The sequence below is a fragment of the Vibrio natriegens NBRC 15636 = ATCC 14048 = DSM 759 genome, from assembly GCF_035621455.1.
Lineage (GTDB): Bacteria > Pseudomonadota > Gammaproteobacteria > Enterobacterales > Vibrionaceae > Vibrio > Vibrio natriegens.
Window position 1 is genome coordinate 1614013 of the sequence record NZ_CP141823.1, and the last position, 57671, is coordinate 1671683.

The 57671-nt window shown below is 45.9% G+C and carries 51 protein-coding genes (2 of these 51 only partly in view); 40 read left to right on the forward strand and 11 right to left on the reverse strand.

What is annotated here, in order from left to right:
• The 13 genes from VER99_RS21655 to VER99_RS21720 form a co-directional block, all read left to right on the forward strand.
• Window positions 1-391 carry the end of a universal stress protein gene (locus tag VER99_RS21655; RefSeq protein WP_020336039.1) on the forward strand. Its footprint begins 545 nt before the window's first position, so 391 of the gene's 936 nt are visible here — the last part of the coding sequence; the start codon falls outside the window, past its left edge; the stop codon is at window positions 389-391.
• Between the two features lie 560 nt (window positions 392-951).
• On the forward strand, window positions 952-3558 hold the full coding sequence (mbhE, locus tag VER99_RS21665) for a hydrogen gas-evolving membrane-bound hydrogenase subunit E (protein WP_031779262.1): 2607 nt from the start codon (window positions 952-954) through the stop codon (window positions 3556-3558).
• On the forward strand, window positions 3558-3914 hold the full coding sequence (locus tag VER99_RS21670) for a Na+/H+ antiporter subunit C (protein ID WP_020336035.1): 357 nt from the start codon (window positions 3558-3560) through the stop codon (window positions 3912-3914). The genes mbhE and VER99_RS21670 overlap by 1 nt, the downstream gene beginning before the upstream one ends.
• Window positions 3911-5407: a proton-conducting transporter transmembrane domain-containing protein gene (locus tag VER99_RS21675; protein ID WP_020336034.1), complete on the forward strand. Its 1497-nt coding sequence runs from the start codon at window positions 3911-3913 to the stop codon at window positions 5405-5407. Before VER99_RS21670 ends, VER99_RS21675 begins: the two co-directional genes overlap by 4 nt.
• Window positions 5404-5880, forward strand: a complete 477-nt coding sequence (locus VER99_RS21680; protein WP_020336033.1) for a Na+/H+ antiporter subunit E — start codon at window positions 5404-5406, stop codon at window positions 5878-5880. Before VER99_RS21675 ends, VER99_RS21680 begins: the two co-directional genes overlap by 4 nt.
• Window positions 5873-6160, forward strand: a complete 288-nt coding sequence (locus VER99_RS21685) for a cation:proton antiporter (protein WP_020336032.1) — start codon at window positions 5873-5875, stop codon at window positions 6158-6160. The genes VER99_RS21680 and VER99_RS21685 overlap by 8 nt, the downstream gene beginning before the upstream one ends.
• The gene (mnhG, locus tag VER99_RS21690) at window positions 6151-6447 is read left to right on the forward strand and encodes a monovalent cation/H(+) antiporter subunit G (protein WP_020336031.1); all 297 of its coding nucleotides are present in this window, start codon (window positions 6151-6153) and stop codon (window positions 6445-6447) included. The genes VER99_RS21685 and mnhG overlap by 10 nt, the downstream gene beginning before the upstream one ends.
• Window positions 6448-6868: 421 nt before the next feature.
• Window positions 6869-7585, forward strand: a complete 717-nt coding sequence (locus VER99_RS21695) for a DeoR/GlpR family DNA-binding transcription regulator (RefSeq protein ID WP_014234489.1) — start codon at window positions 6869-6871, stop codon at window positions 7583-7585.
• Window positions 7586-7858: 273 nt separating this feature from the next.
• Window positions 7859-9607, forward strand: coding sequence for an L-fucose isomerase (gene fucI, locus VER99_RS21700; RefSeq protein WP_020336030.1), 1749 nt, complete (start codon window positions 7859-7861; stop codon window positions 9605-9607).
• A 41-nt stretch (window positions 9608-9648) separates the two neighbouring features.
• On the forward strand, window positions 9649-11103 hold the full coding sequence (gene fucK, locus VER99_RS21705; RefSeq protein WP_020336029.1) for an L-fuculokinase: 1455 nt from the start codon (window positions 9649-9651) through the stop codon (window positions 11101-11103).
• An 86-nt stretch (window positions 11104-11189) separates the two neighbouring features.
• A complete protein-coding gene (gene fucA, locus VER99_RS21710) occupies window positions 11190-11837 on the forward strand; it encodes an L-fuculose-phosphate aldolase (RefSeq protein WP_020336028.1) in 648 nt (215 codons plus the stop codon).
• 15 nt (window positions 11838-11852) lie between these two features.
• Window positions 11853-12977 carry a lactaldehyde reductase gene (gene fucO / locus VER99_RS21715; RefSeq protein WP_020336027.1) on the forward strand — a complete coding sequence of 375 codons (1125 nt, stop codon included), beginning with the start codon at window positions 11853-11855 and terminating at the stop codon, window positions 12975-12977.
• A gap of 683 nt (window positions 12978-13660) precedes the next feature.
• Window positions 13661-15580: a DEAD/DEAH box helicase gene (locus tag VER99_RS21720; RefSeq protein WP_020336026.1), complete on the forward strand. Its 1920-nt coding sequence runs from the start codon at window positions 13661-13663 to the stop codon at window positions 15578-15580.
• 79 nt (window positions 15581-15659) lie between these two features.
• Here the strand turns inward: VER99_RS21720 and VER99_RS21725 are convergent, their stop codons facing one another.
• A complete protein-coding gene (locus VER99_RS21725) occupies window positions 15660-17198 on the reverse strand; it encodes a putative bifunctional diguanylate cyclase/phosphodiesterase (RefSeq protein WP_020336025.1) in 1539 nt (512 codons plus the stop codon).
• 361 nt (window positions 17199-17559) lie between these two features.
• On the opposite strand from VER99_RS21725, the gene VER99_RS21730 reads away from it, so the two are divergent.
• The 4 genes from VER99_RS21730 (at window position 17560) to VER99_RS21745 (ending at window position 22050) form a co-directional block, all read left to right on the forward strand.
• Window positions 17560-18753 (forward strand): acetate/propionate family kinase, encoded by a 1194-nt coding sequence (locus VER99_RS21730; protein ID WP_020336024.1) that lies wholly within the window; start codon window positions 17560-17562, stop codon window positions 18751-18753.
• Between the two features lie 274 nt (window positions 18754-19027).
• Window positions 19028-20341, forward strand: a complete 1314-nt coding sequence (locus VER99_RS21735) for a methyl-accepting chemotaxis protein (RefSeq protein ID WP_020336023.1) — start codon at window positions 19028-19030, stop codon at window positions 20339-20341.
• Between the two features lie 247 nt (window positions 20342-20588).
• Window positions 20589-21467 carry a DMT family transporter gene (locus tag VER99_RS21740; RefSeq protein WP_020336022.1) on the forward strand — a complete coding sequence of 293 codons (879 nt, stop codon included), beginning with the start codon at window positions 20589-20591 and terminating at the stop codon, window positions 21465-21467.
• A 37-nt stretch (window positions 21468-21504) separates the two neighbouring features.
• Window positions 21505-22050 (forward strand): DUF2301 domain-containing membrane protein, encoded by a 546-nt coding sequence (locus VER99_RS21745; RefSeq protein WP_020336021.1) that lies wholly within the window; start codon window positions 21505-21507, stop codon window positions 22048-22050.
• A 29-nt stretch (window positions 22051-22079) separates the two neighbouring features.
• Here VER99_RS21745 and VER99_RS21750 read toward each other — a convergent pair whose 3' ends face one another.
• The 5 genes from VER99_RS21750 to VER99_RS21770 are packed head-to-tail and all read right to left on the reverse strand — an operon-like array spanning window position 22080 to window position 27098.
• The gene (locus VER99_RS21750; protein WP_020336020.1) at window positions 22080-22982 is read right to left on the reverse strand and encodes a hydroxymethylglutaryl-CoA lyase; all 903 of its coding nucleotides are present in this window, start codon (window positions 22980-22982) and stop codon (window positions 22080-22082) included.
• On the reverse strand, window positions 22979-23824 hold the full coding sequence (locus tag VER99_RS21755; RefSeq protein WP_020336019.1) for an enoyl-CoA hydratase-related protein: 846 nt from the start codon (window positions 23822-23824) through the stop codon (window positions 22979-22981). The genes VER99_RS21750 and VER99_RS21755 overlap by 4 nt, the downstream gene beginning before the upstream one ends.
• 57 nt (window positions 23825-23881) lie before the next feature.
• Window positions 23882-25486 (reverse strand): carboxyl transferase domain-containing protein, encoded by a 1605-nt coding sequence (locus VER99_RS21760; protein WP_020336017.1) that lies wholly within the window; start codon window positions 25484-25486, stop codon window positions 23882-23884.
• A 25-nt stretch (window positions 25487-25511) separates the two neighbouring features.
• Entirely contained in the window at window positions 25512-26681 is a 1170-nt protein-coding gene (locus VER99_RS21765) for an isovaleryl-CoA dehydrogenase (RefSeq protein ID WP_020336015.1), read from the reverse strand.
• A gap of 27 nt (window positions 26682-26708) precedes the next feature.
• On the reverse strand, window positions 26709-27098 hold the full coding sequence (locus tag VER99_RS21770; RefSeq protein ID WP_014234385.1) for a MerR family transcriptional regulator: 390 nt from the start codon (window positions 27096-27098) through the stop codon (window positions 26709-26711).
• Window positions 27099-27368: 270 nt separating this feature from the next.
• On the opposite strand from VER99_RS21770, the gene VER99_RS21775 reads away from it, so the two are divergent.
• The 12 genes from VER99_RS21775 (at window position 27369) to cyoE (ending at window position 40439) form a co-directional block, all read left to right on the forward strand.
• The gene (locus VER99_RS21775) at window positions 27369-28580 is read left to right on the forward strand and encodes a thiolase family protein (protein ID WP_020336014.1); all 1212 of its coding nucleotides are present in this window, start codon (window positions 27369-27371) and stop codon (window positions 28578-28580) included.
• Between the two features lie 32 nt (window positions 28581-28612).
• A complete protein-coding gene (locus VER99_RS21780) occupies window positions 28613-30106 on the forward strand; it encodes a CoA-acylating methylmalonate-semialdehyde dehydrogenase (protein WP_024372971.1) in 1494 nt (497 codons plus the stop codon).
• 20 nt (window positions 30107-30126) lie between these two features.
• Window positions 30127-31281, forward strand: a complete 1155-nt coding sequence (locus VER99_RS21785) for an acyl-CoA dehydrogenase family protein (protein WP_020336012.1) — start codon at window positions 30127-30129, stop codon at window positions 31279-31281.
• Window positions 31282-31321: 40 nt separating this feature from the next.
• Window positions 31322-32107: an enoyl-CoA hydratase gene (locus VER99_RS21790; protein ID WP_020336011.1), complete on the forward strand. Its 786-nt coding sequence runs from the start codon at window positions 31322-31324 to the stop codon at window positions 32105-32107.
• Between the two features lie 8 nt (window positions 32108-32115).
• Window positions 32116-33261, forward strand: coding sequence for an enoyl-CoA hydratase/isomerase family protein (locus VER99_RS21795; protein WP_020336010.1), 1146 nt, complete (start codon window positions 32116-32118; stop codon window positions 33259-33261).
• 29 nt (window positions 33262-33290) lie between these two features.
• Window positions 33291-34193, forward strand: a complete 903-nt coding sequence (gene mmsB / locus VER99_RS21800; protein ID WP_014234379.1) for a 3-hydroxyisobutyrate dehydrogenase — start codon at window positions 33291-33293, stop codon at window positions 34191-34193.
• A gap of 198 nt (window positions 34194-34391) precedes the next feature.
• Window positions 34392-35150: an SDR family oxidoreductase gene (locus VER99_RS21805; protein ID WP_020336009.1), complete on the forward strand. Its 759-nt coding sequence runs from the start codon at window positions 34392-34394 to the stop codon at window positions 35148-35150.
• 584 nt (window positions 35151-35734) lie between these two features.
• The gene (gene cyoA, locus VER99_RS21810; RefSeq protein WP_024372973.1) at window positions 35735-36616 is read left to right on the forward strand and encodes a ubiquinol oxidase subunit II; all 882 of its coding nucleotides are present in this window, start codon (window positions 35735-35737) and stop codon (window positions 36614-36616) included.
• Window positions 36617-36621: 5 nt separating this feature from the next.
• Complete coding sequence (cyoB, locus tag VER99_RS21815) at window positions 36622-38658, forward strand: cytochrome o ubiquinol oxidase subunit I (protein WP_014234376.1); 2037 nt, start codon at window positions 36622-36624, stop codon at window positions 38656-38658.
• Complete coding sequence (cyoC, locus tag VER99_RS21820) at window positions 38648-39250, forward strand: cytochrome o ubiquinol oxidase subunit III (RefSeq protein WP_014234375.1); 603 nt, start codon at window positions 38648-38650, stop codon at window positions 39248-39250. Before cyoB ends, cyoC begins: the two co-directional genes overlap by 11 nt.
• Window positions 39250-39561 carry a cytochrome o ubiquinol oxidase subunit IV gene (cyoD, locus tag VER99_RS21825; RefSeq protein WP_014234374.1) on the forward strand — a complete coding sequence of 104 codons (312 nt, stop codon included), beginning with the start codon at window positions 39250-39252 and terminating at the stop codon, window positions 39559-39561. The genes cyoC and cyoD overlap by 1 nt, the downstream gene beginning before the upstream one ends.
• Entirely contained in the window at window positions 39522-40439 is a 918-nt protein-coding gene (gene cyoE, locus VER99_RS21830) for a heme o synthase (protein WP_201765970.1), read from the forward strand. The genes cyoD and cyoE overlap by 40 nt, the downstream gene beginning before the upstream one ends.
• Before the next feature lie 269 nt (window positions 40440-40708).
• Here the strand turns inward: cyoE and VER99_RS21835 are convergent, their stop codons facing one another.
• Window positions 40709-41599 (reverse strand): LysR family transcriptional regulator, encoded by an 891-nt coding sequence (locus VER99_RS21835; RefSeq protein WP_020336005.1) that lies wholly within the window; start codon window positions 41597-41599, stop codon window positions 40709-40711.
• A 155-nt stretch (window positions 41600-41754) separates the two neighbouring features.
• Here VER99_RS21835 and VER99_RS21840 point away from each other — a divergent pair, with 155 nt between their 5' ends.
• The 6 genes from VER99_RS21840 to VER99_RS21865 all read left to right on the forward strand — a co-directional run bounded on the left by VER99_RS21840 (window position 41755) and on the right by VER99_RS21865 (window position 49031).
• A complete protein-coding gene (locus tag VER99_RS21840) occupies window positions 41755-42153 on the forward strand; it encodes a RidA family protein (RefSeq protein ID WP_024372974.1) in 399 nt (132 codons plus the stop codon).
• Window positions 42154-42228: 75 nt separating this feature from the next.
• Window positions 42229-43689, forward strand: coding sequence for an aldehyde dehydrogenase family protein (locus VER99_RS21845; protein WP_020336003.1), 1461 nt, complete (start codon window positions 42229-42231; stop codon window positions 43687-43689).
• 69 nt (window positions 43690-43758) lie between these two features.
• Window positions 43759-44748, forward strand: coding sequence for a membrane dipeptidase (locus VER99_RS21850; protein WP_020336002.1), 990 nt, complete (start codon window positions 43759-43761; stop codon window positions 44746-44748).
• A gap of 109 nt (window positions 44749-44857) precedes the next feature.
• Window positions 44858-46459: a BCCT family transporter gene (locus VER99_RS21855; protein WP_020336001.1), complete on the forward strand. Its 1602-nt coding sequence runs from the start codon at window positions 44858-44860 to the stop codon at window positions 46457-46459.
• Between the two features lie 101 nt (window positions 46460-46560).
• Window positions 46561-48297, forward strand: a complete 1737-nt coding sequence (locus VER99_RS21860; RefSeq protein WP_020336000.1) for a hypothetical protein — start codon at window positions 46561-46563, stop codon at window positions 48295-48297.
• A complete protein-coding gene (locus tag VER99_RS21865; protein ID WP_020335999.1) occupies window positions 48294-49031 on the forward strand; it encodes a DUF3726 domain-containing protein in 738 nt (245 codons plus the stop codon). The genes VER99_RS21860 and VER99_RS21865 overlap by 4 nt, the downstream gene beginning before the upstream one ends.
• 63 nt (window positions 49032-49094) lie before the next feature.
• On the opposite strand, the gene VER99_RS21870 is transcribed toward VER99_RS21865, so the two are convergent.
• On the reverse strand, window positions 49095-50138 hold the full coding sequence (locus VER99_RS21870) for an alkene reductase (protein WP_020335998.1): 1044 nt from the start codon (window positions 50136-50138) through the stop codon (window positions 49095-49097).
• Window positions 50139-50303: 165 nt separating this feature from the next.
• Between VER99_RS21870 and VER99_RS21875 the strand changes: the two genes are divergently transcribed.
• A complete protein-coding gene (locus tag VER99_RS21875) occupies window positions 50304-50909 on the forward strand; it encodes a TetR/AcrR family transcriptional regulator (RefSeq protein ID WP_020335997.1) in 606 nt (201 codons plus the stop codon).
• Between the two features lie 87 nt (window positions 50910-50996).
• Here VER99_RS21875 and VER99_RS21880 read toward each other — a convergent pair whose 3' ends face one another.
• On the reverse strand, window positions 50997-52328 hold the full coding sequence (locus VER99_RS21880) for a basic amino acid/polyamine antiporter (RefSeq protein WP_020335996.1): 1332 nt from the start codon (window positions 52326-52328) through the stop codon (window positions 50997-50999).
• Between the two features lie 7 nt (window positions 52329-52335).
• Window positions 52336-53244 (reverse strand): homocysteine S-methyltransferase family protein, encoded by a 909-nt coding sequence (locus tag VER99_RS21885; RefSeq protein WP_020335995.1) that lies wholly within the window; start codon window positions 53242-53244, stop codon window positions 52336-52338.
• A gap of 322 nt (window positions 53245-53566) precedes the next feature.
• On the opposite strand from VER99_RS21885, the gene VER99_RS21890 reads away from it, so the two are divergent.
• The 4 genes from VER99_RS21890 to VER99_RS21905 all read left to right on the forward strand — a co-directional run bounded on the left by VER99_RS21890 (window position 53567) and on the right by VER99_RS21905 (window position 57340).
• A complete protein-coding gene (locus tag VER99_RS21890) occupies window positions 53567-54391 on the forward strand; it encodes a hypothetical protein (protein ID WP_020335994.1) in 825 nt (274 codons plus the stop codon).
• Entirely contained in the window at window positions 54391-55512 is a 1122-nt protein-coding gene (locus VER99_RS21895) for a hypothetical protein (RefSeq protein WP_020335993.1), read from the forward strand. Before VER99_RS21890 ends, VER99_RS21895 begins: the two co-directional genes overlap by 1 nt.
• Window positions 55513-55676: 164 nt before the next feature.
• The gene (locus tag VER99_RS21900) at window positions 55677-56678 is read left to right on the forward strand and encodes a 5'/3'-nucleotidase SurE (RefSeq protein WP_024372975.1); all 1002 of its coding nucleotides are present in this window, start codon (window positions 55677-55679) and stop codon (window positions 56676-56678) included.
• An 11-nt stretch (window positions 56679-56689) separates the two neighbouring features.
• Window positions 56690-57340, forward strand: coding sequence for a hypothetical protein (locus VER99_RS21905; protein WP_020335990.1), 651 nt, complete (start codon window positions 56690-56692; stop codon window positions 57338-57340).
• Window positions 57341-57431: 91 nt separating this feature from the next.
• On the opposite strand, the gene katG is transcribed toward VER99_RS21905, so the two are convergent.
• Window positions 57432-57671: the end of a catalase/peroxidase HPI gene (gene katG, locus VER99_RS21910; protein WP_020335989.1), read on the reverse strand. It continues 1935 nt past the right edge of the window; 240 of the gene's 2175 nt are visible here — the last part of the coding sequence; its start codon lies off the right edge, out of view; its stop codon occupies window positions 57432-57434.

The window sequence follows — 57671 nt, forward strand, 5'->3', positions numbered from 1 at the left end:
CACGTGTGACAGTCGGCTCCATATTATTTCTTGCTGGGAATACTACTTGGAGAACTATTTAGACGATAATGCTTGGATACAAGTCGATGAGACCGAACTGGAGAATGAAGTTTCCCACGCCAAACTGAAGCATAAGCAAGCATTGCAAAGTCTCATTGAAGAGTCTGGCATTTCTGGCGAAATGGTGCTTCACCTTCTTCACGGCAAACCGGATAACCAGATTCCTGACTGTGTTGATGAGCTAGAAATTGATGTGCTTGTTATGGGCACGCTTGCTCGTACCGGCATATCTGGGTTCGTCATTGGTAATACCGCAGAAAATATTCTGCAATCCATCAGTTGCTCGTTAGTTGCGATGAAACCGGAAGGATTTGTTTCACCGATTAAGTAACTCAATATTCATTAAAACATCAAGGAGAATTGCTAACGTCTACGTTGTTACCACGAAGCTTTAAGTGCTTAAAGGAGGATGATATGAAAGCTTTTTGTCCCATCTGCCAAACCGAGATGGTTGAACGTGCGCACATTTTTGTATGTCCGAGAAATGATATCGGAGATTGTTGTTATGATCCGCTCAACATACCGCAGGACGACTATACCGCAACGTTAAACCAAACAAATCCATTCAGCGATACGCGTAGTTACGTTGTTCCCGATACTAAGTAGTTCGAATTAATAGCAATCTAAGTCTATTTTTGAAGTAGACAATCGTAGCTTGATGTTCATGAGTTTTGTTCACCGCTTAGTTCCATCCAGTCCGTTCACCTGAATTGCTCGGACTGCATTCTATCCTCAACCGGTTTGAATTTTTAGAGATCGATAAAGCTTTGATGTCGTGAGTAGTCAAGCAACTTGATTGTGTCGAACACATTTAAAGTATGGATGGCGACATTGAATAACGTTAACGGTAGAAATCAGGTTCACCCATCAAAAAAGCATAACCCGCTTTTGATGCTATTTCCTTTGATGCCGATCTTCATCTTGCTCGTTGTTATGAGTTGGTATCGCCCCGAAGGCGTGAGTTGGCAGGGCAGCTGGGTTCCAGGTCTTGATGTCAATTTAAGTTTTCGTCTTGATGGTTTGTCATTCCTATTTGTGTGTTTGATCTGTGGGATCGGTGCACTGATACAAGTCTATTCGCTTGCATACATGCGCAGCCATCCAGCGCGTGTTTCCTTTCATGTCTATCTGACGTTGTTCATGCTTTCCATGTTAGGCATTGTCACGAGCGACAACGTTCTGTTGCTGTTTGTTTTTTGGGAACTGACGACCATCACCTCGTATTTACTGATCGGCTTTAATCATGAGAAAGAGGTGTCACGTGAAAAGGCGTTACAGTCTCTTTTGGTTACCGGGGCTGGAGGATTGGCTCTGTTGGCTGGGCTGATTTTATTAGGACAAATCGCCGGAAGTTATGAGATTAGTACTATTGTTCAACAATCGACACAAATTGCGTCTCACAAATGGTTTTTGCCTTCTCTTATATTGATTCTCCTTGGTGCCTTCACTAAGTCCGCACAGTTTCCATTTCACTTTTGGTTGCCAAATGCGATGGCAGCACCCACGCCAGTGAGCGCTTATCTGCACTCCGCCACTATGGTAAAAGCGGGCGTGTATCTACTGGCGCGGCTGTCTCCTGCCTACTCACACAGTGATATTTGGTTTTACACGTTAAGTATTGCTGGTGGGTTTACGGCCATCTGGTGTGGATTATTGGCTTTAAAACAGACGGATTTGAAGTTAATGCTCGCGTACAGCACCAATGTGGCTTTGGGTAAGCTCGTTATGCTAATTGGCATGGGAACGGAGCTCGCACTGGCCGCCGCGCTCTTGTTTATCCTGGCGCATTCTTTTTACAAAGCGGCCCTGTTCATGGTGGTCGGGAATATTGATAAAGCAACTGGCACAAGAGATGTAACCAAGCTGAATGGACTGAAAGCCGTGCTTTCTTTAAGTCTGGCGGCTGCGACGTTGGCGGCGCTGTCTAAAGCGGGAGTACCACCGCTCCTTGGCTTTTTGAGCAAAGAATACATGTACAAATCGGGCCTTGAGGTTAGCAGTGTGATTATCGGTTTATTAGTCGCTGTCAATGTAATCATGGTGGCGGTGACGATTGCATTAATCTACAAACCATTCTTTGCTCATTCTCAACGTGAGCCCACTCCGGCGAAAAATATCGAGTCACTCAAAGGACTATGGATACCACCGATGCTACTGTCCGTTGGCGGATTGATCACGCCAGTGTTGGGGCTAAGTTGGATAAATCATAATGTCATTATTCCCGGTGTTTTGACCAGCCTTCCTGCCTCAGAACCAGTGGCAACAATGTTATGGCACGGAGTCAACTTCCCGTTGTTATTGAGCCTTATTACATTGGGGTTGGGGTGGGTGGTTTACGCGCTTTACTCGCAGAGGGTTGCCAAGTGGTATAAAAGCGCGTTTATCGTTCCTACTGCGGAGACGGTGTTTAATAAAATTGTCAGCGGTGTCATACGGTTTGCTAAGTGGCAGACACAATGGATTCAGCAAAAGAGGCTGAGCAATTATGTACTTATGTTTAGCCTCGTTCTAGCCATCGTGTTGCTCAGTCGCCCATTAGATATTTCAACCGCGCGTTTTACCGAGCTGTTTGCTATCAATTTCTACGAAATAGTGATTGCTCTGTTACTTGTGGCAGCGGTGTCGGTATGTACGTTCTTTAAGTCACGTTTGTTATCGGTGTCAGCCCTTAGCGTGGTGGGCTTTATGACAACACTCGTGTTTATGTTGTACAGCGCGCCCGATGTTGCACAGACTTTGTTGTTAGTAGAAACACTGATGGTGGTATTTTTAGTTTTGTTAATGCGCCACATGCCTAAATTGACCACTGTGCGTAATCACTCTAAACGGCGTCGTCTGTTACACGCGATTATTGCTGTAATAGTCGGGTTTTCTGTTAGCGTTGCTCTCATCAATATCACTTCTCAACCGTTAGATCCCCAGTTAGCTGAATTCTTTCTCCAGAAAAGTCTACCTGAAGGGTACGGGCGCAATGTTGTCAATGTCATCCTGGTCGATTTTCGTGCCATCGATACGTTAGGTGAGGTGATTGTGGTCGTGATGGCGGGCATTGCGGCGACCAGTCTACTTACCACCCCAAATTACAAGCATCCTCCTGTCCATTCAATGATCTTTTCCACCACGGCTCACATTGTCTTTACATTGATGTTGCTGTTTTCTCTGTATTTACTGCTGCGCGGGCACAACGAACCTGGAGGTGGGTTTATTGGTGCACTCATTGCGGTGATAGGGTTTGCGCTAATGATGTATGCAGAGTCGCCCAAGTACTTAAGGGACCGTTTGTACTATTCACCATTAAGTATTGCGATGTTCGGTATTTCGCTCAGCTTTATGGCAGGGCTATTAGGAGTGGTACTGGAGTTACCTTTCCTGACCGGATTGTGGTGGAAGGATATTCTCCCGCTAGGGACTCCGCTGCTCTTCGATGTGGGCATTTATTTCGCCATTATTGGCGGCGTGATGGGCTTGCTGTTACATGTGAATGAGGTGCTCGACTGATGGAAGTACTATGGAGTCTGGTGGTCGGTGTATTTGTTGCAGCGGGTATTTATCTGTTACTTGAACGGCATATATTGAGAATACTGTTTGGTCTGATTTTACTAAGCAGTGCTGTGAATCTGGCTATATTGACGGCCGGACGCTTAACCATTGGCGTCCCCGCTCTTATCGAGTCAGGCGCACAACTGCCACCAGATGGTGCTGCTAATCCGTTGCCTCAGGCGTTGATCCTGACTGCAATTGTGATTGGTTTTGGATTGCTCGTTTTTGCACTTTTGTTGTTCTATCGCGCGTATTCAGAAACAGGGTCGGCAGATGTGGATGATATGCGACAGTCAGAAGAGGAGGAGGAATGACGACCATTTGGCTAACGTTACCTATCGTGATTTCACTCTTGACTGCGGTGGCTGTGTTTATCGCGAAAGGTAAGATCTGTCTTGCTGAGCGCATCAGTGGCGCGAGTGCGCTTTTAACGGTGTGTGTCGCTGCTTTTCTTACCAGTGATGTGATACAGCATGGGCCTGTCGCGGTAGCATTTGGCCAATGGTTCTCTCCTTTCGGCGTTGTGTTTGTAGCAGATCTGTTCACTGTGGCCATGGTTATGGTTACGGCGGTGATTGGTCTCATCTGTGTGCTTTATGCGGTTGGAGATATTCGCAACAAACCATCATACGGGATATATCACGCGTTGATGCATGTTTTGCTTGCGGGCGTTTACGGGGCATTTCTGACCGGCGACATTTTCAATCTCTATGTTTGGTTTGAAGTGATGCTGATTGCCTCCTTCGGTCTGATGGTCTTGGATGCCAACAAGACTCAGATTGATGGTGCTGTGAAATACGTGATTTTGAACCTGATCTCGACGCTGTTTTTTCTGCTCGCGATAGGTTTGTTATATGGCGTTACCGGAACGCTGAATCTCGCGGATCTTCACGCTAAAGCGGCTTTGATGCCATCCGACACGAAAACCTTGCTCGCAGGTTTTTTCTTATTTGCTTTTTCTATCAAAGCGGCGTTGTTTCCCTTGTTTGTCTGGCTTCCTGCGTCTTACCATACGCTACCGAGCGGCGTGGTTGCACTGTTTGCCGCTTTACTGACTAAAGTCGGTGTTTACTCATTATTACGTGTATTTACACTGGTATTTCCATTGGCAGAAAGTGGCTGGCAATCGACCTTGATGTGGATGGCTTGTTTGACAATGTTGACGGGGGTATTAGGGGCAGCAAGTCATTACGATATAAAGAAAATCCTTTCATTTCATATTATCAGCCAGATTGGTTACATGATCATGGGGCTCGCCGTCTATACGCCGTTGGCAGTCGCTGGGGCTATTTTCTATATCGTTCATCATATTTTAGTGAAGGCGAACCTGTTCTTAATTGGAGGCTTCGTCGAACGGAAATACGGAACCAGTCAACTGAAGCAATTAGGTGGTGTGTATAAAGCGATGCCTTGGTTGGCCTTGTTGTTTTACATTACTGCATTTTCTTTGGCTGGCTTTCCACCACTTTCCGGTTTTTGGGGCAAGTTCTTAGTGATTAAAGCGAGTTTGCAAATAGAGGGCTATTGGCTTGCAGCAACCGCCTTGCTGGTGGGATTGTTGACGGTTTTTTCCATGAGCAAAATTTGGAATGCGGTGTTCTGGAAAAAGCAGCCAAGTGATGCTGACGCACAAATAATGACTAAGTCGACTACGTACTTGTACTGTATTCCTATTGTTACCTTAACGGCGATGAGTTTGATCATCGGTCTGGTTGCCGAGCCATTTTATCAATTTGCCATGCAGGCTGCGCTGCAACTGCTGGAGCCGAAAGAATATATTCAGGCAGTATTGGGAGGTGGACAATGATTTACTTTTTTCTCAACCTCTTTCTCGCACTGGCTTGGATGCTTCTAAACGGCACCTATACCAGCCTCAACTTTATATTTGGCTTTATCGCTGGGTTTCTCGTTTTGAGGCTCAGTCAGCCGTTCAGAACGAAAAGTCGTTACTTTCAGGTTTTCATTTCACTTTTGCGGCTAGTGAGCTATTTCTGTTTCGAGTTACTCATGTCTGCCGCTCGGGTGATGTGGGATGTGCTAACGCCAACACATCTAAGCCAACCCGACATCATTTATGTCCCACTTGATGCGAAATCAGATATAGAAATCACGCTGCTTGCGAATATGGTTTCGTTAACGCCAGGTACGTTAAGTTTGGATGTAACACCTGACAAAAAACATCTGATCGTGCATGCCATGTTTGCTCCAGAACATGAGAAAGTAATTCGAGATATCAAAGGTGGCTTAGAGAGACGAATATTGGAGGTGACGCGTGGATAGTTGGCTGCAGTTCAGTATTTTCTTTGCTTACGGTGGGTTGTTACTAAGCGTAGTTATGGCGTTGGTACGTTTGGTTCTGGGACCCACGTTGGCAGACAGAGTCGTCTCATTGGATCTTATCTCGTTTGTCACGATTGGATTCATTGCCGTTTATACTCTGGATAGTGGTCAAGAGACGTTGTTAGATATTGCTATCACACTTGGTTTAGTGGCGTTTCTCGGCACCATCGCATTTGCTCGAATGATAGCAAAGAGAAAAGGGGGAGAGGAATGGAAGTGATCGTTGGTCTTTTGTTGTGCATTGGTACCTTATTCTTTCTGATCGCCAGCTTAGGAGTGGTTCGAATGCCGGATCTATACACTCGGATGCATGCGGCAACAAAAGCGGGTACGGTTGGTGTGGCATCATTGCTTTTGGCGGTAGCCATCGCTATTCCTGATGCCACGGTGATCTCCCGCGCTGTGGGCACCATGTTGTTTATTTTCCTCACCGCACCTGTTGCTGCACATTTATTAGGCAAAGCCATGAGGAAAAGTGGTTATCGAATGTGGCGAAACCCAAAATAATCACGGAAAACCATGTCATTACTACTGCTCTGATTATCAGAGGCTCTTTGTTTTTCTTTTTTGATTAGAATTAGTTTTAAACAAGTGGTTAGATACATACCGAATGTAATTTAAATATAAGTACAATAAAAAATAATTAATATTCGAGACATATCACATTATATCTATCATTCAATCTATTCTAAATCGTTATTGCCTGCCAGTGCCCGTTTTTGACTGATATATACCAATTGTGATTATTACTTTAAATTATTGTTTCTTATGCCCGTTTATCTGGGGAAGTGCCCGTTTTTTTGTGGTGTCGTTCTATATTTCGGTCAACTTATTTAAAATTTCCAAAAATCACATGAGCATTGCCTAACATTTGAATGAGCTAAAAGTTATTATCTGCGGCATGTAAAGGAAATGCAGAAGATAACCAATGAAGTCGATATCTAGAACCAATTACATTTTGAATGTTGTTAACAAGTCCGGAAAGGCATTTGTGACGGATTTGGCTAATGACCTTGATGTTTCGGTTGAGACGATACGCAGAGACCTTAAAGTTCTGGATGAGAAAGGGGAGCTGATACGAGTTCATGGTGGAGCAATAGGTAAAAACTATAAAGATGAAGGAACGTCTTTCAACAACAGAGCGAATCGCAATGTTAACGACAAAATGGATTTAGTCGATCAAGTCATTTCCAATATTTACGAAGGTTCAGTTATTGGTTTAGATGCAAGTTCTTCTAGCTGGCTTGTCGCTCAAGCACTACCTAATATGAGATGTACAGTTGTCACCAACTCCATTAACAATATAAATGTGTTAAGTGGTAAAAATAATATCTCAATAATTAGTTTAGGTGGTTCTTTCTCTGAAAAGTACAAAGCGTTTTATGGGCTTATTGCGAGAAAAACCTTAGCTGAAATGTCACTTGATGTCAGTGTTATATCATGTGTTGGTTTCGATGAGTTATCCGGTGTGTGGGACTCTAATGAATACAACTATGAAATAAAGAAAATGTTCATCAATGTGTCAGAAAAAGTAATCCTATTAGCGGATAAGAGCAAGTATAAGAAAAAAAGTCTATTAAAGGTCTGCAACTTCGATGAAATAGATATTGTAATATCGAATGCTGATGTTAATACACAGTTCTAATTAATTTTACATAATGTAAAAGCTGTTCCTGTTTCTCGGGAGGGATAGTGACACTTGAAGAAAGTTAAAATGACGGACGTTTTATCATCCACTAATCCAATAAAGTCTAAAAAATATACAAACCAAGTAATAACTAAATCTATATAAATCGAAGGATATTAAGACTGCGTTCATTATCCCGTTAATTGGCTTTGTCTACTTAGTCTTATTTGGCCTTAAAGGCTACCAAATTCAAAAAATAATCTCTCGTTAGTGTGAAATAGAGAATCGAAAATGAAAAACTTAGTAAAAATCGGTATTCGTCCAACAATCGATGGTCGTCGTCTTGGGGTTCGTGAGTCTCTTGAAGATCAAACAATGAACATGGCTAACAACTTAGCCAAGTTTATTACTGAAAATGTACGTCACGTTAGCGGTGAAGCGGTTGAATGTGTTATTGCAGATACGACCATTGGCGGTGTAGCCGAAGCATCAGCTTGTGCAGAAAAATTTAAGCGTGAGAACGTTGGCGTATCTATTACCGTTACCCCTTGCTGGTGTTACGGCACTCAAACGCTGGATATGGATCCACATCTGCCAAAAGCGATATGGGGCTTCAACGGTACCGAACGTCCTGGGGCTGTATATCTAGCCGCAGCAATGGCTGGTCACTCTCAACTTGGTTTACCCGCGTTTTCTATCTATGGCGAAGAAGTTCAAGATAAAGATGACACGTCTATTCCTAGCGATGTTCAGGATAAGATCCTTCGTTTCTGCCGCGCAGGTTTAACGGTCGCTTCTATTCGCGGTAAATCCTACTTATCTATGGGCTCAGTCTCAATGGGGATTGCGGGCTCTATCGTAGACCAACCGTTCTTCCAACATTACTTAGGCATGCGCAACGAGTATGTTGATATGACTGAAATTAAACGTCGTCTCGACCGCGAAATCTTCGATAAAGAAGAGTTTGAACTGGCGTTGTCGTGGACAAAAGAACATTGCAAAGAAGGTAAAGATTACAACCGAGTTCCAATGACCGAAGAGCGTAAAACCGAAGATTGGGAAACCGTGGTTAAGATGACGATGATCATGCGCGATCTGATGATTGGTAACCCGAAACTCGCAGAAATGGGTTATGCGGAAGAGGCGATGGGACACAACGCTGTTGCAGGCGGCTTCCAGGGTCAACGCCATTGGACAGATCACTTACCAAACGGTGACTTTAGTGAAGCGGTCCTCAACTCGTCATTTGACTGGAACGGCATCCGTGAACCTTTTGCTATTGCGACAGAAAACGACTGCTTGAACGGCGTAAATATGCTGTTCGGAAAAATGCTGACAGGCCAAGCGCAAGTATTTTGCGACGTGCGCACTTACTGGTCACAGGATTCAGTAGAGCGCGTTAGTGGTTACCGCCCTGAGTCTGGATTGATTCACCTTATTAACTCAGGTTCAGCGGCTCTGGATGGCTGTGGGGAAGCTCGTGATGAGCAAAGTCAACCTGTATTTAAATCGCATTGGAATATGAATGCACAAGATGCAGAAGCGTGTCTGGCTGCGACCCAGTGGCCACCTGCCGATGTTGAATATTTCCGTGGCGGTGGTTTCTCATCGAACTTCCTGACTCATGGTGGTATGCCATTTACGATGCATCGTATCAACATCATTAAGGGCATTGGCCCAGTACTGCAAATCGCAGAAGGTCATTCGGTGACGCTACCTGCCGAGGTGCATGAAACGCTTAATGAGCGCACAAACCCAACATGGCCAACCACTTGGTTTGCTCCACGCCTGACCGGTGAAGGCGCGTTTAAAGATGTGTATTCAGTCATGGCGAACTGGGGTGCGAACCACTGTGTTATCTCTTACGGTCACGTTGGCGCTGACTTGATCACACTTGCTTCTATGTTGCGTATTCCAGTGTCAATGCACAACGTTGACGAGCAAGACATTTTCCGCCCTCACACATGGACGGCATTTGGTCAGGACAAAGAAGGTCAAGACTACCGTGCTTGCGAAAACTTTGGTCCTTTATACAAGTAATCTTCTCGGGCGGGGTGATTCCCGCCCCTTCAGGAGCCCCCATGTCTGTAGTGATTGTTTTAGATTGCGGTGCGACCAACTTGCGTGCCATTGCAATTGACCAAGAAGGCGCCATCGTCGCGTCTCATTTCATAAAAAACTCGACCAAATGTGATGCGCTAAACCCAAGTTATCACCTGTGGGATTTCGAAGACATCTGGCAAAAGCTCCTTGAGTGTGGTCGGCATGTCGTGGCTCAAGTCGGAGCGAAAAATGTTCTGGCTGTGACCGTAACAACATTTGGTGTTGATGGTGCTCCGTTTGATAGTGATGGAAATCAGATTTACCCAATTATCTCTTGGAAGTGCCCGAGAACCATACCCGTAATGAAAGCGGTAGAAGATGAGGTTGATCGTCTGGAACTCTACCGAAGCAACGGCATTGGAGACTACAGTTTTAATACGCTTTACAAATTGCGTTGGCTTAAAGAAAACGAGCCTGAAGTGTACGCAAAGATGGATAAATTTGTCTTCATTTCATCGATGATCACTCACAGGTTGACTGGCGAAATGACCACCGATTACACAATGGCTGGCACATCCATGCTGACCAGTGTGGAAACCTGTAGCTGGAATGCTAAAGCGCTAAATTACCTAGGATTGACATCGGATCATTTCCCAAGGCTCGTGATGGCCGGTGAAAAGGTGGGATATGTTTCAGAACACATCGCCAAACAATTGGGGCTTGTTAGTGGGACACCCGTGATTTCCGCAGGTCACGACACTCAGTTTGCTTTAGTGGGCTCGGGAGCGAAAGAAAACCAAGCGTTTTTGAGCTCAGGCACCTGGGAAATCTTAATGGCGCGCAGCCTGCGTCCCGCACTCAATCAACAAGCGTTGGATAATGGGGTGACCGTAGAGCTTGACGCATTAAAGGGTTTGTACAATCCAGCAATACAGTGGCTCTCTAGCGCCGTCGTTGAATGGGTTGTGACGCAATTTTACAGTGCAGAAAAACACTCAAACGATTTGTACACCACCATGGTTAATGAAGCTGAAGCCGCCGAGCCAGGTGCTGGTGGTGTGGTGTTTAAACCAACTTTATCGGTTGATGAAAGTGGTATTGGTCAAGGATCAATAGAAGGCCTTTCTATTCATACTTCGCGTGGCCAAATTGCCCGAGCGGTATTTGAAGGATTAAGCCAACAGCTGAAACAACGTTTTCTTTACCTGAATCAATTATGCCAATTGAGCGACGAGCCAATCGTTGTCGTGGGTGGTGGCACCAAAAATCCGCTTTGGAATCAGCTTCGTGCAAATGCGTTACAGCGACCACTTCATATCGTAGAGCAGGCCGAAGCGACGGTAATTGGAGCAGCGATGTTCGCATTTTATGGCGTGGGCTTTTACCGCTCTGTCGATGAATCTCAACACAATATGCGTCCTAAATTGCGTGTGATCTATCCAGAAGCAACGGCAGTCTTAAATCAAATAAAACGGGAGCACAGCCATGCTTAGAGGTAGTCATCCTGCACTTTCGCCAACGCAACCGGCGACACTCTCATAAAAGGCTTATCCAGCATTTAAATTTAAGGATTAACAAAATGAACAGAATAGAGCTTTCGCAACACATTATCGATACTTGTATCGAAATGACCCGTTTAGGTCTAAACCAAGGTACCGCAGGTAACGTCAGTGTCCGCTTTGATAACGGCATGTTAATCACCCCAACGGGCATTCCTTACGAACAACTGACGCCTGAGCAAATTGTCTATGTTGCGGAAGATGGCACCTTTGAAGAGGGTAAACTTCCTTCTTCTGAATGGTTGTTCCACCTAACTTGCTATCAACATCGCCCAGATATAAATGCCGTGGTCCATAACCACGCGATCAATTCTGCAACGGTCTCTATCTTGAATAAACCAATCCCTGCTATTCACTACATGATCGCAGCATCGGGAACGACTGAAATTCCTTGTGTACCTTACGCGACATTTGGCAGTCCTCAGTTAGCGAAGTACGTGGAAGAAGGCATCTCAAAAAGCAAAGCAATCTTGCTTCAACACCATGGCTTGATCGCAGGGGAAGTGAACTTAGACAAAGCGCTTTGGTTAGCGCATGAAGTCGAAGTATTGGCAGAGCTTTACCTTAAAGCTCTCGCGGTTAACCCAGAAGTACCAACGCTGGATAATGAGTCTATGCAGGTGGTGCTGGAAAAATTCAAGTCATATGGCTTACGAGTTGAGAAGTAATAAGGAGTAAATAAAATGGCCTTTGCATTAAACCTACCAAAACTGAGTTACGCAGGCGTCGGCGCCGTTGATGACGCGATTTCTACGTTGAGCCAGCAGCCCATTCAGCGAGCATTGATCGTGACCGATGCAAATCTTGTGGAACTGGGAATCTTAGATCATCTGATTGCTCTGTTAGATAAAGCTGCAATCGACTATGTGTTGTTTGACCGTGTGACACCTAACCCGACGGCATCACTTGTGCGTGAAGGTTTGGAAACGTATGTCGATACTGGGTGTGATTGCTTTATCGCGGTTGGTGGTGGTAGCCCGGTAGACTGTGCGAAAGCCATTCGTATTGTGGCATCTAACGTTGGCGATATCGTCGATTTTGACGGTATCGGCAAGGTAAAGTGTGAGGGCGATTTCTTCATTGCGATTAATACGACGGCGGGCACTGCAGCGGAAATGACATCAAACTCAGTCATTACTGATGAAGAAAGACAAGTGAAGATGGTCATTATTGACTCTAAGCAAATTCCTGATATCGCGGTGAATGATCCTACTTTGATGATTAATTTACCTAGTCATGTCACGGCAGCTACGGGTATGGACGCACTAACTCATGCGGTCGAAGCATACGTGACTCCAGGCGCTCACACCCTCACCAAACCAACGGCGTTAGAGGCGATTCGCCTCATTACCCAGTGGCTACCCGTAGCGGTTGAAGATGGTCAAAACATCAAAGCGCGTGAAGAATTGGCTAACGCACAGTTTTTAGCGGGAATGGCGTTCAATAGTGCCGGTTTAGGCTTAGTACATGCAATGGCTCATCAGCCGGGTGCGACACATAATCTACCTCACGGTGTGTGCAACGCGATTTTGCTACCAGAAGTATGTGCGTTTAACGCAGAAGAGCATCCTGAGAGATTCCGTGATATTGCACAGGTAATGGGTGGGAAGACAGAAGGTTTAAACGATAAAGAAGCAGCAGAATTAGCCGTTGATTTAATTCGCCAATTATCTAAGCGCGTTGACATCCCAGAAGGATTTAAAACCTTAGGTATTAGCCACGATGACTGCAAAAACTGGATAGACAAAGTATTGGCTGATCCATGCTTAGGCGGTAACCCTCGTCAACCAACGCCAAAAGAAATATAGGCGTTATATATCGCATGTATCTAATGGCTCTTTGAGTTGAACCGACTTATTAGTAAGCTTTATGTATGGCAGGCAATGTTGAAGCCTTCTTCAAACACTGTCTGTCTTTTTCTTCACTTATATGATTTGGTTAGTTCCTCTTTGGTCCATTTTTTTATGCGGCCTTGTATACGCTCACTCAACCCTACTAACGACGCTAACGCTCATACCAGTAATGTTTGTGTCTGCTTTTTGAGCAAGATGTTAAGCAGTTGGCCTTCACGCTTCGATTTAACTTAACGCTAGAGCTAGTGCGCTCTAATAAATGCGAGCTATTATTATCGTTAGAGCGCATTTCGCTGGGCGTTTTGTGTAAAATATGGGCTGATAAACAGCGATAGAGTGATTTGGGGTTGGTGAAGAACTCATCAATTTTCATGGCGCGCTTTTGCGGGAAATGGTGGGCTGGTGGTATTTTATGCGGAAAATGCCATTATTGAGAATAAATTGTGATGTAATTCAATTTTTTCTGGCTTTTTTTATGCATTTAAGGAATAATCCGCCTCCCTTAGTCGTCCCTAATGGCTTATCGCGGTTGTGTACTGTGCTAATTCCTATCTGAATGGATTTAGTATCTGGATAATTCAGTATCGAATTGGAAGAGCATATGGGACTGTTTTTTTGTTTAATTAAGTAGGATCCCAATGCAAGATTCTGTTATTCAATTCAGTGATTTATCTCTGAATGATTCTATCCTTTCTGCTCTAGACGGAATGGGTTTCGTGTCACCAACTCCAATTCAGGCTGCGGCAATCCCACACCTGTTGGAAGGTGTTGACGCGCTGGGCAAGGCACAAACGGGTACAGGTAAAACGGCAGCATTCTCTCTGCCTCTTCTCAACAAACTAGATCTAAACCAACGTAAACCACAAGCAATCGTACTTGCTCCGACTCGTGAGCTAGCGATTCAGGTTGCAGCGGAAATGAAAAACCTTGGTAAAAACATCAAGGGCTTGAAAGTTCTAGAAATCTACGGTGGTGCTTCTATCGTTGATCAAATGCGTGCACTTAAGAATGGTGCGCACGTTGTTGTTGGTACTCCTGGCCGTGTTCAAGACCTGATCAACCGTGAACGTCTACATCTAGACGAAGTTAATACTTTCGTACTTGATGAAGCGGACGAAATGCTAAACATGGGTTTCGTGGACGACGTAACTGCAATCATGGAGCACGCTCCTGAATCAGCACAACGCGTTCTGTTCTCTGCGACTATGCCTCCAATGCTGAAAAAGATTGTTGAGCGCTTCCTTCGTGACCCTGTAACGGTAGACGTTGCTGGTAAGAACCACACTGTAGACAAAGTTCAACAGCAGTTCTGGGTAGTGAAGGGTGTAGAGAAAGATGAAGCGATGTCTCGTCTTCTTGAAACTGAAGAAACGGATGCGTCAATCGTATTCGTACGTACTCGTCAAGATACTGAGCGTCTAGCTGACTGGCTTTCAGCTCGTGGCTTTAAAGCTGCAGCACTACACGGTGATATCCCTCAGTCTCTACGTGAGCGTACTGTTGATCACATCAAACAGGGTGTTATCGATATCCTTGTAGCGACTGACGTTGTTGCACGTGGTCTTGACGTTCCACGTATTACTCACGTATTTAACTACGACATCCCATTCGATGTAGAGTCATACATTCACCGTATCGGTCGTACAGGCCGTGCTGGACGTAAAGGTAAAGCGATCCTTCTTGTTCGCACTAACCAAATCCGCATGCTTCGTACTATCGAGCGTGTAACTAAGTCATCAATGGAAGAAATTCAACTTCCTCTACGTGACCAAGTTGCTGAAGCTCGTCTAGCTCAGCTAGGTGCAGAACTAGAAGCTGAGAAAGAGCACAAATCACTAGATAAGTTTGCTGAGTTGGTTGAGAAACTACAAACTTCTCTAGAAATCGACCCAGCAATGCTTGCTGCGATGCTTCTTAAGCGTCAACAAGGCAAACGCCCACTGTTCTACATCGGTGAAGACCCAATGGTAGAAGCAATTGAGCGTGATAAGCAGCGTCGTAAAGAGCGCCGTGAAGGTGGTCGTGATGGTGGTCGTGAAGGTGGCCGCAGCTTCAACAACCAAGATTGGGATACTTACCAGCTACAAGTTGGCCGTGAGCAAGGTGTTCAAGTTAAAGACATCGTTGGTGCTCTGGCAAATGAACTTGGTCTAGGTAAAGGTTCTATCGGTGCTATCAAGCTAGCGCAAGGTCATACTTTCGTTCAGCTACCAAAAGCAATGACTTCTGAAGCCGCGAACAAGTTGAGCAAACTACGTATCCGTCAACAAGATGTTGGTGCGGTAGTATGTGACTTCGATGATTTCCGCGAGTCTCGTGGTGGTCGTCGTGACGGCGGACGTCGTGATGGTGGTGGTTACCGTGGTAACCGTGATGGTGGTGCTCGTCGCGAAGGTGGCCGTCGTGAAGGTGGTTTCCGTGGCAACCGCGAAGGTAGCCGTGATGGTAACCGCGAAGGTGCTGAGCGTCGTTTCGACCGTAACCGTGGTGGTGATCACCGTGGTAACTACCGTGGTGAACGTGGTCACGGCCGTGGCCGTCGCACTCCGGAAGCATAATCGAGCCAGGTTAATTAAATAACCTGAGTTAGAAAAAGCTGATTTCAAAAACCGAGCATGGTTAACATGCTCGGTTTTTTTATGCTGGTAGGAAACTGTCGCGTTTCTCGTCGTGCTCCGCTACCCAATTGATCACTTCGTCTAATGGGAGAGCAGGGCAGAATAAGTAACCTTGGATGATGTCACAGCCACGATGTCGTAAAAAATGCAGGGTATCCATATCTTGTACGCCTTCGGCAACTACCGAGTAACCAAGCCCGTGGGCAAGTGCGATTGTATTTTCAACAATGGAGCGCGTGCTTTCCGTTCGGTTCGCTGTAGATAAGAATGAGCGGTCGATCTTAATCTGATCCACCGGAAGATCTCTTAACAGTGAGAGTGAAGAATAACCCGTACCAAAATCATCGAGACTGATCTTGATGCCAAGTCCTTTTATTTCGTGTATCAGTGGGTTAAGTTCCTTCACTTTGTCAATCGCCATCGTCTCTGTTATCTCTAAACTTAGAAGGTGGGCAAATTCAGGAGAGTGTTCTATTAATTTTTTTAGGCGGGTAAGTAATACGTTTGAAGATAGGTCTTTGGCGGATAAGTTGACATGAATTGGAAGCTTGATGCCTCTTCGGATAAACGTTTTGAGATCTTTTTCAACTTGCCCCAGCACCCACATGGTTATGTTGTTGACCTGATTACTTCGCTCGGCAATTGGTATGAAATCGTTTGGCGAAATGTTATTACCTTGTCCATCTCGCCAACGAATAACTGCTTCAAAACCCACCACGACGCTAGTACGAGCATCAATCAATGGCTGGTAATACAAGCGAAACTCATCCTGATCTAACGCAAATTGAATACGTGATGAAATTTCCAGCTGATATTTAGCCCCAATATTCATGTTGTCGTTATAAAATGCGAAAAGATTTCCGTTACTTTTCGCGTGATACATTGCAACGTCGGCATGTTTGATCAGCAACTCATTGGATTCTGCGTCCTGAGGGTAAGTGCTTATACCAAACACGACAGCGGCAGATACTTGGAATTCGTCGAGGTGAAAGCGAGTGGAAAGTGCTTTATTGAGCTTCACGATAAGTTTCTTGCCATCCTCTTCAGTGGCAGATGCTGTGATTATCACAAACTCATCACCGCCGACGCGAAATATTTTGTCATTATCTTCAAGCGCATCTTGCAACCTTTGACCGATTTGAATTAGTAATTGGTCACCACAGAAGTGCCCCATCGCATCGTTGACTTGTTTGAAATTGACAACATCAAAGAGAATGACTGAAAAAGGCAGGCCAGATTGAATACGATCGTCAATTACCTCAAAACAGTATTTTCTATTTGGGAGACCAGTTAGCGCATCATGAAAGGCATTTTGTTTTTCGCGCTTTGCAAGGCTATGTAATTCGACGATGGAGTCATTACTGAATTTGATGACGAAGACGACAAAAACGCTTCCAGCAAATAGGAGTATAGATATACCAGTTTCGATAAGTGAGCCTGAGGGGTTTTGCGCAATGGTGTACAAGTACGTTGCATACGCAATAATAAAATAGCTGATTAGTACCAGAAGCCAGGTCCACCCAGAAACATCCGTTTTCGAGCGAATATTTTTTGTCATTTGCCATCCGAAGCAGAGCAACATTAAGCCTAAACTGACAAGTAAAAGCGTTATTTTCGGCACGATATTCCCCGATGTATTGTTATGTTTATTGTTTTTATTCGTCTAATAAATAAGTTAGCTCATAATTTAGTCAATAAACAAGACGAGTGAATCACAATTCTCTTTTATGAGAAGATATTTTTTTCGCATCGAATAAAATCAGAAAGTGTCCTAGATCAATAAAAAATGTGCAATCAGACCATTAATTTTAAAAGATAGTTGAAAGATTAAAAAATTATTGAATAATAGAAAGCATATAAGTCGTACGCTGCGTGAAAGCGTAATGACAACCTCTGCTCCACAACAGGATAACTATTTCATGTCTAATTCGTTTGTACTAGTGATCAACTCAGGAAGCTCGTCACTAAAGTTCGCGGTCATCGATTCAAATTCAGGTGACGCGGTGCTAAGTGGTTTGGGCGAATGCTTTGGTCTTCCAGAATCTCGTATGAGCTGGAAATTCAACGGTGAAAAAAAGGAAGTTTCTATCGAAGGTGACGATAGCCATCATAAAATCGCTATCGGAAAACTAGTAGGGTTAACCGACGAATTAGGTTTAGCTAAAGACATCGTGGCTGTCGGTCATCGTATCGTTCATGGCGGTGAAAAATTCACAACGACGGTTCGTATTACCGATGAAGTGACACAAGAAATCGAACAGCTTGCCGATCTCGCTCCGCTTCATAACCCAGCAGGTGCTATCGGCATTCGTGCTGCGATTGAAGCGTTTCCGACTCTTCCTCAATTTGCTGTATTCGACACGGCATTCCACCAGACGATGCCTCAAAAGGCATTTACTGGCGCTATTTCTCATGAGCTGTACGAGCAGTATGGAATCCGTCGCTACGGCTTCCACGGCACAAGCCATTACTTTGTAAGTCGTGAAGCTGCAAAAATGCTGAACAAGCCAGTGGAGCAATCTAGCTTCATTACGGTACACCTTGGTAACGGCGCGTCAGTATGTGCGATCAAAGATGGCCAATCGGTTGATACTTCGATGGGCTTTACTCCACTAGCTGGTTTGATGATGGGTACACGTTCTGGCGACCTGGACCCAGGCATCATTGAGTTCCTATTAAAGAAAGGTTGGACTCAGGAACAGGTATTCGAAACACTAAACAAGAAATCAGGTTTCTTGGGAGTGTCTGGCGTCACTTCCGATGCACGAGGTATTCTGCAAGCGATGGAAGAAGGTCACGAAGGTGCGAAATTAGCGTTTGAAGTGTTTACCTACCGTGTTGCGAAATACATCGGTTCTTACCTGATCCCTCTTGATCGTCTAGATGCGGTTATCTTTACGGGTGGTATTGGCGAAAACTCTCTGGATATTCGCCGTGAAGTGCTTAAAAACCTTAGCCTGCTTGGTTTCGTGGAAGACGAGAAAGGCAACGAAGATGCCCGATTCGGTAATTCAGGTGAAATTGGTAAATCTGAACTGCTGGATGCGAAAGTATTGGTTATTCCAACCAACGAAGAGTGGGTTATCGCTCAACAGTCGGTCGAGCTATTGTAAAATAGCGCCATTATAAATTTGTGAATTCTCTTAAAGCCCTTTCCTGATTGGAAAGGGCTTTTTTCATTTCTGCTGCCAACAAATAAGTGAATAGCACCCGATGACACCTTTAAGGTATTTAATTCACATATTTATTGTGTGATTGCATTGTTTTGTGATGTATATGTGATGAATGTATAATTTCGTGGTTTGTTTGTAATCAACCTCAAACACTACTTAACGTCATTAAATTACTGAGCTTTTGACAATCAAAATCGGTCTTATAAGGGAAGTCATGTTTTTTAGTAAGTCGCTTCAAAAAGAAAATCAGCAATTAAAGCAAGAGCTCTACAGCCTTACCCAAGTGCAGCAAAGCCTTGATCAGGACATGTTACTGCTCTCCCTTAATACTGAAGGTAACGTTACGTCTGTTAACCAGAACTTTTTGCAACAGATGAATCTAACTGAGCAAGAGGTATTGGCAAAGCACATCACTGAACTCGTTCCAGTTAAAGCGAGAAATACAGAGCATTTTCAACGGATGAAGCAGTGCGTATTAACCCAAACCCTTTGGAATGGCGCTATGCAGGTTTCTAAAGGGGATGGTGAAGAAGCATGGTTGCGCTCAATGGTCCAACCTATTTTTGATTTCACGGGAAAAGTTACCCGCTTTGCTGTGTGCGCGTCAGAGTTGACTCGAACGATCAAAGCCTCTCGAGAGCAAGAAGATATGCTCAACGCATTGAATCGCTCTATGGCGGTCATTGAGTTTAGTTTGGATGGTGTCGTTCTCAAAGCGAATGATAATTTCCTCAAAACAATGGGTTATACGTCGGAACAAGTCACGGGTAAGCATCACCGAATGTTCTGTGATCAAGAAGAAGCGAACTCCCAGGCCTATCAGGAGTTTTGGCATAAACTGGCGAGTGGTCAGTTTGTCTCTGAGCGTTTTAAAAGGCTAAATCGCTATGGTGAACTCGTATGGTTGGAAGCGTCTTATAATCCAATCCATAACGATAGGGGAGAACTGTATAAGGTAGTGAAGTTTGCTACTGATATTACCGAACAAGTTCTTCAAGAGCAGTCGATGGCGCAAGCTGCTCATTTAGCGAATGAAGTCTCCAAAGAGACCGGAACGCAGACAATTCAGGGCCAGCAAGTGATCGGTGCAACGGTTGAGAATATGCAGATGCTCTCAAAACAAATGGAACAAGCCAATGCCGCGATTGAGGAACTCAAAGGTCACTCAGCGAAAATTAGCGAGTTGGTAAGGAATATCAGTGGTATTGCCGATCAAACCAATCTGCTTGCGTTGAACGCTGCGATTGAAGCCGCTCGAGCAGGAGAGCATGGACGAGGTTTTGCGGTTGTTGCGGATGAAGTAAGGCAACTTTCACTTCGTACCAATACGACGACCGATGATATTGTCACGATGGTGAAAGAAAATCTTGAGCGCACCAATAACGCTGTCGAGTTGATTTCACAATGCCAAAAAGATGCGCTGAATACCCTTGAGTTGTCTGAGAAAGCAGGCAACGTCATGAATGATATTCAAGATGGCGCAAGCCGTGTTGTTGAGGCGGTTGCTCAGTTCAATCGCACGCTCTAGTAACGCCTTACTATTCAAATATGAGTGATGTTTCCTCGCCAGACACGCAATGTGATCTGGCGCGGATTAACGCTTTTGAAATTGTTAGTTTCATGTATAGTAATTGTGTCTCGCAAACGTCAGCATGTTCCATTCTTTATTCATTCCTTGCCTGTATTTGTGACGCTTAAACAATAACTTTCATCGATTTTCTCGACGTCAAAAGCTCGTCTGTCGAACTCGTTACCGAGTATTTTTGTGGGTAATTATGCTTAACTCAGAACATAAAGCGACCATCATTCTTATTGCAACTACCATGATTGCGGCACTTGGCTGGATTTTCTCTAAAGAGACCATTCAAGGCTTACCTCCTTTTGGCTTTATTGGTTCACGATTTACTATCGCAGCGCTTTGTTTGCTGCCTCTGTGTTACCGACCTCTTTTATCCGCGAAGATGAGTGATGTGTTGTCAGCAAGTGGTGTCGGCTTACTGTTGGGTAGTGCGGTCATGACGTGGATCTACGCGATTTCAATAAGTGATACGTTAGGCGAGGGCGCATTCATCATGAGCCTGTCGATGTTGTTTGTACCTATTGTCGCTTGGATTATGTTCCGTCAACGACCACAACGGGTATTTTGGATTTCACTGCCAATTGCAGTAATAGGTTTGGCGTGTCTGTCTCTGGCCGACGGATGGAAGCAGTCTGCCAGTCAGCTTTGGTTTCTTGGCGCGGCGCTTTTGTTGGCATTACACTTTAATGTAAACAGTAAGTTCTCGCAGAAGCTACCTGTATTATTGCTGACTTGTTTGCAGTTATTCTCTGCGGGCTGTCTTGGGTTGGTGGTCTCCTATTTTATGGAGACACTTCCTGGCGAAGTTGATGCATCAATTTGGTGGTGGTTTGCACTCAGTACCTTGCTTGCGACCAGTTTACGCTACGTGATGCAAACAATGGGACAGAAGTTTGTGCAAGCGGGCAATGCTGCATTGATTATGATTTTGGAGCCGGTATGGACAGTAGTATTGAGTATTCTTTGGTATGGCGAAGTACTGACGACCAACAAACTCATTGGCTGTATGCTCATTCTGTTTTCTTTGGTTATCTATCGAACCGGCGGCAGATTTCGCTTCCCAAAACGTCTTTAACTTTGTCTTAGCGCATTCGCGGCGAGGGTAATGGCTCATGGCTGATATTGACCATCAAGAAACGTTAGACTTTTTAGATAAGGCGAGTGTTTGTTTGTATCGTTCGGGCATCAGCCTATTTTCAGTGTCGCTTGTCGGCTTTTCTTTACTTGTTTGGTTCAGCGACCTAGCTAGCCACTACCACAGCGTGTTGGTCTTTATTGGAATCGCAGCCGCGTTTTCAGCCGCTAATATTCATGTTTACAGTAAGAGGGTTCGGTTAGCCATCAGCTGGTCTAGCTGGATTGGTTTAGTACTCATGTTCAGTGATTATGACCTGAGCCGAGTATGGCTGTCGCTAGGGTTTGTTTTTGTTACGTTCTCAGGCATTGCGCTCAAAGAGTCGTTTTGCTTCAAAGTGCCCGGATTAAAACTCGTCCCTATACTCTTTTTCGTGGCTACCTTAGCACTCTGCTTTAACAATTTGGTTATTGCCTCTGGTGGGATATTTTTAGCGGGTATCATCATGGGCTACTTATCGATTGCTAAATGGCGAATGCCACTGCATTTTGATATCGGTAATAAAGCCAAATATGAAGTTTAGTGAGCAGTGAAAAAAGCGATGACGAGTCATTATTGATAGCGATGACGCAACGCGAGTGAAACTTTAGATGTCGGCTGACGATGTAACTCTTCACTGATCATCCAGCCTGCCTTTGCTAATAGCTCTAAATCAACACCTGTTTCTATTCCCAGCCCTCGACAAAGGTATAGAACATCCTCGGTGGCGACATTCCCTGACGCACCGTGCGCGTATGGACAGCCACCCAGACCCGCAACACTGCTATCAACGGTTTCAATGCCCATGATGAATGCCTGATAAATATTGGCAAGTGCTTGGCCCCAGGTATCGTGAAAGTGAACGGCCAATTTCTGGCTCGGTATATTCTTTAAAACAGATTGCAGCATTGCTTCCACACGATTTGGTGTGCCAGTGCCTATTGTGTCTCCGAGCGATACTTCATAGCAGCCCATATCAATGAGATTGGTAGCAACATTCCTCACTTGTTTGGGGGCTGTCGCTCCGTCATAAGGGCAGTCGATGACGCATGACAAATAACCACGCACCGGAATGTTATGTTTAGCAGCTTGTTCCATCACCGATTCGAATCGAGACAGGCTTTCTGCGATAGAGCAGTTAATGTTGTGCTCGCAGAATCCTTCCGAGCACGAGGTGAAAATGGCAATTTGATTTGCTCCAGCTTCTAGCGCTTGCTCAAAACCTCTCACGTTAGGCACAAGTGCAGAGTAAGTAATGTCGCTGCGTCGGGAGATAGCCTGCATCACCGCTTTAGAGTCGGCCATCTGTGGCACCCATTTGGGTGAAACGAAAGACCCGGCTTCGATATGAGTTAAGCCTGTGTCCGACAACAAGTTGATCAGTCTGACTTTGGTGCTTGTCGAGACGGGTGACTCGTTTTGCAGCCCATCTCGTGCACCCACTTCAACTATCTTTACCTTTGAAGGGAGTGTCATGTTTCCTCCGAATCCGCTTTATTTATCCAGCGCGGAAGACGTTTTTCGAGAAACGCTTGTAAGCCATCTTGCCCCTGCGGCGACACGCGGATATCGGCAATTAATCTGCTCGTGTACTGGATTAGATGAGAGTCAATCGGGTTTTGATGACATTGGTGACACAGGGTTTTTGCCTGGCGCATCGCATCAGGGCTGTTTACCAGCAGCGTCTCAATCAACTCATTCAGAGTGTTGTCAATGTCGCTCTGTTCCCTGACTTCATGCACGATCCCAAATCGTTCGGCGTCATCTGAAGATATCACTTCACCACTTAATATGAAGCGGCGAGCCTGTCGATTTCCCATAGCCCGCATGACATAGGGAGCGATCGTCGCTGGAACGAGTCCCAGCTTTACTTCACTTAAACAAAAATTGGCGCTTTTGCTCGCGATAGCTATGTCGCTACAACAAATTAAACCCAAAGCGCCGCCAAATGCAGACCCTTGGACAACGGCGATGGTTGGTTGCGGGAATGTGTCCAGAGTCTCCATTAAACGGGCGAGGTTTTGCGCATCAATGATGTTCTCCTTGCGTGTACTGTTGGCCATGGATTTCATCCAATTTAAATCAGCACCAGAAGAAAAATGCTCCCCGTTACTCCGTAGAACCAGACACCGAACGTCGTTTCTCAACGCCAGATAATCGAGCCTATGTATTAGCAAATCGATCATACAGGCGTCGAACGCGTTGTGTTTCTTTGTCCTGTTAAGCGTGATGGTTGCGACGCCATATCGGTCAACTTGCCAAAGCACATCATCTTGCCTTTTCGCGTTTGGAATAATGCTCGGTTGAAGTTCGTGCATATATGTGTCCTTTCGATCTTTCCCAAATTTACGTTCTGTTTTTCTCATTCTGCTTTTTTACATACGAAAAACACCAAACTCACTGTCTTGAATCGGCGCGTTGAGTGCGGCATTGAGCGCTTGTGCCAAGACTTGGCGCGTGTTTTTTGGGTCAATAATCCCGTCATCCCACAACCTTGCGCTGGCGTAATACGGATGTCCCTGTGTCTCATATAAGTCTATGATCGATTCTCGAAATGTGTGCTCTTCTTGTTCTGACCAGTTTTCACCCCGGCGTTCTTTTATGTCTTTACGAACCTGAGTTAGCACGCCAGCGGCTTGTTCACCGCCCATTACAGAAATACGTGCATTTGGCCACATCCACATCATCGTCGGATCATAAGCTCTGCCGCACATGCCGTAATTCCCTGCGCCGTAAGAGCCCCCAATAATGATGGTAAACTTAGGCACTTCGGCACAAGCCACCGCCATCACCAGCTTAGCACCGTGTTTTGCAATGCCTTCTTCCTCTACCTTTTTTCCGACCATAAAACCGGTGATATTTTGTAAAAAGAGTAGGGGCGTTTTGCGTTTGGCGCACAGCTCAATAAAGTGCGCGCCTTTTTGTGAAGAGTCAGAAAATAGAATGCCGTTGTTGGCGACAATACCGATCAAATGCCCCTCTATTCGTGCAAATCCACAAACCAGAGTTTTGCCATACAGCGCCTTAAACTCGTCAAAGTCAGAATCATCGACAATGCGGGCAATGACTTCTCTTACGTCAAAGGACAAGCGAAGGTTAGCATTGACGATGCCGTACAATTCTTCTGCGTTGTAACGGGGCGGTAAGATGGAGTGCTCGGTTTTTCGTACTTTGGGTTGATTGGCGTTGGCAATCGCCTCGCGTGCGAGCATCAACGCATGTTCATCGTTCTCTGCGTAGTAATCCGCCACTCCTGATTTTCGGCAGTGGACATCAGCGCCACCGAGCTCTTCCCCTGTGACGACTTCCCCAGTTGCGGCTTTTACCAACGGTGGTCCGGCGAGAAATATCGTGCCTTGCTCTTTAACCATGATGGATACGTCTGCCATGGCGGGTACGTATGCGCCACCTGCGGTACACAGTCCCATCACCACGGCGATTTGAGGTATGCCTTTGGCTGACATTTTTGCTTGGTTAAAGAAAATCCGTCCGAAGTGGTCTCTATCAGGAAAGACTTCAGCCTGATGAGGGAGGTTGGCACCGCCAGAATCGACTAAGTACACGCAGGGTAGCCGACAGCGTTGAGCGATTTCTTGTGCTCGCAGATGCTTTTTTACCGTCAGAGGGTAGTAGGTGCCACCTTTTACCGAAGGATCGTTAGCGACCACCATGCATTGGACGCCATTGATCGTTCCAATACCAGCAACGACTCCTGCGCAGGGAATGGGCTCGTCATACACTTCCCAAGCGGCAAATTGGCCGATTTCAAGAAACTCACTTTCATCGTCGAGTAGTCTGGTTATACGCGATCGTACGGGGAGTTTTCCTTTGTTTTGTTGATGCAATATCGCTTTTTTACCACCACCTTGCTTGATGACTTCGGTATCCGTATGCAGCTTGTCCACCAACTTTTCCATTGCGGCTTTGTTTGAAAGAAACAGCTCTTCAGTTGGCTTGGTTCTACTTTTTATGATGGCCATAGAGACTTCCTTTTCAACGCTTGGATTAACGTGATTCCTCGAACAGCTCTCGTCCTATTAACATTCGCCGAATTTCCGAGGTACCCGCTCCAATCTCGTACAGTTTGGCATCGCGTAGCAGCCGTCCGGTTGCGTATTCATTAACGTAGCCATTACCGCCAAGCAGCTGGATAGCATCAAGTGAAATTTGCGTCGCGAGCTCAGCGCTGTATAAGATGACACCTGCCGCGTCTTTACGGGTACATTCACCGCGATCACAGGCCGACGCGACGGTGTAAACATAGGCTTTAGCAGCACTCATGCGCGAGTACATGTCGGCAAGCTTGCCCTGAACCAACTGGAACTCACCGATGGATTTGCCGAACTGCTTACGCTCGTGCACGTAGGGCACCACGATATCCATACAAGCTTGCATGATCCCTAATGGCCCGCCAGCAAGGACCACACGCTCGTAATCAAGGCCACTCATCAGGACTTCGACACCTCGGTTTATTTCGCCGAGAACGTTTTTTTTAGGTACCGCACAATCGGTAAAAACAAGTTCGCAAGTGTTGGAGCCGCGCATTCCCAACTTATCAAGCTTCTGTGCGTCGCCGAATCCTTCAAACGTTCGCTCGATAATAAATGCGGTGATTCCTCTCGAACCTGCACCAGGGTCGGTTTTCGCGTAGACCACCAAGACGTCGGCATCTGGTCCATTCGTCACCCACATTTTATTGCCGTTAAGCAAAAAATGGTCACCTTTGTCTTCCGCTTTGAGCTGCATGCTGACTACATCCGAACCGGAGTTTGGCTCACTCATTGCGAGTGCACCGATATGAGAACCATCAATTAGATTAGGTAGATATTTTTTGCGTTGATCTGCGGTGCCATTGCGGAAAATTTGATTAACGCAAAGGTTGGAATGTGCGCCATAACTCAGTCCCACGGAGGCCGATGCGCGACTGACTTCTTCCATGGCGATGACATGGGCAAGATAGCCCATTTCTGCTCCACCATATTGTTCGTCTACCGTTACGCCGAGTAATCCCATCTCGCCAAACAGCGGCCATAAATAGTCGGGGAATTGGTTATTATGATCAATATGGGCAGCGATCGGAGCGATGTGTTCGCTAGCAAAGGCATTCACATGATCCCGGAGCATATCAATGGTTTCACCGAGACCAAAATTGAGTGGGGTATAAGCGGATTTCATAACATTTCCCCTGTAGCAGGATTAAAGTCAGGGATGCGTGGATATTTTATTGTGTTTTTGTAACGTCTGTAAGCAACGTTCTTTCGCGGCGTTTAACTCGCCCATCACAACTCCGATGTCATTCATCTGTTGTTGGAGTAACGCTTGTTTTTCTTCAATAATATTGAGCATTTTCAGGAGTTGCTCATCGGTTTGTTGAAGATCATAAAGTTCAAAAAGTTCACGAATTTCGGCGAGTGAAAAGCCTAGCCGCTTACCTCTTAATATCAACTTGAGACGGATTTTGTCTCTGCGCTGGTAAACACGCATATTGCCTTTACGCTCTGGCTCTATCAGGCCGACATCTTCATAAAACCGGATGCTTCGAGTCGTAATATCGAACTCTTTTGCTAGCTCACTAATTTTATATTTTTCCATCACACACTTACCTCAAATTACATACCTCGAATAAAAACTAGCTTCTCGAAGTCGGACCCTGTGGTGAAAGGTCGGAGGAAATTTATTCTTTTATCAACTTGTTTCTTTACCTCACTGTAAAGGCTAGTGCTATGCTTACGTAAACGTCAAGAAATCACAGTGCGAAAGATTCATCGTTTGATTTGAAACTTAAGCGGGTATGAAAGTTTTTGATAGCGAGTGTGATGGGTAAGTTCGTATGCTGTGATACATCGTAAAGGGTGTGGAATCATGGGAAATGACATCTGGATTGTCAGTGCGAAAAGAACACCAATCGGGCGCTTTCAGGGGCAACTGCAAACATTTTCTGCTCCATCATTAGGGGCAATCGCAATAAAAAGTGCGCTCCAGCAAGCGGAACTCACAGCCGTCGATGAAGTGTTTATGGGCTGCGTGTTACCAGCAGGTTGCGGTCAGGCACCTGCCCGGCAAGCGGCTCTCGAAGCCGAATTACCAATTTCTACTGGCTGCACCACCATCAACAAGGTGTGCGGTTCCGGCATGAAGAGCGTGATGTTAGCGCACGACCTGATTAAAGCAGGCACCATCCGTACGGCGGTCGCTGGTGGCATGGAAAGTATGACTAATGCGCCTTACCTGATGAAAGAGGCGAGAAGTGGCATGAGAATGGGGCATCAGTCCGTTTATGATCATATGTTTCTCGACGGATTAGAGGACGCCTACGAAGGGCTTTTGATGGGCGTGTACGCTCAGCAAATCGCCGACAGACTCCACTTCAGCCGTGAAAAAATGGACGAGTGGGCAGCCATGTCAGCCACGCGGGCTTTAGATGCGCAAGAACAAGGCTTGTTTGAAGAAGAAATCTCGCCGATAGACATTCGCACTAAATCGACCTCTGCTCTTCTGGATTACGACGAACATCCGCGTTCGATTAACTTCGAAAAAATTGCCCAGCTGAAACCAGCCTTTGATATCCATGGTTCTGTGACAGCTGCTAATTCGAGTGCAATTTCAGATGGTGCCGCAGCACTCGTCTTGATGGATGAAGAAACCGCGCAGCACCATCATCTCTCACCACTGGCCATTATAAGAGGCCACACCACACACGCCAGAGAACCTGCAGAATTTACTCTCGCCCCAGTTTATGCGATCGAGCAATTGTTATCAGAGCTCGATTGGACGATAGATGAAATTGATCTTTGGGAGATCAACGAAGCGTTTGCGGTTGTCACGCAAATCGCTATCGCTGAATTGGGTCTCGACCCTGACAAAGTCAACATTAAAGGCGGGGCGTGTGCACTTGGCCATCCTATTGGTGCCAGCGGTGCACGAATACTGGTGACGTTGACCCACAGTTTGCGTCAGCTACAGGCGTTAGGTGTGGATGGCGATTCAAGCAATAAGAAGGTTATGCGAGGGATTGCGGCGATTTGTATCGGTGGTGGAGAAGCAACCGCGATTGGTATCGAGGTACCACTTTAATTCCAGCAATATCAGTAAAGGAGTAGTCAATGATGACTCGTTTGGTCCCCTCATTTATTGGTGGTGAGTTTCGTGAATCTCAAACAGCAGATTGGATAGAAGTCACCAACCCTGCCACAAACGATGTGATTGCGTACGTTCCGTGCTCAACGAATGACGAGTTGCATGCTGCGATCGATAGTGCCAAGGCGACATTCCAAACCTGGAAAGAGGTGGCTGTCTCCGAGCGCGCGCGACTCATGCTTCGTTATCAACATTTGTTAAAAGAGCATCACGAAGAAATCGCGGTATTGCTTTCTCATGAAACGGGCAAGATTTTAGCCGATGCCAAAGGAGACGTTTGGCGCGGAATTGAAGTGGTTGAACAAGCAGCGAATATTGCCAGTAATCTGATGGGCGAAACGGTAGAAAACGTCGCGACTGATATCGACAGTTACTCGCTGATTCAACCTTTGGGCGTGTGTTGCGGGATCACCCCGTTTAACTTTCCTGCCATGATCCCGTTATGGATGTTTCCAATTGCGATTGCCAGCGGTAACACGTTCGTTCTCAAGCCTTCAGAGCAGGTGCCTTTAACGTCGATTCGTCTTGCTGAATTGTTTGAAGAAGCGGGCGCTCCAAAGGGCGTATTGCAGATCGTTCACGGACGTAAAGAGCAAGTGGACTTTCTACTCACGCATAATGATATTCGCGCGATCTCTTTTGTCGGTTCCGTTCCGGTGGCGCAAGATATTTATACGACGGGGACAAAACACTTTAAGCGAGTGCAGGCGTTTGCAGGTGCTAAAAACCACATGGTGATCATGCCAGATGCGAACAAAGATCACGTGGTGAGTAATTTAGTCGGCTCTTCAGTGGGTGCGGCGGGGCAGCGCTGCATGGCAATCTCAGTGGCGGTGTTTGTCGGTGACTCAAAAGAGTGGATAGACGACGTAAAACGGGAGATGGAAAACGTACATCCGGGGGCGTGGGATGATGAAGATGCCGCATATGGTCCGCTTATTAGCGAGCAGGCAAAACAGCGCGTATTGGGTTTGATTGAGTTGGGCAAACAACAAGGTGCAGAGTGTGTGCTTGATGGCAGCCAATGCGAAGTAGAGGGGTTTCCTGACGGCAACTGGGTCGGACCGACATTGTTCCGGGGAGTGACGACAGACATGTCGGTGTACACGCAGGAGATCTTTGGTCCTGTCTTAGTGTGTATGGAAGTGGATACGCTGCAAGAAGCCATTGAGTTGGTTAATCGCAACCCGTATGGCAACGGTACGTCAATTTTCACAGCGAATGGCGCGGCGGCACGAAAGTATCAGCACGAAATTATGGTGGGACAAGTCGGCATTAATGTACCGATTCCGGTGCCTTTGCCATTTTTCTCCTTCACGGGTTGGCGTGGCAGTTTTTATGGCGACCTTCATGCTTATGGTAAGCAGGCTGTCCGATTCTACACCGAAACCAAAACCGTCACGTCGCGTTGGTTCGATGATGATATTCCAAGCGGGCCAAACCTCACGATCCACCTGCGCTAAACCGATAGCAAGGAGCTTTTATGGACTTTGAACTCAACGAAGATCAACGTGCATTTTCCGATACAGCGCAGCAGTTTGCCGCTGAGCGTTTGGCTCCCATGGCAGCGGAATGGGATGAAAAACAGATCTTCCCGAAAGAGGTGTTGAGAGAAGCGGGCGAGTTAGGTTTTTTGAGCCTTTACACACCGGAAGAGCAAGGCGGATTGGGCCTGAGCCGTTTAGACTCGTCGATCATTTTTGAACAATTATCCATGGGCTGTACTTCGACAACGGCGTTTATGACCATCCACAATATGGTGAGTTGGATGATAGCTAGTTTTGCCAGTGACGTGGTTAAAGCGCAGTTTTGTCCCAAATTAGTGACGGGGGAGTGGCTAGGATCTTATTGTTTAACAGAGCCAAATGCGGGGTCTGATGCGGCTTCACTGGCCACTTCCGCCACGAAAAAAGGCAATCAATACATTCTTAATGGCAGCAAAACATTTATTTCTGGAGCTGGCGATACTGATGTGTTGATCGTTATGGCCCGAACCGGAGAGCAAGGAGCGAAAGGTGTTTCCGCTTTTGTGGTTGAGGCAAATGCGAAAGGCATCAGCTATGGGCGTAAAGAGCCGAAAATGGGGTGGAACAGTCAACCGACTCGTGCCGTCACATTCGAAAACGTCACCGTTCCAGCCACTCATTTATTGGGTGAAGAAGGACAAGGCTTCGTCTTTGCGATGAAAGGGTTAGACGGCGGGCGAATTAATATCGCAACCTGCTCAGTCGGGACGGCGCAACAGGCTCTTAACCACGCGACTCAGTATATGCAGGAACGTAAACAGTTCGGCAAAGCGTTAGCGCAATTTCAAGCGTTGCAGTTTAAATTAGCGGACATGGCAACAGAGCTGGTTGCAGCAAGACAACTGGTTCGTTACGCCGCAAGTAAACTAGATAACGGTGACCCAAACGCAACCACCTATTGTGCCATGGCAAAACGTTTTGCAACGGATGTCGGGTTTCAAGTCTGTGACCAAGCCTTACAGCTTTACGGTGGTTACGGCTACATCAAAGAATACCCGATGGAACGTTATTTCCGCGACGTTCGTGTGCATCAGATCCTTGAAGGTACCAACGAGATCATGCGTTTGATCATCGCACGCCGTCTGTTGTCGGCAGAATCATCATTACTGTAAATCTGCATTCGAACAATTTCATTAGGAAAGGATTCGAGTTATGTCATCACCTCAAGACGCTATTCAACACACTATTAATGATCATATCGCTGTGATTACGATGAACAACCCGCCTGCAAATACCTGGACGGCGGACAGTCTCAACGCGTTAAAAACACTCGTCCTTGAGCTGAACCAAAATAAAGACGTGTATGCGCTCGTCATAACAGGGAATGGAGAGAAGTTTTTTTCAGCAGGCGCAGACCTCAAACTTTTTGCTGACGGAGACAAAGCGGTGGCACTCGATATGGCCCGAGCGTTTGGGGAAGCGTTTGAAACCCTCTCTGATTTTCGTGGAGTTTCCATAGCCGCAATAAACGGCTACGCCATGGGCGGAGGGTTAGAAGTCGCGTTGGCGTGTGATCTCCGAGTAGTGGAAGAACAAGCGGTGCTGGCATTACCAGAAGCAAAAGTGGGTCTGCTGCCATGTGCAGGTGGAACGCAGAACCTAACGGCTTTAGTTGGTGAAGGCTGGGCTAAGCGTATGATTCTTTGTGGTGAACAACTCAGCGCAACTCAAGCAAACGAACTAGGCTTAGCAGAGGAGCTTGTGCCAAAAGGCGAAGCACTAACCAAAGCGATGGCGTTGGCATTGTCGGTGGCAAATCAGTCGCCATCCTCTGTGGCGGCATGCAAATTACTGATCCAAAACATGCGCTCAGCACCATTAAAGCATGGACTTATCAAAGAGCGAGAGCTGTTTCTCAACCTCTTTGATACCGAAGATCAAACGGAAGGTGTACGAGCCTTTCTTGAGAAACGCGAGCCTAAATGGAAAAACCAATAGGAGGCCAAATGGCAGGAAAGGTAACGATCACTGAATTGGAGTGTGCAGACGCTATTCATCGAATTGGCGTTGCGACTTTAGACAATGTCTCATCATTAAATGCTCTTACTTACGACATGTTAGTTCAACTCCATGATCAGTTGCTGAAATGGAAAGATGACCCCCATTTGGTGTGCGTGGTTCTTAGCGGTGCCGGAGAAAAAGCATTTTGTGCGGGTGGTGATGTCAGGGCTATTTATCATGTCATGCATGACGAAGGAAAAGATACCACAGCCGAGTTTTGTACCCGCTACTTTACGTTGGAGTATGAGTGCGACTACCTCATCCATACCTATAACAAACCCGTTATTGCTTGGGGCGAAGGTATTGTGATGGGCGGAGGCATGGGGCTTTTTATGGGAGCAAGCCACAGAGTGGTCACACCTACATCGCGTCTTTCCATGCCGGAAATTAGTATCGGGCTTTACCCCGATGTGGGAGGGACTTGGTTCTTAAGTCAAATTGACCCTGAGGTTGGCTTATTTCTTGGTTTGACCGGCGCGTTAGTAAATTCGAGTGACGCTGTCACAATTGGCTTCGCGGATTGGCTGTTATTAGAAGAGCATTATCCAACTTTATTGCAAGAGCTTCAGAGCTTGCCGTGGGGGAGCAATAACGCGAAAGAATTGGTGAATGCGCTGTTAGCTCTGATGGAAGAAAGTGTCATCGACAGCAAACCAACCACACAAATTTGTCCATGTCTGGAGCAAATCAAGCAAGCATGCAAAGGTTTTGATCTCAACCTTATAGCCCAGCGAGTGATGGCCATGGATAACATTAATCCGTGGCTAGAAAATGCAAAACAAACATTCGCCGCTGGCAGTCCTATTACAGCGCATATTTGCTTCAGGCAAGTCAAAGAGTTTCATAGTTTACCACTGGCAGACTGCTTCCGATTGGAACTCACACTCTCTGTCCGTTGTGCTTTATTAGGTGAGTTTAAAGAAGGTGTGCGCGCCAGGCTGATTGATCGCGATGGCGAACCAAATTGGATGTTTAACAGTGTTACTGAAGTTGATGAGGATCTCGTTGATACGCTCTTTACCTCGTTGTGGGCAAAAGATGAACATCCTCTGGCAGAGTTAGGGTCTGTTGAGCGACTAAACGAAAGCTAAACAGACCGTACAAACGAAGGAGATTTATCATGAGTACCATTGCATTCATAGGTTTAGGCAATATGGGCAGCCCAATGGCGCAGAACCTGTTAGCGTCGGGGTTTAATGTACAAGTGTTTGATTTGGACACCGAAGCCGCCAGAAAGTTAGAACCATTTGGCGCTATCGTGGCGAGTTCCTTGCCGGAAGTGGTGGATGGTGCAGGTACGGTGATTACGATGTTACCTGCTGCATCACACGTGAGAAGTGTTTACCTTGGCGACTTACACGGTGGGGTTGGGGTTCTGAACCTCGTGGCACCAAATACCTTACTCATCGATTGTTCTACCATTGATCCAGATTCGTCACGATTGGTTGCGAACGAAGCGGGAAATAAGCAGCTATTGTTCGTGGATTCACCTGTATCAGGGGGGGTAACTGGAGCAAAAGCGGCGACCTTGACGTTTATCGTTGGGGGCTCAGATCAAGCTTTCTCAAAAGCCAACGCTATTTTGCAATACATGGGCAGAAATGTGTTCCATGCAGGCAAAGCCGGCGATGGTCAGATGGCTAAGATCTGCAATAACTTGATGCTCGGTATTTTAATGTCCGGAACGTGTGAAGCGCTCAATCTCGGCATTGATCATGGTCTCGATCCTAAGGTTCTCTCGAATATCATGCTGCAAAGCTCCGGACGCAACTGGGCATTAGAGCTCTACAATCCTTGCCCTGGTGTAATGGAAAGTGCGCCGGCAAGTCATCAATATCAACCGGGATTTATGAGCAAATTAATGCTGAAAGATTTGGGCTTAGGGTTGGATGCCGCTTTACAAACGCATTCTTCTGTACCTATGGGGTCGCTTGCTCGTAATTTGTATGCGTTCCATAACTCAAGCGGATATGGGGAGCTCGATTTCTCAAGTTTGTTTGAGTTCTATAAAAATCAAAAATAAGTGTAATTAATGAATGTGAGAGATTCATTTTCTCGCTCGTTCTTCGCGGTAGGGAATGACGATGTTCGATAACCGACTACTATTCATGTCACTCGTCATTCCGGCAAAATCCTAACGGACTATTACCTATAGAGACTTTCTATTTGTGACATTGTCACGACGCTTCTCGGAAAAGTTACAAAACGTTGGAGTATCGTAATGGATTTAAGAAACAGTGTTATCGCTATTACTGGCGCGGGGCAGGGGCTCGGGCAGATGACGGCGATTGTTCTTGCTCGTGCGGGCGCTGACTTGGCTCTGCTTGATATCAATGAAGCTGGATTGCGAGACACTCAACAGCAATGCCAGATGTTGAGTGCTAAGGCGCTCACTTACGAATTAGATGTCACCAATGAACAGGACGTTGAACAGACGTTCAGTGACATTATTCAAGATTTTGGTCGGCTTAACGGGCTCGTTAACAATGCAGGCGTATTAAAAGATGGCTTGTTGGTCAAAATGAAAGAGGGTGCTATCTCCAAGATGCCATTGGAACAGTTCAATCTAGTCATGAATGTAAACGTAACTGGTACTTTCCTTTGTGGTCGAGAGGCGGCAGTGAAAATGATAGAAACTGAATCTAGTGGTGTGATCATCAACATTTCAAGTGTTGCGCGTGCGGGAAACATCGGTCAAACCAATTATTCTGCTTCCAAAGCGGCGGTCGCAACGATGGCCACCACCTGGTCACGCGAGTTAGCCAAATATGGTATCCGTGCGGCGGCAATTGCACCGGGTGTCGTACACACCCCTATGGCTGGGAATATGAAACCGGAAGTAATAGAACGTCTGGAAAAAATGATTCCAGTCGGAAGAATGGCAAAGGCGGAAGAAATAGCACAGTCAGTGAAGTATATCTTTGAAAATGAGTACTTTACAGGGAGAGTGCTAGAAATTGATGGTGGTCTGAGGATGTAACCGAACGAATTAATTTTAGGGTTTTAACTAACTAATTTTAAAGATATTTTCTTTCCATTTTGAGTGTGACTGGGTATGTAACCAACGATTCATAAACCAACTGAATGCTATATGTATTAGATAGTTTTTGAGCAAATACCATGAAAAAAATGTGTGAAATCAGTAAATTGATCTATGTCACATTTTGTGTCCTAGGTTTTTAGTGATTATGATGTCAGTTTTGAGTGATTAACTCGTCAATAGCCAACGTTTATTATTTCCATTTAAGCTACAGCCCTTCAGGCATAAAGGCTTCTAATTCTTATTTAAGCTGCTTCGCTGAGAATTCCCTTTCTTTACTTTCTGTTGATAAATGAAATGTTAGTTTCCAGATATGGCTCGTGAGCTTTAACTGCGAAGTCCTCATAATGCGGCCGAATGTAACATTGTATTTCAAAGTGTAACAATAAGCTCACACTGGTTGTGGGGTTTTAATTGCGTTTTGACGTCCAATGTCGCATACGCTCAACACATAAACATTCTAATGACTATAACAACTGGTTCTGGGCATTTGCTTAGAAACCAGACAACCATCGAGAAAGTTAATGGAAGCCTCAAGATACACACGCATCTTATCGAGAGGGAGTCTGGCGTCCGTCATACTTTTGCTCTCAGGATGTAATTCTGCTTTGCTTGACCCCAAAGGTGCTATTGGTGTCCAGGAAAAAGAGCTGATCATCACTGCTCTTTTGCTGATGTTGATCGTCGTGATCCCCGTGATTCTTATGACGATTTACTTCGCCTATCGATACCGCGCAAGTAACACTCATGAAGAGTACGCCCCTGAGTGGTCGCACTCGACCAAAATCGAAGTGGTGGTATGGACTATTCCAATCATCATTATTGCGATTCTAGCCGCTATCACATGGCGTTCTACTCACGAACTGGAGCCATCTAAGCCTCTGGAAAGTGACGTAAAACCGATAACGATAGAAGTCGTTGCGCTAGATTGGAAATGGCTGTTCATCTACCCGGAAGAAAATATCGCGACGGTTAACTACGTAGCGTTTCCAAAAGATGTGCCAGTTCAGTTCAAATTGACGTCCGACAACATCATGAACGCGTTCTTCATTCCTCGTTTAGGTAGTCAGATTTACGCCATGCCAGGCATGGTAACCAAGCTAAACCTGATTGCTAACCACGAAGGTGACTTCAAGGGCTTTGCGTCGAACTTCAGTGGGGAAGGCTTCTCACAAATGAAGTTCACTGCGTCAGCTATGCCTGATCGCGCTGCATTCCTGAATTGGGTGCAGAAAGTTAAAGCGAGTCCAGACCGTATTGAAGACTGGGTACAGTACAGCACGCTAGCTGAACCTAGTATCGCTGAGCCGGTGACCTTGTTCTCAAGTGTACCTCCGTTCCTGTTCAGCAACGTCGTGACTCAGCATCCTGGTTCTATGAACTGTTTGCCTGAAAACCAAGGATAATCGCAATGTTTGGAAGATTAACTCTGGATTCAATTCCATTCCATGAACCTATTATCGTCATCACCCTAGCGGTAGTGGCTTTAGTCGGTTTAGCCGTGGTTTACGCGGTGACTAAAGCTGGAAAGTGGCAGTATTTGTGGAATGAATGGTTTACTTCGGTAGACCACAAAAAACTAGGCTTTATGTACATCGCGGTTGCGATGGTAATGCTTATTCGTGGTTTCGCTGACGCGGTAATGATGCGTAGTCAGCAGCTACTTTCGTCTGCGGGTGAGGCGGGTTACCTGCCACCAGAACACTATGACCAAATTTTTACGGCCCACGGCGTGATCATGATTTTCTTCGTCGCAATGCCATTGGTTATTGGTCTGATGAACATCATCGTTCCGCTGCAAATTGGCGCACGTGACGTGGCTTTCCCGTACCTAAATAACCTAAGCTTCTGGCTGTTTATCGTTGGTGTTATCCTGACGAACATGTCGCTAGGTCTTGGTGAGTTTGGCCGTACTGGTTGGTTGGCTTATCCGCCATTATCAGGTATCGAAGCAAGTCCTGGAGTCGGCGTTGATTACTGGATTTGGGCGCTGCAAATTTCAGGTGTTGGTACAACGCTAACAGGTGTGAACTTCTTCGCGACGATCCTGCGCATGCGTACGCCTTCAATGCCAATGATGAAAATGCCTGTTTTCACTTGGGCATCTCTGTGTGCAAACATCCTAATCATCATTTCATTCCCAATCCTGACGGTAACTATCGCGCTACTAACGCTGGATAGATATCTGGGCATGCACTTCTTTACCAATGATCTTGGCGGCAACGTAATGATGTACGTCAACCTGATTTGGGCATGGGGTCACCCAGAAGTGTACATTCTGATCCTGCCGATCTTCGGTGTGTTCTCAGAAGTGACGGCGACATTCTCTCGCAAGAAGCTATTTGGTTACACCTCGCTGGTATGGGCAACGATTGTAATTACAATTCTCGCGTTCGTTGTTTGGCTACACCACTTCTTCACAATGGGTTCTGGTGCGAACGTCAATGCCTTCTTTGGTATCGCCACGATGATCATTTCTATCCCGACCGGGGTTAAGATCTTCAACTGGCTATTCACCATGTACAAAGGGCGTATTCGCTTTACAACGCCAATGTTGTGGACGGTTGGCTTCCTGATCACCTTTACCGTTGGTGGTATGACGGGTGTATTGATGGCGGTACCGGGTGCGGACTTCGTTCTGCATAACTCAGTATTCCTGATTGCACACTTCCACAACGTAATTATCGGTGGTGTGGTATTTGGTTGTTTCGCTGCGATCACTTACTGGTTCCCGAAAGCGACAGGTTTCACCATGAATGAAGCTTGGGGCAAACGTGCGTTCTATCTTTGGATCATTGGTTTCTTGATGGCGTTCCTACCGCTATACGCGTTGGGCTTTATGGGTATGACTCGTCGTATCAGCCAAGAAATCAACCCAGAATTCTTCCCACTATTGGCGGTTGCTGCCGCGGGTACAGTCGTCATTGCTCTGGGTGTATTGTCTCAATTCATCCAAATTTACGTCAGTATTCGTGACCGCGAGCAAAACCGTGATCTTACTGGTGACCCGTGGGATGGCCGTACTCTTGAGTGGGCAACGTCTTCACCACCACCGTTCTACAACTTTGCACACCTTCCAAAAGGTGATGTGCTGGATTCATTCTGGTACGAGAAACAAAGTGGTGAGTTTGATCCAACTAAGGAAGTGGAATACGAGCGTATTCACATGCCTAAGAACACGCCAACAGGCATTTATGTGTCAGCTTGGTCACTGCTATTCGGCTTTGGCATGATTTGGTACATCTGGTGGTTAGCTGGCTTGAGTCTGGTAGCTATCGTCGTAACTTGTATCAAACACAGTTACAACGAAGATGTGGACTACTACGTTGAAGTTGAAGAAATCAAAGCGATTGAAGCAGCACGACGTGCACAGCTTGAAGAAGCGAAGAAAGGTTCTGTGAAAGATAACGAAAGCAAAGATGATCTGGAGGTGACGTATGCAAACTAATGTCGCTGCTCATCATGACCATGATCACCACCATGACACGAATGGCAATAAGCTGTTTGGTTTCTGGGTTTACCTGATGAGCGACTGTGTATTGTTCGCAACTTTGTTTGCAACGTACGCAGTACTTTCCAGCAACTCGATTGCAGGTCCAACAGGTAAAGACATTTTCGAATTGCCTTTCGTGTTCGTTGAAACCATGTTGCTGCTATTCAGTAGTATCACGTTTGGTTTTGGCATGATTGCGATGAAACGTAATGATGTTGCTGGCCTTAAGCGCTGGCTGCAAATTACTTTTGCGCTGGGTCTTGGCTTCATCTGCATGGAAGTATACGAGTTCCATCACTTGATTGCTGAAGGTTACGGCCCTCAGGAAAGTGCGTTTCTCTCTGCGTTCTTTACATTGGTAGGTACGCACGGCTTGCACGTGTCATTTGGTCTGATTTGGTTGGCAGTGGCTTATCACCAACTGTCTACCAAAGGCCTGAACGATAACATGGCGATGCGTTTTAACTGCTTGAGCCTGTTCTGGCACTTCCTGGATATTGTTTGGATCTGTGTCTTTACCATCGTTTACTTACTGGGGGTAATGTAATGGGACAACATATTGAAACAAGTGCGTCTGATTACGTTAAAGGCTTCGTTGCGTCGCTTATTCTAACGGTGATTCCATTCTACTTTGTTTGGGCGCAATCTCTGCCACAGGCAACGACATACGCGGTTCTGTTTGGCTGTGCATTGGTTCAGATCTTTGTGCATTTCAAATATTTCCTGCATATGGAAGCGAAGACAGATGATGGTCGCTGGAATCTGGTTTCACTGATGTTTACTGCTATTGTTGTGCTTATTCTGATCGCAGGTTCGATCTGGATTATCTACAACATGAACGTCAACATGAAGTTGTAGGCCAAGGTATGCTGAAAAGTTATTTGTCTATCACCAAACCGGGCATTATTTTCGGCAACCTGATTTCTGTTGCGGCGGGGTTTTTCCTCGCCGCAAAAACAGAACCTGCTAGCCTGACGTTGTTTCTGACAACGTTGGCTGGTGTGGGGCTTGTCATTGCTTCAGGTTGCGTGGTGAACAATATTTTTGATCGCGATATCGATCAAAAGATGGCGCGTACTCAGAACCGTGAGCTAGCGAAAGGGAACATCAATATTGATGTCGCGTTTGTCTATGCTTTGGTTTTGCTTTTGGTTGGAACGGGCTTACTGTTTCAACTTGCCAATCCACTTTCTGCGGTTGTTGTCCTGCTTGGTTACGTGTACTACGTGTTCTTTTACACCATGTGGTACAAACGTAACTCGGTATATGGCACATTAGTCGGCAGTATTTCTGGCGCGGTTCCGCCATTAGTTGGCTATCTGGCAGTGACAAACTTCATTAGCTTAGAAGCCATTTTGCTGTTCACTATGTTCTGCCTGTGGCAAATGCCGCACTCGTACGCGATTGCCATGTTCCGCATGCAAGACTACCGAGAAGCGGGCATTCCTGTACTGCCTGTTAAAGAAGGCATCCATAAAGCCCATCGTCATATGAAAGCGTACGTGGTTGCCTTTGGTGCTGTTTCATTGGGACTCTTTTTGCTTGGTGAAGCAGGGTATGAATACCTGGCTGTCGCAGCTGTTGTTTGCTTTATGTGGACAAAAGTGACTTTCCGCAGCATTGACGATGAAAACTACGTAGCGTGGTCGAAGTCGGTGTTTAAAGTCTCTTTGCTGGTGGTAATGGGAATCAGTGGAGTGCTAGGGGTAGAGTTACTTCCGTTGGCGCTGGTTTAATAATACACAGCATTTGACTCAACGCTCCGAGCAAAGGATGTTTGGTTAGCGGAAATGTCAAACATCAGAAAGTAATGACTATTCCTGATCTTTAATCGTCAGGCTTATAGCACTCAGCCTAAAAAGCGTATTCTCAGAAGGGACAGCGACATATATCGCTGTCCTTTTTTTGTTTTCGCACAATCAAAAAGAAAGCAATCAACGGTAGGCTAAAGTTTCTCTCTGGCGAGGTGTATTTCTTCCTCAATGGTGGAAAATTAGCACTCAAGTTACGTGTTTTCTCCCTGATAGTTCAAATATTGAACGCATAGATCATGAAATGCTTTTGCTTGAGGTGAGATAGTGCGGTCACTAAGCGTAAAGATACCAATTTGTCTTTCTAACGGTGGATCTATCATTGGAATCCATACCAATCTCGTTTCGTTAGTTGGAAAGGCTAGCTTTGGTAAAGTGGTTACGCCAATACCCAGCTCCAAGACAGAAAATAAAGACGTGATATTTTCCACTGAGTAAAGCGCTTGCTGACTTAATGCTCTTGCAGGGGTTGGATCGAGAAGCGTGCAGGTACCGTTACGAATAAAAGGCTGTTCAAGTAAGGTTTGCCACTCGATTCCCTCAGGGTGATTTGCAACAGGGTTATCTTTTAAACACACCACACCAATTGGATCAGATAGCAGCGGCGTAAAGTCGATACCACCGTCATCAAGGTGAGATGGGTTACCAAGCGCTAAGTCGACTTCACCAGAGAGCAGACGAGCCTCGACGCCTGCGGCGTTATCGTCTATCAAGCTAACTTCTACATTTGGATATTGTTCGCAAAAGGCTCCCAAAACGCTTGGAATGAGTTTCGCTGCAACGGAAGGAACACTCGCAATTCTCACTCTCCCTTGCTGTCCTGCAGCGGCGGCTTTTAGATCATTGTCAAGCGCACTATAGATATTGAGGAACTGAACCACCTTGGGTAAACAAATTTCACCGAAAGGCGTCAGTTTGGTTTTGTTTCCTGGTTCAAACAGAGTTTGCCCTAGAATTTTTTCAAGCTCTTTTATCGAAGTGGACAGCGCCGCCTGAGAACGATTTGCACGATGTGAAGCGGCTCGAAAGCCGCCTTCCTCGACTACCATCACAAAATGCATTAATTGTTGAAGCTTGATGCTCATCCCTGATGCCTCATAATCCCTGTATTTACGTTATTCTCAATATGGTGATAAGTTTAATTTATCAATTGTAAAAAATTTACCGTTAGATTTATCGCCTGTCAACGTGCATCATTTAACCATATTGAAACAAAGTCGTTACAAAGGTTGAAATGAACGTGAATACTCCTACTAAAAAACATCCAGTAAAAACCAGTTTGTTTGCTTCTAAAGCACCGCTCGAATGGGCGATTGTTAACAACGGAACCTTGTATACGGCACAAATTCCTATCGATGATACGGGCGCAGTGGTTGAAGGTGGTATCGAAGCACAAACACGCCAAACATTTAACAATCTCATTCACACTCTAGAGTGCGCTGGTGAATCTTTGGATTCTGTGTTGCAGGTCCTTATTTACGTTACCGACAGAGAATACTTAAAAACCGTCAACCAAGTGTACGCGGAATACTTTGATGCGCCGTATCCAAACCGGGCAGCTATGGTGGTTGCAGGATTAGCGAGAGAAGAAATGCTGGTGGAGTTTGTCGTTTACGCTTCGGCAAGCCAACCCGAATAAAACCATAACAAGAATAATTAGAGATCAGTGAGCTGATGGCTTGCCATCACAAATCGGAAGAACAAGGAAAGAACAATGACTTTTATTAACAATGTTCAAGCAGAAAAATCCCTCTACATCGCAGGTGAGTGGCATTCAGGCATGGATACCATCGCTAATATTAACCCTTCTGATATCAGTGAAAATATTGGTGATTTTGCTCAAGCGAGCGTGTCCCAAGTAGAACAAGCGATTCAAGCGGCAAAAGCAGCACAGCCAGAGTGGGAAAAGACGCCAATTGAGCGTAAACAAGCAGTACTGCAAGCAATTGGTGATGAGCTAATCGCGCGCTGTGACGAATTGGGTACCTTACTTTCGCGTGAAGAAGGCAAGCCATTTGCTGAAGGTCGTGGTGAGATTTATCGTGCAGGTCAGTTCTTCCAATACTTTGCTGCCGAGGTATTGCGTCAAATTGGCGATAACGCTGCTTCCGTCCGTCCAGGTGTCTCCGTTGAAGTTACTCGCGAAGCCGTCGGCGTTATCGCCATTATCTCTCCTTGGAATTTCCCGACGGCAACCGCAGCTTGGAAAATTGCTCCAGCGCTCGCATTTGGTAACAGCGTCGTCTGGAAGCCTGCGAATCTAACTCCAGCCAGTGCTGTGGCACTTACTGAGATCATTCATCGCCAAGGTTTACCTGCTGGCACGTTCAACCTCGTATTGGGTAGCGGCTCACAAGTGGGTAATACCCTTATCAATTCGAAAGATGTAAACGGTGTGAGTTTTACGGGCTCTGTCGATACAGGTCGTAAAGTCGCTGCGGCAACAGCACCAAACTTTGTGCGTTGTCAGCTAGAGATGGGTAGCAAAAACGCGCTCGTGGTAGCGGATGATGCAGATATCCAAATTGCCGTCGAAGCAACAATCGCGGGCTCATTCTCCGGTGCTGGTCAAAAATGTACGGCGTCTTCTCGTCTTGTTGTTATGGACGATATTCACGACGCGTATGTCGAAGCGCTAATCAAACGCATGAGTGAGCTCAAAGTTGGTCACGCGCTGGAAGATGGCGTGTTCATGGGCCCAGTGGTTGATGGTAACCAATTGAATGCGAACTTTGAGTGGATTGAAAAAGCGCGCCGAGCAGGGGCAGAGTTGGCTTTCGGTGGTGAGCGTTTAAATCTAGAGCATGACGGTTACTACATGTCACCAACGCTTTTCTTGAACACACAAAATAGCTGGGAAGTGAACCAAGAAGAAGTCTTTGCACCAATGGCCAGCGTGATTCGCGTCTCTGATCTAGACGAAGCGATTGCAGTGGTGAACGATACGCGCTTTGGCCTAACAGGCGGCATTATCACGCAAAGCCTGCGCAACAGCGCGATCTTTAAGCAGCAAGCCCAAACAGGCTGCGTCATGGTTAACTTGCCGACCGCGGGCACGGATTATCACGTTCCGTTTGGTGGCCGCAAAGAGTCAAGCTTTGGTCCTCGTGAGCAAGGTCAGTACGCCAAAGAGTTTTACACCGTAGTGAAAACCGTTTATCAGCGTCCTTACTAAGGAGAGGTGGGTAGTTGATGGTGTCAGCTACCCACTCTGAACGGCTAAGAAATTTTTTAAGGAGTGGTTATGTACCAACAACGGATTGTGATTGACGGATTGCAGTACTGCAATTGGGAGCGAGAGTACTTCCAAACGCTTAAGGCGAGTGGCATTACTGCCGTTCATGCCACCATCGTTTACCACGAAAATGCACGTGAAACCTTAACCCGGTTTGCTGAGTGGAACCTACGCTTCGAGCAAAATGCCGATCTCATCATGCCGATCTATTCAATGGCAGATGTAGAAAAAGCCAAAGTTGAGGGTAAAGTCGGCATCTTCTTCGGTGCTCAGAATTGCTCACCAATCGATGATGAAATTGGCCTGATCGAAGTGATGCGCCGCCAAGGTCTGCTGATCATGCAGTTGACCTACAACAACCAAAGTTTGCTGGCGACAGGTTGTTACGAACAAAACGACTCCGGCGTTACTCGTTTTGGTAAGCAAGCGATTGAAGAGATGAACCGAGTAGGGATGATCATTGATATGTCCCACAGTGCGGAACGCTCAACACTGGAAGCCATCGACCTTTCTTCGCGTCCAATTTGTATCAGCCATGCCAACCCGACGTTTGCGCATGACGCACTGCGTAATAAATCCAATACGGTGATTAAAGCGCTGACCGAACGCGGTGGTTTGATTGGATTCAGCTTATACCCGTTCCATTTACCAAATGGCAGCCAATGCTCCTTGGATGATTTCTGCCAGATGGTAGCGAAAACCGCTGACATGTTTGGCGTCGACCATTTAGGCATCGGTAGCGATCTGTGTTTAAACCAACCGCAACAGGTATTGGAATGGATGCGCAACGGCCGTTGGTCAAAAGCGATGGACTACGGTGAAGGTTCAGCAAGCAACTCGGGCTGGCCAGATGCGCTGCCATGGTTCTGCGGCAGTGCAGGAATGGAGAACATCTACAACGGATTAATGCGTCACGGATTTAGTGAATCTGAGGCAGGAAAAATATTGGGTGAAAACTGGTTCCACTTCCTCAAAGAAGGATTAGAGCCTATTTCATAGCATTCCCCAAATTAGGAACCGCCTGTCAAAATAACAACAATACGGCAGGCGTAAAACTCACATTTGTGGCCAGTCTTTGACAGCTGCAAAGAACCTCTGGAGCCAGAGTATGTCTGATTTAACCAATAGCATGAAAGCTTCCACGATGAGCGTGTCATCGGGCAAGTCAAAAGCAAAATACAACACATCAACTGCGGAAAAGACGACGGATAAATTAGGGCTGAATAACCCTGCGTTTTGGTATAGCGGTGGCTTTATCGCGCTGTTCGTCGCTATCGCTCTTTATGATGGTGAACTGTTATCAACGCTCGTCAACGCCGGGTTTGGCTGGGCAGTGCAAGTGTTTGGTCCTTATTGGCAGTTACTACTTCTTCTCACTTTTCTTATTGGTCTTGGGTTAGCAGCAGGGCGAACAGGCAAGGTGAAGTTGGGTGGAATGGCAAAGCCAGAAATGGACTCTTTTCGTTGGATGGCAATTATATTCTGCACCTTACTTGCTGGTGGTGGTGTTTTCTGGGCTGCGGCTGAGCCTATCGCTCACTATGTTAGCCCGCCACCTTTGTATGGTGCGCAAGATAACCCGCAACAAGGAGCGGTAAATGCGTTGTCGCAATCTTTTATGCACTGGGGCTTCTTGGCTTGGGCGATTGTGGGCAGCTTAACTTCAATTGTGGTGATGCACTTGCATTATGACAAAGGCTTACCATTGAAGCCGCGTATTTTGCTTTACCCAGTATTGGGTGAGCGAGCGCTTAAAGGGCAAGTCGGGGCGTTGATTGATGCGTGCTGCATAATCGCCGTGGCAGCTGGCACCATAGGGCCAATTGGGTTTCTGGGATTGCAGGTTAGCTACGCGTTAAATGCTCTGTTTGAGATTCCTGATGGCTTTACTACTCAGCTTATTATCATTTTGTTTGCGATTGCGCTCTACACCCTGTCGGCTCTTAGTGGCTTAAACCGAGGCATGCAACTGCTCAGCCGTTACAACGTAATTCTGGCTATGGCGTTGATGGTTTACATTCTGTTTTTTGGCCCTACGAACTTTATCTTTAACGGATACATTCAAGGGGTAGGAACGATGTTGGACAACTTCATCCCGATGGCGACGTACCGCGGTGATGAAGGTTGGTTAAGTTGGTGGACGGTGTTTTTCTGGGGCTGGTTCCTTGGTTACGGGCCGATGATGGCAATCTTCATTGCTCGAATCTCTCGTGGTCGCACTATCCGCCAAGTCATTTCAACAATCAGTATTGTGGCTCCGCTAACAACATGCTTTTGGTTCACAATTGTTGGTGGTTCTGGTCTTGCGTTTGAAATTGCAGACCCAGGTAGTGTGAGTACGGCATTCGAAGGCTTCAACCTACCAGGAGCTTTGCTTGCAGTAACTCAACAACTGCCAATGCCGATGTTGACTTCGATCCTATTTCTGATTCTAACCACGATCTTCATCGTGACGACGGGCGATTCTATGACATACACCATCAGTGTCGTGATTAGTGGTGAAACGGAGCCAAACGCGATCATTCGTACCTTTTGGGGGGTAATGATGGGTGTCACGGCACTGATTCTGATTTCTCTTGGCTCTGGTGGCATCTCTGCACTGCAATCTTTCATTGTGATAACCGCGGTTCCGGTGTCGCTGATTTTGTTGCCATCACTTTGGAATGCGCCACAAATCGCAATCAATATGGCGAAAGAGCAAGGGTTATAACGATTCGCTAATTTAAACAACGTGGAGCTTGTACGGCTGTTTTCCTCCTGCATCCGTACAAACCCTAGTATTCTTACAATAACAAATAGGTGGTGAGCAAAATGGATGCACATCGTTCTACTTATACGGAAGCAACTATGCGCGACGCAGAGATTGTCATGGCAGCTGAAAGGCTTGGCGCAATGCACCAAAATCGAATCAGCTTTGTTCGTAGTTTGATTCGCAATATGGCAAGTCAAAACTGGCAAGTAATCAAACATGATTGGCAACTTTGCCCTCGTGGTTATGGTCACGTGATTTATAAATTGGTCACGCCAGCACACGTTTATCATTTGGTGGTTTTTTGTGATGAAATTGCCGACGATGAACGGAATGACCGCGTAATCGCTGAAAAGTGGGACGTCACTTTCGCACTGGTCCAAGGCGATGTTGATGTTACTTTGTTAGAAAGGCTAAGAGCGAATGTACCGCTGCAAGAAGCGGGGCGTAATCCGAATAACGTGCTTGTTCTTGCTCGTGCAAACAAAAGTGTGCGTGTGTTTGAGCACATCGTTAATGCACTTTCAAAAGGTAAGCAGCCCGAGCCAAAAGAGTTGGCGGAAGTGGGGTATATCCTGCGAACCACAGCCGTGTATGGCAACGGAAAATTTGGTATCGCCGATTTCAAACTGATGGAGGATAACCCTGATTTCAGCCAGTCTTTCAGTGCGCAAATGTGTGCGGTGTATATGCTGCGTGAGTTCAGTTTGGATTGGGTGCATTTTCTGGCGCTTCAGAAAGGTGGTGAAAACGCGGTGGCCTTACATCGTGGTTTGCAGCGCTACCTTGGTGTAGGTAATGCAACTGGCTTAGGCATGGCTCCGTATTTGATTAACCACCCATGTATCGTCGACCAGTGGATGACGTCTCGTGAGCGTGCGGTAGCGCGAGTATTTGCTATGCCTTGCGAAGCCTCACTCTATGCTCCATTGCAAGGGCTACTTCAAAAAGCACAACGTCATCTAGAGCAAGTAATCACCATTAATGAGCATCAAGATAGGCTCAATCATCTAGCGATAGCAGACATCAAACAACTACTGTCAGAGCTAACCACGTTAATGGCATCGCAATCGAACTGGGGGAGTTTGGTCGAGCAGAAGAATACAATGAGTGTGGAAGCCCAAGAAATCCTCACTTCTTGCTTGATCGAACTCTACCCACCTTTGGTGGATGAGTTTGCCAGCCAAATGAACACGGATGAAACTTTGTCTATTCCGGGTGGGAAAAAGATCCAAGACTTACTTGAAGTATTGCGAAGCAAATACCGTTGGGCGATAGATGTTGACTATTCTTTAGCCGAGAACAACTATTGGTTCTGGTATCGCTCACAAGACAAAGAAGAGCCAAGGCTTGGAGTACGCGGTGAAGAGGCAGGAGAAGACAAAGAACTGCCGCTCGATATCGGAAGACAAGTGAACCGCCTTTACCATGCTTTACTAGGCAGCTCTGAAGAGACGTCGGTCGCTGAATTTTTATTGCAAAACCCGGCTTATCGTTCGATCACACGCCGCGTATGGACGCTAGGGAAGCGAGAAATGGGTGATATTCAGATGAACGTGCTGCGCCAAGATGCACTGCCAATGCACTTATTACGTTGTAAGTTGGCAATATTTGGTGCTACTAAGTTTGATCCGCGCTCGGATCGTTGGGTTCGTGTGACGTTCTTCCAAGGCGCACCTCTGTTGGACGAAATTCATGATTCGCAATTGGCGGACACATGGATTTTCCCAAGCATGCCAGAAAGTGACGAAATTACACAAAGTGACAATCAAAAAATCAATGGAGGATTTGCATTATGATCGTCTCTCACAACGAACTGGTGGCCGCGGTTAATAAGGCATTTCTAGGCATGCGCCGTCACTGTGGTGAGGCAGATGTCATTGCAAATATGGTGGCAGATCTACAAATGGTAGGCTTGCACGGGGTGCGTCACTTTAATAACGCTAGCCTATTCCTTGAGTTAGATTCAGACTGCGCGGTGTCAGTGACTAAAAGCACATCAACTAGTATAGAATTTGAGCTTAATAAGGGAAGCGTGGCATGTCATCTCCCAACGGTACTTGATTTTGCTCTGGAGAAAATGATTGAGTCGAAATCCATTGAGATCACTTTGAAACATTGTCACAACCGTTGGTTGGCATTTAGTGAGTTATTGAAGCTTTCTGCCAAAGGCATAGCCTGCCGTGCGCAGTGGGTGAACGGTTCAAAACCGACGCGAACGCTCTATGTATTGAACAGAGGGCAAATTGCGCCTGAAATCTTTTTATCAGACCAACCTGTTGAAAAAGGCATGGATTGCCACTCAATGATAATCGAGCTATCGGTGAAAGATTTTAATGTTGAGGAAAGCTCACAAGGCTACTCCATTCATATAAAAGGGAACGAGCTAAGCGGAACCCAGCAGGCATCCTGGCAAAATGGTATCTTTGTAGAGGACAACGAGTGGGAAACTCTCAAAAAAACAGCAGCAGTGTTTTTGGTCGCAAATAGCGAACGCTCAGTACGAGGTGCGGGCGAGCTCGAATATAGTTAATGTTTTCAAAAATAAAAACGGCTCACAAGGAGCCGTTTTTATTATCTATCTTAAGGTAAAGCACTACGCTAACGTTTCCAGCATCGCTGCATCGTATTCGACAAGTTCTTTGTTTTCCTGAACTCGGTTTACGTAGTCTGGGTTTGCGATGAATTGACGACCAATGGCAACCAAATCAAATTTATTCGCTTGGATAGCTTCTGCGCCAGTTTCTGCGGTATAGCCACCCACACCCATCAACGTCTTTGAGTAAGTCTCACGCAGGTATTGCGATACGCGGCCACCAAGGAAGTCAAATTCTACGCTGTCATCAAACATACCTTCGTGCAAGTAAGCCAAGTTGCGCTTTTCTACTTCTGGCAGGAAGTAATCAAACACCTGACGGTCGCGAGGGTCAGCTTCTATATGCATGTAACCAGCAGGGGACACGCGCAAGCCAACAAGTTCTGAACCGATACGGGCAACAACGGCATCTATCACTTCAAGTGGAAAACGGGACATGTTTTCTGGTGTTTCACCGTATTCATCTGTTCGATGGTTTGTATCGAAGTGTAGGAACTGATCCAGCAGGTAACCATTGGCAGCGTGGATCTCAACGCCATCAAATCCTGCATCAATCGCGTTTTGTGCCGCCTGTGCGTAGTCTTCTACGAGCTGAGCAATTTCTTCGTGAGTGGCTGGTTTTGGCACGGTGTAAACAAGTTCGCGCATACGAGGAACGGTGCCATCAAATGCGAGCGCAGAAGGCGCTAATACGTACTCTCCACCAAAGAAGTGCGGATGAGCGACACGGCCAGTATGCCAAAGCTGGGCAAAGATCTTACCGCCGTTCGCGTGCACAGCGTCGGTGACTTTTTTCCAACCTTCAATTTGTGCTTGGGTAAAAAGCCCCGGCGTATTCGGGTAACCCTGACCATCTGCACGAATAATGGTTGCTTCGGAAATGATCAAACCTGCATCTGCACGTTTTGCGTAGTAATCCACCATTGCATCAGTAGGCACCAGATCATCGTCTGCCATACAGCGCGTGAGTGGCGCCATTGCAATTTTGTTTTTCAGTGTAATTTTGTCGTTGAGTTTATACGCTTCGAATAATGTTTTTGTCATGAGCATGCTCCTAATGAACGCTGGGGTAATATGCTAACCCTTTTTTGAATGATCATTCAAGATGTTTTTTGAACGTTCATTCAAATAGCTTGTTAAACCTTGTTAACCCCAGTAAACTTAGGGTGTTTGTAAGGTTATAGAGCCCAGCTAGTTGAGAAATGTCAGATGAGAAATGCCGAATTCGACCGAGAATATGTTTTAAGCTCAGCGATGAATGAGTTCATTGCTAAGGGCTACAATAAAACCAGCATGCAAGATTTGAAGCGTGCGACTGGGCTGCATCCGGGCTCTATTTATTGCGCATTTGAGAACAAAAGAGGCCTATTGCTCGCTTCTCTTGACCATTACACGACGACGAAATCTCAGGCTTTTGAGCAGTTCTTCAACGACCCTAAACAGATTCTGTCCGGCTTTGAACGTTATCTTCATGACATTATCGAGTTCAGCGAATGTGAAAACGGTAAAGGCTGTTTATTGCAAAAGGCGTTGAGTGAGCTTGATCAGCAAGATGAAGAAATCGAAGCCATCATTTGTAACATGCTTGAGCAATGGAAACTCAGTATTCAATCCAAGCTAGAGTTAGCAAAACAGAATGAAGAAATTGCACCAGGGACCGATTGCGAGTTGTTAAGTGATTTTCTGGTGATGAATATTTACGGGTTGCGGGCGTTTGCCAGTACGAGACCGACTGAAGCACGTCTGGGCCAACTCGTCGACAAAATCATGCAGAGTCTGAAGAGCTGCTGTGTGGATGGAAAGGCAGTGGCCTAAGTATTGCGGTTCGAGATTTGAGAAAGGATGGCTGTGATGCCATCCTTTTTTTTAAATCGAGCGACGTTTTTATCGTTAATATCGTTTTTATGCCGAGGTCGGGTTCAATCGATGTTGACGTCGGCTGTACACGTATAACGCAATTCCTGGAATATATAGAATCGCTGAAAGCAGCAGGGTATCGACACCCGCCGCATAAACCAGCCAAATGCCATAAATACTGGCTCCAAAGCCAATCAATTTTAACTGCAAGCGAGCGTTAGTCTGGATGGATAACTTAAGCAGATACGCGCCAACCAAGAAATAGGGTATCAAAATCATTGACGTCGAAATCAAAACGAGCGTGTTATAACCTTCACCTGTAAGCATTACGAGTATTAAACACAGTTGCACCGTTAAACTGGTTAGGAACAGCGAGTTTTTCGGGGTGTCGTTATCGTTAGATTTCGCAAAGAACTTCGGAAACGCACCGTATTTAGCCGCGGTGTAAGGGACTTCGGCAGAATACAAAATCCAGCTTAAGTACGACGCCAGCACCGATACAATTAAACCAATACTGATCACCGCTTTACCCCACGAACCAGTCATCGCAGCCATCAGCCCAGCCATCGAAGGATTCGATATCGTGGCTATCTCTGCACGAGAAGCAATTCCGAGTGACATAAGAGAAATCAAAACGTACAAGATTAAGGCGGCGATAACACCAAGGTAAGTTGCGCGACCTATGTCTTTGCGGTTTTTTGCTCGTCCCGACAAAATTACTGCACCTTCAATACCAGTAAACACCCACAGTGTAATTAGCATCGTACCTTTCACTTGCTCTATAAAAGGTTGTTGTAGTGTTTCTCCTTGTGGATCGATATGAAAAGTATCGGTATCAAAGAAGTAGTAAGCGGCGCAGACAAAGAGGATTAACGGTACGCTTTTAGCCAACGTCGCCAGCAAATTGATGAAGGCGGCTTGCGTGACTCCTCTTAGGATCAAACCGTGAACTGACCACAGCACGAGGGACTCGCAGATGAAGGCATAGATGGTTGTACCGTCACCAAATAACGGGAAGTCTGGGGTATCTACAAAAGCGCCGAGCGCAGCAAAGGCAACGACAAGGTAGCCTACAACGCCGATCGTTGCACACAACCAATAGCCCCATGCAGAAAGGAAACCTGCGAGATCACCAAACCCTTCTCTGGCATAGGCATAGATGCCGCCGTCCAAATCTGGCTTAAGGCGAGATAAGTGAAGAAAGCAGCCTGCCAGAAGCAGAATGCCGACGCCAGTAATCGTCCAGCCGACGATCATCGCATTGAGTCCGGCTACCTCAGCCATGTTTTGCGGTAGGCTGAATATGCCTGCACCAACCATTGAACTAAAGACTAACGCTGTCAATGCGGTTAAGCCAATTCGATTTCCTTGCGACATATTTAACCTAACCTTTGAAATGCTGACTTAGCTTAGCAATGTGTTCGGGCCCGATACCACAGCAACCACCGATGATAGACGCGCCAGATTGACGCCATTTTTCTGCCCAAATCAGGTAAGCATCAGGGCTTAAGTCGTCACGAATTTCATCGAGACCATCGTTAGCCGTTGCATCTTTTGGTTGCGGAGGAAACGCATTCGCGTAAACACCAAGGCGGATGTGAGATAAACCGAGTTCCTCTAGTGTACTCACTGAGACTTGTAATGCTTCTTCTACGATTTCTGGTTGGCAACAGTTAAACAAAATGGCGCTTACCCCAGCTTGTGCCATGGTTTTCACCGCCTGTTGTACCGTCTCACCGGAGCGCAGACATGGCTCGTCTGTAGGCTCAGAATCCTCCAGTGTAAACGAGACCCAAAATGGCTTCACTTCAGAGGTTAATTCATCTACCAACGCTTTTACTGCCACAGATTCGGCAATTAAGCTTTGCGTTTCCGCGAGCCAGAAATCGACCGAATCTGACAAGCCAAGAATTAACGGAGTCGCTAAGTCACGTACGTGTTCCTGATCGTACAGGTCTGGTCGGTATGAGCCGAATAGAGGAGGAAGTGAACCCGCGACTTTAGCGCCTGTCCCTTGTGCCGCTTCCTTTGCTACTTGGCCAGAAAGCGCAGCGAGTGATTGTCCTGCTTCTTTGAAGCGCGCTTCTCCGATATGAAATGGCACCAATGCGTAACTGTTAGTTGTAATTACCTGAGCACCGCTTTGAATGTAGTCAGTGTGTACATCTTTAACGATTTCAGGCGCTTCGATCATAGCAAGCGCAGACCACTCCGGCTGACGAAAAGGCGCACCACGACGATTTAATTCTCGTCCCATACCACCATCAAGAATCAACATCGTATTTGTTTTCATTTTTCTTACACCTTTAAATGGAAATCTAGCCGTTTGGATGGCTAAAATTAAATGAGAACGTTACCAATTTCAACCGTTAATTGTCAGTTTGTTCATATTCGCTATTAAGTGATTAGGTTTTGAACAGCTCAACTTGTCCATAAGCTATAGAGGCGATGCTTGTGAGCGAGTAGCTGAGTTGAGATACTTCTTGTATGTTCGCATGCACTAGATGAATCGAATATTGCGTGAATAGCTGTTCAATTGAATCGTGCGCATTGTCATATCGGCGTAATAACAATTAAGTAAATTCTTCACAAAAATGAAGGAACGAATCATCGTTATGAACGACGTGCTAACGCGGCTATGGAACCACAATCACGCACCATGGATCTTTAAAACAGGTTGTCTTTTATTGATAACCTCACTTCTCTTGGTTATTCAATCGCCCCGTGCTGAATTACCGCCAGTTACATCATTTAACCAGTTATCCTGTTCGGAACTCGATCAGAACTATCAACCTGTTTCTGATCGAGACCAATTGGATATACTCATTCCTGCTCACGCTATGGCATTACCGTTGCTATCAAAATTATGTGAAGCCCCGGAGTTTAATGGTCAGTATTCGGATATCGTGGTGCATTGGCTTCCTCGCAGACAGGTGACGCCGAAAACCATTTATAGTCAAAAATTTGATGTGATGTGGGCGAGGGAATACCAACTTTCCGGCTTGAGCCCCGACTACACCAATTATTACGACAAACTGCTCAGCCTGTCTGGTTATGATGTGTTGTGGTTTGCTAATCAACCGATTGATGATCAGTTTCTAAAGACCCATCGAATAGGTTTACTGAACGATACCTTTAGCCGTTCGGGCTACCAGCTTCCGGTAAAACAGTTCACGTCGCTCTCTATTGATGTGCGCTCTTCTCTGGTGACTTTATATCCAACGCGTAAAGCAATGATTGACGCCTTCAAGAAAGGAGAGGTTGACGTGATTTCGGGGACCAATCATAGCCCGATAAACCAATATGAACTGAAGGTACATACAGCGGTGATTGCCAATGGTGTTTCTGCAGGTGGATGGTTTGTTTCTCATTCGTGGGTGCGTTTGTCAGATGAGATGCTTCGCCAACGGTTAGCTCAAGCGTTAGGAGAGATCGGATAATGCCTTTGAAAGTGATAGCGCAGGACAACTGGAAAATATTGGCGGGGCTGACGTTATTTTATTTGATGGTGTCCTTAGTCTGTGGTGCGTTTTTTACCCAATACCGTTATTCGCAATTTGTGAATCAAGACTTAATGTCTGCGCGCAGTCATATTTGGCTTGATGGTGCGGAAATGGGTGAGCGCCCAGAAACACAACGTATTTTCAAATTGAAAAGCCAGCTGTTGTTGGATCAGGTTAGTTGGTACAACCCAATACAAATTTTTAGCCAGTGTCATACTGCCGCGCCGTCTTTGTCTCCTGAAGACAACTCCTCTCTGAGACTACCATTAACATTTTCTCTCGATTTATCTGCAGACCAAACTGGCGACTTAATCGATATAAACTGTCAATTGCAAGGCGAGAACTGGCTTTTTACCTCTATTTTGTGCGCCGCTTTGTCGGTCCTATTTATCTCTTTTCAGCCTCGTCCACTTAATACAGATGACCTGAAACTGCTTAAGCGATTACTGCAAATTGGCGGAAGCAGTGTTGATCAAAAGCGTTGGAAGCAAGCTATTGAGAAATTTCGTGCAACAAATCCAGACAGGGGCATTAATGAGGATTACCTCAGACGAGTTCTCGAAACCGAAGCGGAAAAGTTTCAATCTGTAGAAGAGAGATTCACGTTGCTTGAACAGGCATCTAAGCCACTAACGTTGTCGTTTTTACTCAATAGTGGGAATGTCGAAGTGCGTGTCAATGATGTCATTATTCCAATGTCTACTACTCCGGCAATTTACTGGCTATGGTACGCGAAAAAGCGCATGACGCATTCTAATGACGGTTGGGTATTGAATCCGCCAAGTAACCGACCTTCCCAATCACTGGCTGCGGAGCTGATTACATTGATGGAAAATTATGGTGGTCACGGAAGAGCAATCAGTGAACTCAAGCAGAACGGATTAAAGGCAAAAACGCTCGACCAAAATCGCAATAAAATTAAAGATGCATTGGTTAATAGTTTAGGAGAAAGCTTTATTGAACAATTTGGCTTTGAAAGTGATAAACAAGAAGACAATACGCAATCAATTTATCGTTTGAAGATATCTCCAAATGATATTTCAATAAATGAAAGTTGACTTATCTTATTGAAATTAATGGATAATATTTTATAGATATCTCTAAGCTGTAATCAGATATATTTGTAACAGAAGCTTCATCATTTTTCGTCAAAGTAGCTGCCACTGAGTTCGGACAAGGTGTCTGAATGGAAACTAAAAGCAGTGAAATAAACGGAAATATTATGAAAAAATTATCAAAACTTTGCCTTGCGATGGCGGTGGGCTCTTCATGTGCAATGTCAGCAAATGCACTTGCGTTGAATATCGTTTTAACCAACGACGATAGCTGGGAAACAACCAACATCCAACTGTTGAAATCAGCATTAGAGGAAGCAGGCCACGATGTGATCATGTCTGCACCTTGTACGGGGCAAAGTGGTAAAGGTGGCGCAATGAGTCACTACCGCCCAGTGTCGATTGATGAATCCCAGGCTGGAGACCAGGAATATTGTGTCGGTGATACAGATACGAGTGTTGCATATAAAGATTATGTCGAAGGGACACCAGTCATGGCGGCGATTTACGGTATCGATATAGCGGCGAAGAATGTCTGGGGACAAGAGCCAGATCTCGTCATATCAGGTCCTAATGAGGGTAACAACTTAGGTTATATGAACAACAACTCTGGAACGCTAGGTGCAACAATGGCGGCTTTGAGCCGAGGTATTCCTGCGATTGCCATTAGTGCTCATCATAATACTTCAAGTGACGCCGAACAGTCTCAGCTTGTAGCTAATGTTGTCGTTGATATTGTGGCTCAGCTCGTTGCGAGCCAGTCATCGGGAGCACCACTTTTACCTGCCTATACGGGATTAAACTTGAACACGCCAGAAGACATGAACAACCACCTGGGATACAAGTTTACCGACGTAGGTTGGAACGCGGGGGCAGAGTTTGCATTTAGTGAAGATCTTTCGCAGCAAAGCACCGCAGTCTACTACATGATGAAACGCCTAATGGAAGAGGGAATGGACTCTAGCGAAGCGCAAGTTGAAGCGGTGGCTTTACTAAAAGACAAAAAAGGACTCGCATTTAACATGGGTGATGCCGGCGATACTAATCAGAACTCTGAGGGTGTTGCTGTAAAACAAGGGTACATTACTATCAGTACCATTGACGGTAACGTTCAAGCGGCGCGCGGTAAAGTGGCATTGGTAGAACAACGTCTTGTTGGCTTGGAATAGGAGCGACAAGAATGAATCGACACAATACTTTGTTTGTTACTTTATTATCGGTTTCCGCTCTGTGGGGATGTAATAGCGACAGTGATGACAACAGGCAAGCGCATGTGCAAAGTGGTGTTTACTCAGGCGTTATTTGGGCGGATGACGCCTCTCCAGATGGTGCGCAGGTCGTTATACAAGAGGGAGTGGAGCCACAACTTACGCTTTGGGATGCGAGAGAACATCAAACTTCGTACCTAGGGGCTCTAAGCAATGATCAAATTACGTTTTTAACCGCTTCCGTTAACTGTGAAATGAGCGGTACTAACTTAACTTGTAATAATGCTAATGGTTCTTCCGTTTTATTACCCATCACCAAAGAGAGCGCTGACCTGAGCAATTATGCTGGCACTTATCAGGCAAGATACTCTGACGGACTGTATCAAATGTCGATTGATGAATCGGGGGCAATCGCGTTAACTGGATCTGCGTGTAGCAGTGAAGGTTCGCTTTTTACTTCGGCAGGATTAGAAAGCGTAATCATGATGGAACTGCTTGATGCGCAATGCATTCAGATTGGAAATGTAAATATTGCGACGCTTGAAGTGGATAATGATTCTTTGGTTAGTATCAACGTTCAAACAGACAGTGATGAGTTCCCACAAGTCTGGGTTAAACTGTAATAGATTTACAGTGTAAACAAAAAGCCGCTAAAAATAGCGGCTTTTGATTTAATACGCACCAAAGTGCATTTCCAGTGTATGTGGCTCGTTATTAAACCAAATCGAATCGGTCTGCGTTCATGACTTTCGTCCAAGCCGAGATAAAGTCTTTTACGAACTTCTCTTGATTGTCATCTTGAGCGTACACTTCAGCATAAGAACGCAAGATGGAGTTTGACCCAAAGACTAAGTCTACGCGCGTTGCTGTCCATTTCGCTTCACCTGTTTTACGGTCACAAATATCGTAAGAGTTGCGGCCAGTTGGTTTCCATGTGTACGACATGTCCGTTAG

Coding starts and splice junctions, on each gene's coding strand:
- mbhE (WP_031779262.1), top strand. CDS start 952: ATGCTATTTCCTTTGATGCCGATCTTCATCTTGCTCGTTGTTATGAGT.
- VER99_RS21670 (WP_020336035.1), top strand. CDS start 3,558: ATGGAAGTACTATGGAGTCTGGTGGTCGGTGTATTTGTTGCAGCGGGT.
- VER99_RS21675 (WP_020336034.1), top strand. CDS start 3,911: ATGACGACCATTTGGCTAACGTTACCTATCGTGATTTCACTCTTGACT.
- VER99_RS21680 (WP_020336033.1), top strand. CDS start 5,404: ATGATTTACTTTTTTCTCAACCTCTTTCTCGCACTGGCTTGGATGCTT.
- mnhG (WP_020336031.1), top strand. CDS start 6,151: ATGGAAGTGATCGTTGGTCTTTTGTTGTGCATTGGTACCTTATTCTTT.
- VER99_RS21695 (WP_014234489.1), top strand. CDS start 6,869: ATGAAGTCGATATCTAGAACCAATTACATTTTGAATGTTGTTAACAAG.
- fucI (WP_020336030.1), top strand. CDS start 7,859: ATGAAAAACTTAGTAAAAATCGGTATTCGTCCAACAATCGATGGTCGT.
- fucK (WP_020336029.1), top strand. CDS start 9,649: ATGTCTGTAGTGATTGTTTTAGATTGCGGTGCGACCAACTTGCGTGCC.
- fucA (WP_020336028.1), top strand. CDS start 11,190: ATGAACAGAATAGAGCTTTCGCAACACATTATCGATACTTGTATCGAA.
- fucO (WP_020336027.1), top strand. CDS start 11,853: ATGGCCTTTGCATTAAACCTACCAAAACTGAGTTACGCAGGCGTCGGC.
- VER99_RS21720 (WP_020336026.1), top strand. CDS start 13,661: ATGCAAGATTCTGTTATTCAATTCAGTGATTTATCTCTGAATGATTCT.
- VER99_RS21725 (WP_020336025.1), bottom strand. CDS start 17,198: ATGACAAAAAATATTCGCTCGAAAACGGATGTTTCTGGGTGGACCTGG.
- VER99_RS21730 (WP_020336024.1), top strand. CDS start 17,560: ATGTCTAATTCGTTTGTACTAGTGATCAACTCAGGAAGCTCGTCACTA.
- VER99_RS21735 (WP_020336023.1), top strand. CDS start 19,028: ATGTTTTTTAGTAAGTCGCTTCAAAAAGAAAATCAGCAATTAAAGCAA.
- VER99_RS21740 (WP_020336022.1), top strand. CDS start 20,589: ATGCTTAACTCAGAACATAAAGCGACCATCATTCTTATTGCAACTACC.
- VER99_RS21745 (WP_020336021.1), top strand. CDS start 21,505: ATGGCTGATATTGACCATCAAGAAACGTTAGACTTTTTAGATAAGGCG.
- VER99_RS21750 (WP_020336020.1), bottom strand. CDS start 22,982: ATGACACTCCCTTCAAAGGTAAAGATAGTTGAAGTGGGTGCACGAGAT.
- VER99_RS21755 (WP_020336019.1), bottom strand. CDS start 23,824: ATGCACGAACTTCAACCGAGCATTATTCCAAACGCGAAAAGGCAAGAT.
- VER99_RS21760 (WP_020336017.1), bottom strand. CDS start 25,486: ATGGCCATCATAAAAAGTAGAACCAAGCCAACTGAAGAGCTGTTTCTT.
- VER99_RS21765 (WP_020336015.1), bottom strand. CDS start 26,681: ATGAAATCCGCTTATACCCCACTCAATTTTGGTCTCGGTGAAACCATT.
- VER99_RS21770 (WP_014234385.1), bottom strand. CDS start 27,098: ATGGAAAAATATAAAATTAGTGAGCTAGCAAAAGAGTTCGATATTACG.
- VER99_RS21775 (WP_020336014.1), top strand. CDS start 27,369: ATGGGAAATGACATCTGGATTGTCAGTGCGAAAAGAACACCAATCGGG.
- VER99_RS21780 (WP_024372971.1), top strand. CDS start 28,613: ATGACTCGTTTGGTCCCCTCATTTATTGGTGGTGAGTTTCGTGAATCT.
- VER99_RS21785 (WP_020336012.1), top strand. CDS start 30,127: ATGGACTTTGAACTCAACGAAGATCAACGTGCATTTTCCGATACAGCG.
- VER99_RS21790 (WP_020336011.1), top strand. CDS start 31,322: ATGTCATCACCTCAAGACGCTATTCAACACACTATTAATGATCATATC.
- VER99_RS21795 (WP_020336010.1), top strand. CDS start 32,116: ATGGCAGGAAAGGTAACGATCACTGAATTGGAGTGTGCAGACGCTATT.
- mmsB (WP_014234379.1), top strand. CDS start 33,291: ATGAGTACCATTGCATTCATAGGTTTAGGCAATATGGGCAGCCCAATG.
- VER99_RS21805 (WP_020336009.1), top strand. CDS start 34,392: ATGGATTTAAGAAACAGTGTTATCGCTATTACTGGCGCGGGGCAGGGG.
- cyoA (WP_024372973.1), top strand. CDS start 35,735: ATGGAAGCCTCAAGATACACACGCATCTTATCGAGAGGGAGTCTGGCG.
- cyoB (WP_014234376.1), top strand. CDS start 36,622: ATGTTTGGAAGATTAACTCTGGATTCAATTCCATTCCATGAACCTATT.
- cyoC (WP_014234375.1), top strand. CDS start 38,648: ATGCAAACTAATGTCGCTGCTCATCATGACCATGATCACCACCATGAC.
- cyoD (WP_014234374.1), top strand. CDS start 39,250: ATGGGACAACATATTGAAACAAGTGCGTCTGATTACGTTAAAGGCTTC.
- VER99_RS21835 (WP_020336005.1), bottom strand. CDS start 41,599: ATGAGCATCAAGCTTCAACAATTAATGCATTTTGTGATGGTAGTCGAG.
- VER99_RS21845 (WP_020336003.1), top strand. CDS start 42,229: ATGACTTTTATTAACAATGTTCAAGCAGAAAAATCCCTCTACATCGCA.
- VER99_RS21850 (WP_020336002.1), top strand. CDS start 43,759: ATGTACCAACAACGGATTGTGATTGACGGATTGCAGTACTGCAATTGG.
- VER99_RS21855 (WP_020336001.1), top strand. CDS start 44,858: ATGTCTGATTTAACCAATAGCATGAAAGCTTCCACGATGAGCGTGTCA.
- VER99_RS21860 (WP_020336000.1), top strand. CDS start 46,561: ATGGATGCACATCGTTCTACTTATACGGAAGCAACTATGCGCGACGCA.
- VER99_RS21865 (WP_020335999.1), top strand. CDS start 48,294: ATGATCGTCTCTCACAACGAACTGGTGGCCGCGGTTAATAAGGCATTT.
- VER99_RS21870 (WP_020335998.1), bottom strand. CDS start 50,138: ATGACAAAAACATTATTCGAAGCGTATAAACTCAACGACAAAATTACA.
- VER99_RS21875 (WP_020335997.1), top strand. CDS start 50,304: ATGAGAAATGCCGAATTCGACCGAGAATATGTTTTAAGCTCAGCGATG.
- VER99_RS21880 (WP_020335996.1), bottom strand. CDS start 52,328: ATGTCGCAAGGAAATCGAATTGGCTTAACCGCATTGACAGCGTTAGTC.
- VER99_RS21885 (WP_020335995.1), bottom strand. CDS start 53,244: ATGAAAACAAATACGATGTTGATTCTTGATGGTGGTATGGGACGAGAA.
- VER99_RS21890 (WP_020335994.1), top strand. CDS start 53,567: ATGAACGACGTGCTAACGCGGCTATGGAACCACAATCACGCACCATGG.
- VER99_RS21895 (WP_020335993.1), top strand. CDS start 54,391: ATGCCTTTGAAAGTGATAGCGCAGGACAACTGGAAAATATTGGCGGGG.
- VER99_RS21900 (WP_024372975.1), top strand. CDS start 55,677: ATGAAAAAATTATCAAAACTTTGCCTTGCGATGGCGGTGGGCTCTTCA.
- VER99_RS21905 (WP_020335990.1), top strand. CDS start 56,690: ATGAATCGACACAATACTTTGTTTGTTACTTTATTATCGGTTTCCGCT.